Annotated in this window: 55 protein-coding genes and 1 tRNA gene (1 of these 56 only partly in view); 28 read left to right on the top strand and 28 right to left on the bottom strand. The window is 65.5% G+C overall.

Annotated features, from left to right (window positions below; translation table 11 throughout):
• From ACCD07_RS14960 to ACCD07_RS14935, 6 genes are all read left to right on the top strand, one after another.
• A protein-coding gene (locus ACCD07_RS14960; protein ID WP_176652550.1) for a peptidylprolyl isomerase crosses the window boundary here: on the top strand, positions 1 to 671 show its 3' portion. It extends 253 nt beyond the left edge of the window; 671 of the gene's 924 nt are visible here — the last part of the coding sequence; its start codon lies off the left edge, out of view; its stop codon occupies positions 669 to 671.
• Between the two features lie 45 nt (positions 672 to 716).
• Positions 717 to 2666 carry a DNA mismatch repair endonuclease MutL gene (gene mutL / locus ACCD07_RS14955; protein ID WP_413447790.1) on the top strand — a complete coding sequence of 650 codons (1950 nt, stop codon included), beginning with the start codon at positions 717 to 719 and terminating at the stop codon, positions 2664 to 2666.
• Between the two features lies 1 nt (position 2667).
• Positions 2668 to 3624, top strand: coding sequence for a tRNA (adenosine(37)-N6)-dimethylallyltransferase MiaA (gene miaA, locus ACCD07_RS14950; RefSeq protein ID WP_413447789.1), 957 nt, complete (start codon positions 2668 to 2670; stop codon positions 3622 to 3624).
• Between the two features lie 104 nt (positions 3625 to 3728).
• Positions 3729 to 3805, top strand: a tRNA-Met gene (locus tag ACCD07_RS14945).
• 149 nt (positions 3806 to 3954) lie between these two features.
• Complete coding sequence (locus ACCD07_RS14940; protein ID WP_413447788.1) at positions 3955 to 5160, top strand: serine hydrolase domain-containing protein; 1206 nt, start codon at positions 3955 to 3957, stop codon at positions 5158 to 5160.
• 73 nt (positions 5161 to 5233) lie between these two features.
• On the top strand, positions 5234 to 6715 hold the full coding sequence (locus ACCD07_RS14935) for a diguanylate cyclase domain-containing protein (protein WP_413447787.1): 1482 nt from the start codon (positions 5234 to 5236) through the stop codon (positions 6713 to 6715).
• Here ACCD07_RS14935 and ACCD07_RS14930 read toward each other — a convergent pair.
• On the bottom strand, positions 6712 to 7479 hold the full coding sequence (locus ACCD07_RS14930; RefSeq protein WP_353400830.1) for an AraC family transcriptional regulator: 768 nt from the start codon (positions 7477 to 7479) through the stop codon (positions 6712 to 6714). The two genes, ACCD07_RS14935 and ACCD07_RS14930, sit on opposite strands and share 4 nt — an antisense overlap.
• A gap of 123 nt (positions 7480 to 7602) precedes the next feature.
• On the opposite strand from ACCD07_RS14930, the gene ACCD07_RS14925 reads away from it, so the two are divergent.
• From ACCD07_RS14925 to ACCD07_RS14905, 5 genes are read left to right on the top strand one after another with little or no spacing between them, the layout of a single operon-like run.
• Entirely contained in the window at positions 7603 to 8535 is a 933-nt protein-coding gene (locus tag ACCD07_RS14925) for a 4-hydroxyproline epimerase (RefSeq protein ID WP_413447786.1), read from the top strand.
• Complete coding sequence (locus tag ACCD07_RS14920; RefSeq protein WP_413447785.1) at positions 8532 to 9638, top strand: NAD(P)/FAD-dependent oxidoreductase; 1107 nt, start codon at positions 8532 to 8534, stop codon at positions 9636 to 9638. The genes ACCD07_RS14925 and ACCD07_RS14920 overlap by 4 nt, the downstream gene beginning before the upstream one ends.
• Positions 9631 to 9909, top strand: coding sequence for a 2Fe-2S iron-sulfur cluster-binding protein (locus ACCD07_RS14915; protein ID WP_413447784.1), 279 nt, complete (start codon positions 9631 to 9633; stop codon positions 9907 to 9909). The genes ACCD07_RS14920 and ACCD07_RS14915 overlap by 8 nt, the downstream gene beginning before the upstream one ends.
• A complete protein-coding gene (locus tag ACCD07_RS14910; protein WP_413447783.1) occupies positions 9906 to 11168 on the top strand; it encodes an FAD-dependent oxidoreductase in 1263 nt (420 codons plus the stop codon). The genes ACCD07_RS14915 and ACCD07_RS14910 overlap by 4 nt, the downstream gene beginning before the upstream one ends.
• Before the next feature lie 24 nt (positions 11169 to 11192).
• Positions 11193 to 12104, top strand: a complete 912-nt coding sequence (locus ACCD07_RS14905) for a dihydrodipicolinate synthase family protein (protein ID WP_176652542.1) — start codon at positions 11193 to 11195, stop codon at positions 12102 to 12104.
• A 6-nt stretch (positions 12105 to 12110) separates the two neighbouring features.
• Here ACCD07_RS14905 and ACCD07_RS14900 read toward each other — a convergent pair whose 3' ends face one another.
• From ACCD07_RS14900 to ACCD07_RS14875, 6 genes are all read right to left on the bottom strand, one after another.
• Entirely contained in the window at positions 12111 to 13100 is a 990-nt protein-coding gene (locus ACCD07_RS14900) for a LacI family DNA-binding transcriptional regulator (RefSeq protein ID WP_176652541.1), read from the bottom strand.
• Between the two features lie 69 nt (positions 13101 to 13169).
• Positions 13170 to 14321, bottom strand: a complete 1152-nt coding sequence (locus ACCD07_RS14895; RefSeq protein WP_413447848.1) for an aldose epimerase family protein — start codon at positions 14319 to 14321, stop codon at positions 13170 to 13172.
• A gap of 5 nt (positions 14322 to 14326) precedes the next feature.
• Positions 14327 to 15730 carry an MFS transporter gene (locus ACCD07_RS14890; protein WP_176652539.1) on the bottom strand — a complete coding sequence of 468 codons (1404 nt, stop codon included), beginning with the start codon at positions 15728 to 15730 and terminating at the stop codon, positions 14327 to 14329.
• A 194-nt stretch (positions 15731 to 15924) separates the two neighbouring features.
• Complete coding sequence (locus ACCD07_RS14885; RefSeq protein WP_413447782.1) at positions 15925 to 17217, bottom strand: MFS transporter; 1293 nt, start codon at positions 17215 to 17217, stop codon at positions 15925 to 15927.
• 72 nt (positions 17218 to 17289) lie between these two features.
• On the bottom strand, positions 17290 to 17616 hold the full coding sequence (locus ACCD07_RS14880; protein WP_176652537.1) for a thioredoxin family protein: 327 nt from the start codon (positions 17614 to 17616) through the stop codon (positions 17290 to 17292).
• A gap of 24 nt (positions 17617 to 17640) precedes the next feature.
• Positions 17641 to 18495: a ChaN family lipoprotein gene (locus tag ACCD07_RS14875; RefSeq protein WP_413447781.1), complete on the bottom strand. Its 855-nt coding sequence runs from the start codon at positions 18493 to 18495 to the stop codon at positions 17641 to 17643.
• A gap of 167 nt (positions 18496 to 18662) precedes the next feature.
• On the opposite strand from ACCD07_RS14875, the gene ACCD07_RS14870 reads away from it, so the two are divergent.
• Entirely contained in the window at positions 18663 to 19016 is a 354-nt protein-coding gene (locus ACCD07_RS14870; protein WP_353400844.1) for a PEP-CTERM sorting domain-containing protein, read from the top strand.
• A 15-nt stretch (positions 19017 to 19031) separates the two neighbouring features.
• Here ACCD07_RS14870 and ACCD07_RS14865 read toward each other — a convergent pair whose 3' ends face one another.
• The 3 genes from ACCD07_RS14865 to ACCD07_RS14855 are packed head-to-tail and all read right to left on the bottom strand — an operon-like array spanning position 19032 to position 21226.
• Positions 19032 to 19202 carry a hypothetical protein gene (locus ACCD07_RS14865; protein ID WP_413447780.1) on the bottom strand — a complete coding sequence of 57 codons (171 nt, stop codon included), beginning with the start codon at positions 19200 to 19202 and terminating at the stop codon, positions 19032 to 19034.
• 27 nt (positions 19203 to 19229) lie between these two features.
• Positions 19230 to 19631 carry a DUF3224 domain-containing protein gene (locus tag ACCD07_RS14860; RefSeq protein WP_413447779.1) on the bottom strand — a complete coding sequence of 134 codons (402 nt, stop codon included), beginning with the start codon at positions 19629 to 19631 and terminating at the stop codon, positions 19230 to 19232.
• An 11-nt stretch (positions 19632 to 19642) separates the two neighbouring features.
• Complete coding sequence (locus tag ACCD07_RS14855) at positions 19643 to 21226, bottom strand: sensor histidine kinase (RefSeq protein ID WP_176652532.1); 1584 nt, start codon at positions 21224 to 21226, stop codon at positions 19643 to 19645.
• A 172-nt stretch (positions 21227 to 21398) separates the two neighbouring features.
• On the opposite strand from ACCD07_RS14855, the gene ACCD07_RS14850 reads away from it, so the two are divergent.
• Both ACCD07_RS14850 and ACCD07_RS14845 read left to right on the top strand, forming a co-directional pair.
• Positions 21399 to 21746, top strand: coding sequence for a hypothetical protein (locus ACCD07_RS14850; protein WP_413447778.1), 348 nt, complete (start codon positions 21399 to 21401; stop codon positions 21744 to 21746).
• Positions 21739 to 22584 (top strand): HDOD domain-containing protein, encoded by an 846-nt coding sequence (locus ACCD07_RS14845; RefSeq protein ID WP_176652530.1) that lies wholly within the window; start codon positions 21739 to 21741, stop codon positions 22582 to 22584. Before ACCD07_RS14850 ends, ACCD07_RS14845 begins: the two co-directional genes overlap by 8 nt.
• Before the next feature lie 82 nt (positions 22585 to 22666).
• On the opposite strand, the gene ACCD07_RS14840 is transcribed toward ACCD07_RS14845, so the two are convergent.
• On the bottom strand, positions 22667 to 22999 hold the full coding sequence (locus ACCD07_RS14840; RefSeq protein WP_176652529.1) for a hypothetical protein: 333 nt from the start codon (positions 22997 to 22999) through the stop codon (positions 22667 to 22669).
• 364 nt (positions 23000 to 23363) lie between these two features.
• Entirely contained in the window at positions 23364 to 23705 is a 342-nt protein-coding gene (locus tag ACCD07_RS14835; RefSeq protein WP_413447777.1) for a hypothetical protein, read from the bottom strand.
• 168 nt (positions 23706 to 23873) lie between these two features.
• Here ACCD07_RS14835 and ACCD07_RS14830 point away from each other — a divergent pair, with 168 nt between their 5' ends.
• From ACCD07_RS14830 to ACCD07_RS14790, 9 genes are all read left to right on the top strand, one after another.
• A complete protein-coding gene (locus tag ACCD07_RS14830; RefSeq protein ID WP_176652527.1) occupies positions 23874 to 24953 on the top strand; it encodes a PhoH family protein in 1080 nt (359 codons plus the stop codon).
• Positions 24937 to 25401 carry an rRNA maturation RNase YbeY gene (gene ybeY / locus ACCD07_RS14825; protein ID WP_176652526.1) on the top strand — a complete coding sequence of 155 codons (465 nt, stop codon included), beginning with the start codon at positions 24937 to 24939 and terminating at the stop codon, positions 25399 to 25401. The genes ACCD07_RS14830 and ybeY overlap by 17 nt, the downstream gene beginning before the upstream one ends.
• A gap of 90 nt (positions 25402 to 25491) precedes the next feature.
• Positions 25492 to 26376 (top strand): HlyC/CorC family transporter, encoded by an 885-nt coding sequence (locus ACCD07_RS14820; protein WP_176652525.1) that lies wholly within the window; start codon positions 25492 to 25494, stop codon positions 26374 to 26376.
• Entirely contained in the window at positions 26376 to 27947 is a 1572-nt protein-coding gene (lnt, locus tag ACCD07_RS14815; RefSeq protein ID WP_413447847.1) for an apolipoprotein N-acyltransferase, read from the top strand. Before ACCD07_RS14820 ends, lnt begins: the two co-directional genes overlap by 1 nt.
• A gap of 90 nt (positions 27948 to 28037) precedes the next feature.
• Complete coding sequence (gene glyQ / locus ACCD07_RS14810; RefSeq protein WP_413447776.1) at positions 28038 to 28958, top strand: glycine--tRNA ligase subunit alpha; 921 nt, start codon at positions 28038 to 28040, stop codon at positions 28956 to 28958.
• Between the two features lie 14 nt (positions 28959 to 28972).
• Positions 28973 to 31081 (top strand): glycine--tRNA ligase subunit beta, encoded by a 2109-nt coding sequence (gene glyS, locus ACCD07_RS14805; protein WP_353400858.1) that lies wholly within the window; start codon positions 28973 to 28975, stop codon positions 31079 to 31081.
• Between the two features lie 15 nt (positions 31082 to 31096).
• Positions 31097 to 31663 carry a D-glycero-beta-D-manno-heptose 1,7-bisphosphate 7-phosphatase gene (gene gmhB, locus ACCD07_RS14800; protein WP_176652522.1) on the top strand — a complete coding sequence of 189 codons (567 nt, stop codon included), beginning with the start codon at positions 31097 to 31099 and terminating at the stop codon, positions 31661 to 31663.
• 67 nt (positions 31664 to 31730) lie between these two features.
• Positions 31731 to 32423 (top strand): lysophospholipid acyltransferase family protein, encoded by a 693-nt coding sequence (locus tag ACCD07_RS14795; RefSeq protein ID WP_413447846.1) that lies wholly within the window; start codon positions 31731 to 31733, stop codon positions 32421 to 32423.
• Between the two features lie 17 nt (positions 32424 to 32440).
• Complete coding sequence (locus ACCD07_RS14790; RefSeq protein WP_413447775.1) at positions 32441 to 33385, top strand: M48 family metallopeptidase; 945 nt, start codon at positions 32441 to 32443, stop codon at positions 33383 to 33385.
• Positions 33386 to 33392: 7 nt separating this feature from the next.
• Here the strand turns inward: ACCD07_RS14790 and ACCD07_RS14785 are convergent, their stop codons facing one another.
• Positions 33393 to 33860 carry an Lrp/AsnC family transcriptional regulator gene (locus ACCD07_RS14785; protein WP_176652517.1) on the bottom strand — a complete coding sequence of 156 codons (468 nt, stop codon included), beginning with the start codon at positions 33858 to 33860 and terminating at the stop codon, positions 33393 to 33395.
• Positions 33861 to 34013: 153 nt separating this feature from the next.
• Here ACCD07_RS14785 and ACCD07_RS14780 point away from each other — a divergent pair, with 153 nt between their 5' ends.
• From ACCD07_RS14780 to ACCD07_RS14770, 3 genes are all read left to right on the top strand, one after another.
• Positions 34014 to 36827: a TonB-dependent receptor gene (locus ACCD07_RS14780; protein WP_413447774.1), complete on the top strand. Its 2814-nt coding sequence runs from the start codon at positions 34014 to 34016 to the stop codon at positions 36825 to 36827.
• 29 nt (positions 36828 to 36856) lie between these two features.
• A complete protein-coding gene (locus tag ACCD07_RS14775; protein ID WP_176652515.1) occupies positions 36857 to 38230 on the top strand; it encodes a M28 family peptidase in 1374 nt (457 codons plus the stop codon).
• Between the two features lie 150 nt (positions 38231 to 38380).
• On the top strand, positions 38381 to 39460 hold the full coding sequence (locus ACCD07_RS14770; protein ID WP_413447773.1) for a patatin-like phospholipase family protein: 1080 nt from the start codon (positions 38381 to 38383) through the stop codon (positions 39458 to 39460).
• Between the two features lie 13 nt (positions 39461 to 39473).
• On the opposite strand, the gene waaA is transcribed toward ACCD07_RS14770, so the two are convergent.
• The 9 genes from waaA to rfbB all read right to left on the bottom strand — a co-directional run bounded on the left by waaA (position 39474) and on the right by rfbB (position 48352).
• Entirely contained in the window at positions 39474 to 40757 is a 1284-nt protein-coding gene (waaA, locus tag ACCD07_RS14765; protein WP_413447772.1) for a lipid IV(A) 3-deoxy-D-manno-octulosonic acid transferase, read from the bottom strand.
• Between the two features lie 10 nt (positions 40758 to 40767).
• Positions 40768 to 41778 carry a lipopolysaccharide heptosyltransferase I gene (waaC, locus tag ACCD07_RS14760; RefSeq protein ID WP_413447771.1) on the bottom strand — a complete coding sequence of 337 codons (1011 nt, stop codon included), beginning with the start codon at positions 41776 to 41778 and terminating at the stop codon, positions 40768 to 40770.
• A gap of 4 nt (positions 41779 to 41782) precedes the next feature.
• Complete coding sequence (locus ACCD07_RS14755) at positions 41783 to 43165, bottom strand: phosphomannomutase/phosphoglucomutase (protein ID WP_413447770.1); 1383 nt, start codon at positions 43163 to 43165, stop codon at positions 41783 to 41785.
• An 80-nt stretch (positions 43166 to 43245) separates the two neighbouring features.
• On the bottom strand, positions 43246 to 43557 hold the full coding sequence (locus tag ACCD07_RS14750) for an H-NS histone family protein (protein ID WP_353400876.1): 312 nt from the start codon (positions 43555 to 43557) through the stop codon (positions 43246 to 43248).
• 65 nt (positions 43558 to 43622) lie between these two features.
• Positions 43623 to 44717 (bottom strand): MraY family glycosyltransferase, encoded by a 1095-nt coding sequence (locus ACCD07_RS14745; RefSeq protein WP_353400877.1) that lies wholly within the window; start codon positions 44715 to 44717, stop codon positions 43623 to 43625.
• A 269-nt stretch (positions 44718 to 44986) separates the two neighbouring features.
• A complete protein-coding gene (gene rfbD / locus ACCD07_RS14740) occupies positions 44987 to 45844 on the bottom strand; it encodes a dTDP-4-dehydrorhamnose reductase (protein WP_413447769.1) in 858 nt (285 codons plus the stop codon).
• Entirely contained in the window at positions 45841 to 46389 is a 549-nt protein-coding gene (gene rfbC / locus ACCD07_RS14735; RefSeq protein ID WP_176652507.1) for a dTDP-4-dehydrorhamnose 3,5-epimerase, read from the bottom strand. The genes rfbD and rfbC overlap by 4 nt, the downstream gene beginning before the upstream one ends.
• On the bottom strand, positions 46386 to 47282 hold the full coding sequence (gene rfbA / locus ACCD07_RS14730) for a glucose-1-phosphate thymidylyltransferase RfbA (protein ID WP_413447768.1): 897 nt from the start codon (positions 47280 to 47282) through the stop codon (positions 46386 to 46388). The genes rfbC and rfbA overlap by 4 nt, the downstream gene beginning before the upstream one ends.
• Complete coding sequence (rfbB, locus tag ACCD07_RS14725; RefSeq protein ID WP_353400884.1) at positions 47279 to 48352, bottom strand: dTDP-glucose 4,6-dehydratase; 1074 nt, start codon at positions 48350 to 48352, stop codon at positions 47279 to 47281. Before rfbB ends, rfbA begins: the two co-directional genes overlap by 4 nt.
• A 147-nt stretch (positions 48353 to 48499) precedes the next feature.
• Here rfbB and ACCD07_RS14720 point away from each other — a divergent pair, with 147 nt between their 5' ends.
• A complete protein-coding gene (locus ACCD07_RS14720) occupies positions 48500 to 49366 on the top strand; it encodes a symmetrical bis(5'-nucleosyl)-tetraphosphatase (RefSeq protein ID WP_353400885.1) in 867 nt (288 codons plus the stop codon).
• Here ACCD07_RS14720 and ACCD07_RS14715 read toward each other — a convergent pair whose 3' ends face one another.
• From ACCD07_RS14715 to ACCD07_RS14690, 6 genes are read right to left on the bottom strand one after another with little or no spacing between them, the layout of a single operon-like run.
• Positions 49367 to 50116: a lysophospholipid acyltransferase family protein gene (locus ACCD07_RS14715; RefSeq protein ID WP_413447767.1), complete on the bottom strand. Its 750-nt coding sequence runs from the start codon at positions 50114 to 50116 to the stop codon at positions 49367 to 49369.
• A 9-nt stretch (positions 50117 to 50125) separates the two neighbouring features.
• The gene (locus ACCD07_RS14710) at positions 50126 to 51427 is read right to left on the bottom strand and encodes a dihydroorotase (RefSeq protein WP_413447766.1); all 1302 of its coding nucleotides are present in this window, start codon (positions 51425 to 51427) and stop codon (positions 50126 to 50128) included.
• Positions 51428 to 51435: 8 nt separating this feature from the next.
• Positions 51436 to 52401 carry an aspartate carbamoyltransferase catalytic subunit gene (locus ACCD07_RS14705; RefSeq protein WP_353400891.1) on the bottom strand — a complete coding sequence of 322 codons (966 nt, stop codon included), beginning with the start codon at positions 52399 to 52401 and terminating at the stop codon, positions 51436 to 51438.
• Between the two features lie 9 nt (positions 52402 to 52410).
• A complete protein-coding gene (pyrR, locus tag ACCD07_RS14700; RefSeq protein WP_176652500.1) occupies positions 52411 to 52926 on the bottom strand; it encodes a bifunctional pyr operon transcriptional regulator/uracil phosphoribosyltransferase PyrR in 516 nt (171 codons plus the stop codon).
• Positions 52927 to 52932: 6 nt separating this feature from the next.
• Positions 52933 to 53319 (bottom strand): Holliday junction resolvase RuvX, encoded by a 387-nt coding sequence (gene ruvX / locus ACCD07_RS14695; RefSeq protein ID WP_176652499.1) that lies wholly within the window; start codon positions 53317 to 53319, stop codon positions 52933 to 52935.
• Positions 53320 to 53970, bottom strand: a complete 651-nt coding sequence (locus ACCD07_RS14690; RefSeq protein WP_176652498.1) for a YqgE/AlgH family protein — start codon at positions 53968 to 53970, stop codon at positions 53320 to 53322.
• A gap of 133 nt (positions 53971 to 54103) precedes the next feature.
• On the opposite strand from ACCD07_RS14690, the gene ACCD07_RS14685 reads away from it, so the two are divergent.
• On the top strand, positions 54104 to 55537 hold the full coding sequence (locus ACCD07_RS14685; RefSeq protein ID WP_413447765.1) for a cryptochrome/photolyase family protein: 1434 nt from the start codon (positions 54104 to 54106) through the stop codon (positions 55535 to 55537).
• The last annotated feature ends 80 nt before the right edge of the window (positions 55538 to 55617 follow it).

Below are 55617 nucleotides of genomic sequence, written 5' to 3'. Positions count from 1 at the left end.
AGGAACAGTATTTCGACGGCCTGGCCATGCTGCGCTCGCAGGACAACTACGTGGCGCAGTGGGGCGATCCGAACAGCGAAACCACGCCCAAGCCGCTCGGCTCGGCCAAGGCCAAGGTGGTGGGCGAGTTCACCGTGCCGATGTCCAATGACAAGCACTTCGTGCGCCAGATGGACTTCGACGGCTACGCGCCGCAGGTCGGCCACTCGAACGGCTTCCCCGTCGGCCGCGATCCCAAGGCCAAGACCACCTGGCTGACGCACTGCTACGGCATGGTCGGCGTGGGCCGCGACAACGACACCGACAGCGGCAACGGCGCCGAGCTGTATGCGATCACCGGCCACGCGCCGCGCCACCTGGACCGCAACATCACGGTGGTCGGCCGCGTGGTGGCGGGCATGCCGCTGCTGGCGTCGCTGCCGCGCGGCGGCGAGGCGATGGGCTTCTACGGCGCCAAAGACACGCGCCTGCCGATCAAGACGGTGCGGCTGGAGGCCGACGTGCCGGAGGCGGAACGCAGCCACCTGGAGGTGATGCGCAGCGAAGCGGCCATCTACAAGGACGTGATCGAGGCGCAGCGCAACCGCGGCGGCCCGTGGAACAAGTACGCGGCCAACTACGTCGAGCTGTGCAACGCGCCGATTCCGGTGCGCGAGCATCCGAAGGAGTAATTCTTTCCCGGGGAATCGGGCGCGGCGAACAGTTATAATCTCGTGATGAACGCGCCCGACACCACTCCCCGCACCCCACGCCCCATCCAGGCCCTGCCTGACCAGCTGATTTCGCAGATCGCCGCCGGCGAGGTGGTCGAACGGCCGTCCGCCGTGGTCAAGGAGCTGCTGGAGAACGCGCTCGACGCGGGCGCCTCGCAGATCACCGTGCGGCTGGAGGAAGGCGGCGTCAAACGCATCGCCATCACCGACAACGGACGCGGCATCCCGCCCGAGCAGATGCCGCTCGCGCTGGCCCGCCACGCCACCTCGAAGATCGCCTCGCTGGACGACCTGGAAAACGTCGGCACCCTGGGCTTCCGCGGCGAGGCGCTGGCCTCGATCGCCTCGGTGGCCGCCGTCACGCTGACCTCGCGCACCGCCGACGCGGCCCACGCGTGGGAAATCGTCGGCTCGCACAACGGCACGGTGGCGCCGTCGTCCGGCGCCCAGGGCACCACGGTCGACGTGCAGGACCTGTACTTCAACACGCCGGCGCGCCGCAAGTTCCTCAAGTCCGAGCAGACCGAGTTTGGCCATTGCGCCGAAGTCGTGCGCCGCATCGCGCTGGCGCGGCCGGACGTGTCGTTCTCGCTGAGCCACAACGGCCGCACCATCGACCACTGGAACGTCAGCGAGATGGCCAAGCGCAGCGCGCACATCCTGGGCGAAGGCTTCGCCGAGGCGCGCCTGGCCATCGACGAGAGCGCAGGCCCGCTGCGCCTGCACGGCTACACCGGCCTGCCGACCGCCTCCAAGGCGCGCGCGGACGGCCAGTTCTTCTACGTGAACGGACGCTTCGTGCGCGACAAGGTGCTGGTGCATGCCGTCAAGGCGGCCTACCAGGACGTGCTGCACGGCGACCGCTTCCCTTCGTATGTGCTGGCGCTCGATCTCGATCCGGCGCTGGTCGACGTCAACGTGCACCCGTCGAAGATCGAGGTGCGCTTCCGCGACAGCCGCGCGGTGCACCAGTTCGTGTTCCACGCGGTGCAGCGCGCGCTGGCGCAGACCTCGGCCACGTCGCACGGCAGCGTGCCGTCGCCGCTGCCGGCGGCGGAAAGCCTCGGCAGCGCGACCTGGCGCGGCGAGCAGACTTCGTTCGGGCCGCTGCTGGCGCCCGACTACTCGCCGACCTTCTCGCCGTCGCCGTTCGGCCAGCGCGATGGCGGCGGCGGCAGCGCAGGTTTCGTCGCGCCGCGCTTCGGCGGCAGCGAAGGCGGCGTCGCGCAGAGCACCGAGAAATACGGCGCCCTGTTCGGCGGCTCCGGCCCCGTCACCGGCTACCGCGCCGAATCCGACATGGCGCTGCCGCAGGCCAGCCCGTTCACCGTCTCGCCGGCCGCGATGGCGCAGGAAGAGTTCCCGCTCGGCTTCGCGCTGGCGCAGCTGCACGGCATCTACATCCTGGCCCAGAACGCCAAGGGCCTGGTGCTGGTCGACATGCACGCGGCGCACGAGCGCATCCTCTATGAACAACTGAAAACCGCGCTGGACAGCCGCGTGGCCGGCGAAGAGATGCAGGTGCAGCCGCTGCTGATCCCCGTCACCTTCTATGCCGATGCGGTGGAAGTGGGCACCGCATCGGAACATCAGGAAACGCTGCAGGCGCTGGGCTTCGACATCGCCACGCTGTCGCCGACCACGCTGGCGGTGCGCTCCGTGCCGGTGCTGCTGAAAAACGCCGACGCCCAGACGCTGGCGCGCGACGTGCTGCGCGACGTGCGCGAGTTCGGCGGCTCGCGCGTGCTGATCGAGCGCCAGAACGAGCTGCTCGGCACCCTCGCCTGCCACACGGCGGTGCGCGCCAACCGCATCCTGTCGACGCAGGAAATGAACGCGCTGCTGCGCCAGATGGAAATCACCGAACGCGCCGACCAGTGCAACCACGGCCGCCCGACCTGGGTGCAGGTGGAAATCGGCGCGCTCGACAAGCTGTTCCTGCGCGGCCAATAACATGGGCGACACCGCATCAAAACCGCTGGCGGTCGCCATCATGGGACCGACGGCGTCGGGCAAGACGGCGTCCGCGCTCGCCATCGCGCAGCGCATCCCGTCCGAGATCATCTCCGTCGATTCGGCGCTGGTGTATCGCGGCATGGACATCGGCACCGCCAAGCCCACGCGCGAGGAACGCGCCGCCGCGCCGCACCACCTGATCGACATCATCGACCCGCTGGATTCCTATTCGGTGGCGCAGTTCCGCACCGATACGCTGCGGCTGGTCGGCGAGATCGCCGCGCGCGGCAAGCTGCCGCTGCTGGTGGGCGGCACCATGCTGTACTTCAAGGGCCTGGCCGACGGCCTGGACGACCTGCCCGGCGCCGATCCCGCGCTGCGCGCCGAACTGGAAGAGGAAGCGGCCCGCGTCGGCTGGCCGGCGATGCATGCCAGGCTGGCCCTGCTCGATCCCGAAACCGCCGCCCGCCTGGCGCCGGCGGACGCCCAGCGCATCCAGCGCGCGCTGGAGATCTGCGCCCTGAGCGGCAAGCCGATGTCCGAGCTGCTGGCCCTGCGCGAGAAGACCGAGCTGCCGTTCGAGCTGCTGTCGTTCGCGCTGGAGCCGTCGGACCGCGCCGTGCTGCACGAGCGCATCGCGCGCCGCTTCGACATCATGCTGGAGGAATCGGCGGACGGCAGCCTGATCACCGAAGTGGAAGCGCTGCGCCGCCGTGGCGACCTGCATCCGGGGCTGCCGGCTATGCGCTGCGTCGGCTATCGCCAGGCGTGGGAATACCTGGACGGGACCATCAACTACCAGACCATGCGCGAAACCGGCATCATCGCCACCCGCCAGCTGGCCAAGCGCCAGCTGACGTGGCTGCGTTCCATGCCGCAGCGCGTGGTGCTCGATTGCCTCGCCCCCGACCCGGCCGCCGCCATGCTGGCGCAGATTGGCGACCGGCTGGGTTAATACCAATATGCCAATTTTTCGCGCCGCGATGCATTTTTTTGGAAAATTTTGGGGAACCATCCTTGACAGCCATGGCTCCAACCCCGATAATGCTGGGCGTTGCAGGTGATATAGCTCAGTTGGTTAGAGCACAGCATTCATAATGCTGGGGTCGGTGGTTCAAGTCCACCTATCACCACCAAAGAATACCCCACACAATTCAAGGCTTAGCTCACATCGAGCTAGGCCTTTTGTGTTTGTAGTCTGGTGAAATATGCAGTTCAGACTGCTTTTTCAGCATCTCGTCGCAAGGGCATGGCAAGGCCGGCTCCATGCGATACGATGCAAGACATGAAACCCACTCTATCCGCCCGGCCTGCCATGCTGCGTGTCCTCCTGTTGGCTGCCGCGGCAGGCAGCGCGTCGCTTGCCGCGGCTGAATTCGATATCGGCGCGCGCATAGGCGATGGCCTGCAACAGCGCGTGGCGATTGCCGGCGAGCCGGCAGCGACTTTTAATATTCAACAGCGCATGCAGCGCTATCGGGTTGCCAGCGTCAGCGTGGCCGTTATTCGCCATGGCGAGATAGCCTGGGCCGGCGTGTACCAGCAGCCCGCCGCGCCACGGATCGACACCGATACGGTTTATCAGGCGGCATCGATCAGCAAAGGCGTCGCCGGAGCGCTGGCGCACCGGCTGGCGCGCGGCGGCAAGCTTGAGCTCGATGCGCCGGTTGACGGGTGTCTGAAACCGTTGGCTCTGCCGGCAGGAAAGCAGAGCACAGAGCATCCGGTGACCTTGCGCAACCTGCTCAGTCACAACGCCGGCGCGACGGTCTCCGGCTTTCCCGGCTCCCCTCCGTCACAGGCGATCCCCACGGCCGTGCAAGTGATCAAGGGCGAGTCCCCGTCGGTCACGCCGGCCGTCGCCATCCAGACCGTTCCGGGCAGCGCGCACGCCTATTCCGGTGGCGGCTACACCATTGCCCAAGTCGCCATGGAGCAATGCCTGAACACGCCTTTTGCCGAGTTGATGCAACAGCAGGTGCTAGAGCCGCTGTCGATGCGCCGCAGCAGCTTTGCCCAGCCGCTGCCGGCCGGAGAGCGCAATCGCGCACGCGGCCACTACGCTGATGGCAGCGGGGTCGAGGGTGGCGCCCTTGTCTATCCGGAACTGGCGGCTGCAGGATTGTGGACCACTCCCAGCGATTTGGCCCGGTTTGCCATCGCCTTGCAGCAGTCCTGGAAAGCCGGCACGGCGTTCCTGAATACCGTTCAGGCACACGATCTGCTGAAGCCCGGTTTGAATGCCGGCATCTATCGCCTGGATGTATTCGAGGGCCGCTACGCGAACCGCTACGACTTGCAATTCGATGGCAAGGATTGGATGCTGGTGACGCCCGACATCGGCGCCACCCTCCTGGTCCCGACCGGGGCCGCCAGCCTGGTGGCCCCGGAAACCGGAGAGAGTATCGAACTGGCGCAAGATGGAACACAGGACGTGGTACTGATTGGTGGCCGCAAGGCTCACCGCGTCCCGCACAGTAAACTGCTGTAGTTGACAGCGCCCGCATTGCAGGGCAATCTGGCAGCGACCGGCGCAAATACGGCCGACTATCCGCAAGGCGCCGATGATACAACGAGACCAATTCTGGGAACGGCCGAACTGGCTGTTCTGCATGCTGCTGCCACTGTTCCATTTCGCCAGCGTCAAGCTGACTTTTTTCTGTGCCGTCACGCCGGAAAACGTGGTGGTGGTGTGGCTGCCCAACGCCGTGCTGCTGGCCGCGCTGCTGCGCTTCCGCGGCCAGCGCGCGCCGCTGCTGGCCGCCCTCACCTTCAGTTCCGACGTCCTCGCCAACCTGCCCGTCTTTCCATGGTACGAGGCGATACTGCTCAGCGTCGTCAATCTGCTGGAAGTCGTCTTCACCTACCAGCTGATGCGCCGCAGCGGCGCCTCGTTCCGGCTGCAGCGGCTGCAGGACCTGATCAAGTTCATCCTGTCCGGCCCTGTCGCCGGCGCGCTGCTGGCCGGACTGATGGCCGCCTTCGTGCTGCAGAAGGCCGGCGGCGTCACCACCTCCTACTTCACGCTGGCGCGCCTGTGGTGGTTCGGCGATGGCCTGGGCCTGTTGATCTATACGCCGCTGCTGCTGGCCTTCACCCATCCGTCCCAACAGCCGCTCAAGCTGACGCGCCTCGACGACCTCGCGCTGGCCCTGACGCTGATACTGGCGACGGCCGTGCTGTCGGCGCACGGCGGCGAAATCGACGGCGTCTCCGTGACGCCGACCTTGCTCATGCCGGCGGCGGCGGTGATCGCGTTCCGCTTCGGCCCGCGCCTGACGACGCTGTTCGTGGCGCTGGTCTCGCTGTCCACGGCGATGATGATGACCACCGGGTTGAAACCCTTCGGCGACGTGCCGATACACCTCGAAACAGTGCGCGCGCAGGAATTCATCCTGACGCTGTGCATGGTCGGCATCGGCTTCGCGGTGCTGCTGAACGAGCTGCAGACGCGCGAGCGCGAGCTGGAGAACCGCGTGCGCGAGCGCACCCGCGAACTGGAGGTGTCCAACCGCGCGCTGGCGACGATGAGCATCACCGACAGCCTGACCGGCATCGCCAACCGCCGCCGCTTCGACGAGATACTGGCCGCCGAATGGAGCCGCGCGCGGCGCGGCAAGCAGGCGCTGACGCTGGCCATGCTGGACGTCGACCTGTTCAAGCAATACAACGACAATTACGGCCACCAGGCCGGCGACGAGGCGCTGTGCAGGGTGGCTGAAGCGCTGACCGCGCACATCCGCCGCAGCGGCGATTTCGTCGCCCGCTACGGCGGCGAGGAATTCGCCATCATCTCGCAATCGAACGCGGAGGACCAGTCGCTGGAGATGGCAAGCATGGTGTGCCGATCGGTCGAGGACCTGGCGCTGCCGCACGAAACGTCGCCGTTCGACGTGCTGACGGTGAGCGTGGGAGTGGCGGTGATCACGCCGGACGAGGGAGACGCCATCGCCTCGTTCCTGAAAGCCGCCGATACGGCGCTGTACCGCGCCAAGCAGCTGGGCCGCAACCGCGTCGAGCAGGCCGACGTCGGCATGATGATTTAAGCGGACGAAGCGGACGTCTGCAGCTGGCGGTACTGGGTCGGCGTGACGCCGGTGGTGGCCTTGAACTGGCGCGTGAAGGCGGAGTGATCGCCGTAGCCGCAAGCCTGGGCGATCTCCGCCACGCTGGCGCCGCCCTTCAGCAGCCGCGAGGCGGCATCGACACGGGTCTGGATGATCATCTGGCGCGGCGTCAGGTGGAAGATGCGCAGGAAGTAGCGCTCGATCTGCGCCACCGACATATTGGCCGTGCGCGCCAGCTCCGCCAGCGGCAGCTGCCGGCCGTACTCCTCATGGATCAGCGCCACCGCCGCCGCCACCTTGCGGTAGGCCGGATTCTTCTTGTCCGCCATCGCCAGGTCGCGCGACACGCCGGTCAGGCCGACGATGCGGCCGGCGGCGTCGCGCAGCGCAGTCTTGCGCGTCAGGCACCAGCCGGGATCGCGGTTCGGGTACAGGTGCAGTTCCAGCTGGTCCTCGATGCTGGCGCCGCCGGCCAGCACCGCCATGTCCTGCGCCAGGTAGGTCTGGCCGAACGGACGGGCGAACACCTCCGCCGAAGTGCGGCCGAGCAGCGCGGCCTTGTGCCGCTGCCCGCAGCGCTGCACCAGTGTCTGGTTGACCACCACATAGCGCCCCTGCACGTCCTTGACGAAGAACACCACGTCCGGCAGCGCGTCGAACAGCGCTTCGGCGAAGAAGGGATCGGCGATGCCGGCGCCCAGCGCGCGGCGCGCGCTGTCGTCCTGATGTGGGTTGGTGTGCATGGATGCGATTGTGCCAGCGGTGCCGGGCGGCGTCTCCAGTTTTTTGCCGATTGTGCAGAAATCGTCATCCATCGTGCGCAGACGGTGCAAGACGCGGCGGCGCCATGAGCATAAGATTTATGCATGAAAACCATCTCCATCATCGATTCCCACACCGGCGGCGAGCCGACCCGCCTGGTCGTCGCCGGCGGCCCGGAACTGGGCGCCGGTCCGCTGTCCGAGCGGCTTGCGCTGCTGCGCGCCGGGCACGACAACTTCCGTTCGGCGGTGGTGTGCGAGCCGCGCGGCTCGGACGTGCTGGTCGGGGCGCTGCTGTGCGAGCCGCACGCGCCCGATTGTGCGGCAGGCGTCATCTTCTTCAACAATGTCGGCTATCTCGGCATGTGCGGCCACGGCACCATCGGCCTGGTGGCCTCGCTGGCCTTCATGGGCCGCATCGGCGCCGGCCGCCATCGCATCGATACGCCGGTCGGCGTGGTCGAAGCCGAACTGCACGCCGACGGCAGCGTCACGGTCGACAACGTGGCCTCGTACCGCAGCCGGGCGCAGGTCACGGTCGACGTGCCGGGCCACGGTCCCGTCACCGGCGACGTGGCCTGGGGCGGCAACTGGTTCTTCCTGGTCTCCAGCCACGGGCTGGAACTGGGCGTGCACAACGTCGAAGCGCTGACCGCCTACAGCGTGGCCGTCGGCGCGGCGCTGGAGCGCGCCGGCATCACCGGTGAGGACGGCGCGTTGATCGACCATATCGAACTGTTCGCGCCGTCGCGCAGCGGCGCCGACAGCCAGAGCTTCGTGCTCTGCCCCGGCAAGGCCTACGACCGCTCGCCCTGCGGCACCGGCACCAGCGCCAAGCTGGCCTGCCTGGCGGCGGACGGCAAGCTGGCCGAGGGCGCGCTGTGGAAGCAGGAAAGCGTGATCGGCAGCGTGTTCGAAGCGTCCTACCGTTATCGCGGCGAGCAGCTGATCCCCAGCATACGGGGCCGTGCCTGGGTCAACGCGCAGGCGCAGCTGATCCTCGACCCGACCGATCCCTTCGTGTGGGGCATACGGTGAATAAAACCGACGTCATCGTCATCGGCGCCGGCATCGTCGGCGCCGCCTGTGCCGACGCGCTCAGCGAACGCGGGCTGCGGGTGATGGTGGTCGAACAGGACATGCCGGGCGGCGGCGCCACCGCCGCCGGCATGGGCCATCTGGTGGTCATGGACGACAATGCGGCGGAACTGGCGCTGTCGGCGTATTCGGTCTCGCTGTGGAACGACCTGGTGGGCGACCGCCCGCAGCGCCACGAGTACAGCCGCTGCGGCACCATCTGGGTCGCCGCCGACGAGGAGGAAATGCAGGCCGCGCGCGACAAGGCACAGACCTTGTCGGCCCACGGCCTGGCTTGCGAGCTGCTGGCGCCGGCGGCGCTATATGCGCGCGAGCCGCAACTGCGCCCCGGCCTGGCGGGCGGCCTGCTGGTGGCCGGCGATGGCCTGGTCTATCCGCCCAAGAGCGCGCGCATCCTGCTGGACCGGGCGATACGCCGCGGCGCCGCCACGCTGCGCGGCAGCGTCGCGGCGGTCGAGCACAACGGCATCGTGCTGGCGGACGGCGCGCGCCACCAGGCGCAGTACGTGGTGCTGGCCGCCGGTTCACGCTCCGCCGCCTTGCTGCCCGAGCTGCCGCTGCAGCCGAAAAAAGGACATATCGCGATCACCGACCGCTATCCCGGCTTCGTCCACCATCAGCTGGTGGAACTGGGATACATCAAGAGCGCCCACGCGCCCAGCGGCGACACGGTCGCGTTCAATTTGCAGCCCCGTCCTACCGGACAAGTATTGATCGGCTCCTCCCGCCAGTTCGACACAATCGACCTGGCGGTGGAGCCGGCCATGCTGCAACGCATGCTGCGACACGCTACGACATTCACCCCCGCGCTGGCACAGCTGAACGTGCTGCGCTGCTGGACCGGCCTGCGCGCCGCCACGCCGGACGGCCTGCCGCTGATCGGCCCCCACGCCGCGCGGCGCGGCCTGTGGCTGGCCACCGGCCATGAAGGATTGGGCATCACCACCTCGCTGGCGACGGCGCAGCTGCTGGCAAGCCAGATGACCGGCACCGGCACGCAGATCCCGGCGGCCCCTTACCTGCCGGCGCGCTTCCATGCCTGATACCGTGAACATCATCGTCCTCAACATCAACGGCCGCGACATCGGCGTGGCGCGGGGCGTCAGCGTGGCCGCCGCGATCGCGATGGCCGGCAGCGCCGTCACCCGCCGCTCGGTCAGCGGCGCCGCGCGCGCGCCCTTGTGCGGCATGGGCGTCTGCCACGAATGCCGGGTGACCATCGACGGCCGCATGCACCAGCTGTCCTGCCAGACCTTGTGCGCGGACGGCATGCACGTCGTCACCGGCGCCGGCGCGGAAGAGGATCCGACATGAATCACCACGACATCCTGGTCGTCGGCGCCGGCCCGGCCGGACTGGCCGCCGCACATGCGGCCGGCGCGCACGGCGCGCAGGTCGGCATCGTCGACGACAACCCTTTGGCCGGCGGCCAGATATGGCGCGGCGGGCCGTCGCAGCAGGACGACCCGCGTGCTCAGCGGATGTGGGCCGATCTGCAGGCGGCGTCCAACGTCAGCTTCCTGCCGCAGACGCGCGTGTTGTACGCGCCCTGCGCCGGACAGCTGCAGGTGCAGACGCCGTCGTCATCGGCCACGCTGAGCTACAGGCAACTGATACTGGCCACCGGCGCGCGCGAGCGCCTGCTGCCCTTCCCCGGCTGGACGTTGCCCGGCGTGACCGGCGCCGGCGGCCTGCAGGCGCTGGCCAAGGGCGGCTATCCGCTGCGCGGCAAGCGCGTGGTGGTGGCCGGCAGCGGTCCGCTGCTGCTGGCGGTGGCCGCCACGCTGCGCGCGCGCGGCGCCGAGATCGTCGCCATCGTCGAGCAGGCGGCCTTGCCGGCGCTGGCGCGCTTTGCCGCCGGCCTGCCGGCGACACCGGCCAAGCTGGCGCAAGCGCTGCAACTGGTGGGCCAGCTGCGCGGCATCCCGTATCTGCGCGACAGCTACGTGCGCTCCGCGCATGGCGACGGCACGCTGCAATCGATACAGCTGCAACGCGGCGACGCGCGCGAGCTGGAAACGCTGCAGTGCGACTACCTGGCCTGCGGCTACGGCCTGCTGCCGAATGTCGAACTGGCGCAGGCGCTGGGCTGCGCGACAAGCTCGCACAACGGACAAACATCGGTGACGGTCGACACCTGGCAGCAGACATCCATTGCCGACATCTACTGCGCGGGCGAAGGCACAGGCATCGGCGGCGTCGACCTGGCGCTGGCGGAAGGCCATATCGCCGGCCTGGCCGCCAGCGGCCATGTGACCGCCTCGCACGCGGCCTTTGCCGAGCGCACCCGCTGGCGCAAATTTGCCTCCCGCCTGGAGCGCGCGTTCGCGCTGCGTCCCGAGCTGCGCGAGCTGGCCGGCGACGACACCATCGTCTGCCGCTGCGAGGACGTCTGCCACGGCGAACTGCGCACCCACGGCAGCTGGCGCAGCGCCAAGCTGCAAACCCGCTGCGGCATGGGCCCCTGCCAGGGCCGCATCTGCGGCGGCGCCACCGAAGTGCTGTACGGCTGGCGTCCGGACGCGGTGCGCATGCCGATCTCGCCGGCCCGCATATCCACCCTCATCGATTAACGAACCACACCAAGGAGAACCGTAATGGCAGCAGCAAAATGGGAAGGGGTCTTCCCCGCAGTAACGACCAAGTTCAAGGAGAACGAGGATCTGGACCACGCCGAGATGGAAAAGCACTTCGCCTTCCAGATCGACAGCGGCGTGCACGCGCTGCTGACCTGCGGCTCGCTGGGTGAAGCCAGCACCTTGTCCTTCGACGAGAAGCTGGCCGTGGCCAAGACCGCGCTGGACGTCGCCGCCGGCCGCGTGCCGGTGCTGCTCAACGTCAGCGAAACGCGCACCGCCACCGCCTGCCGCTTCGTCGAGAAGGCGCACGAGATGGGCGTGCAGGGTTTGATGGTGATGCCGTCGGTGCTGTACGCGGCCGATTCGCGCGAGGCGATGGACAACCTGCGCACCATCGCCAAGGCGGCGCAGCTGCCGATCATGGTCTACAACAATCCGGTGTCGTACAAGGTCGACCTGACGCCGGACGACTTCAAGGAACTGGCCGATTGCGAATGGATCGTCGCCATCAAGGAATCGACCGACAACGTGCGCCGCATCACCGACCTGCGCAACGCCGTCGGCCACCGCTACCAGCTGTTCATGGGCGTGGACGACCTGTCGTTCGAGGGTTTGGCGGTGGGCGCGGACGGCCTGCTGGCCGGCCTGGTGGTGGCCTTCCCGAAGGAGACGGTGGCGCTGTACAAGCTGATGAAGGCCAAGCGCTGGGATGAGGCGCTCAAGCTGTACCAGTGGTTCATGCCGCTGATGCACCTGGACGTGTCGAACAAGCTGGTGCAGAACCTGAAGCTGGTCGAGACGCTGGCCGGCGTCGGCAACGAGAACGTGCGCCGCCCGCGCCAGCCGCTGCAGGGCGCCGAGCGCGCGCGCGTCACCGCCATCGTCGAAAAAGCGCTGGCCAACCGTCCGGACGTCGGCGCGCTGTTTTAAAAAAATCTAACGCCTGATGGTCGAGGCCCGCAGGATCAGCTGCGGGTCGATGGTGACGGTGTCGGTGGCGGGCTTGCCGTCGATGGAGGCGAGCAGTTTCTCCATCGCCTCCTCGCCCATGCGTTCGCTCTGCAGGTCCACCGTGGTCAGCGCCGGCGAGGTGTACTGGCCGTACAGGATGTTGTCGAAGCCGGCCACCGATATGTCCTGCGGCAGCTTGAAGCCCAGCGTCTGCGCCTCCTTCATGAAACCCAGCGCGATCAGGTCGTTGTAGCAGATCAGCGCATCCGGATGCTCGGCGCCGAGCATGATGGCCGAGCATATGCGCTCGCCTTCGGCCGCGGTCGGCGCGCCGGCTTCATGCAGCGTCAGTTCCAGTTTGTGCGCGGCCAGGCATTCGCGTATGCCGCCGAGGCGCTCGCTGTCGCGCCGCGAACGCGGGAAGCTCAGGTAGGCGATGCGCTTGTGGCCCAGCGATACCAGGTGCCGCGCCAGCATGTAGCCGCCGCGATGGTCGTCGCTGATCACCCACGGTATATCGAGCCGCGTCAGGCTGCCGAAGTAGACCAGCGGCTTGCCCAGCCCCATCACCCAGTCCATCTCCGGCTCCAGCATGCGCGAGAACATGATGATGCCGTCCACGCGCCGGCTCAGCGCCTCCAGCAATGGCCGTTCGCGGTCCGGGTTTTCCTCGGTGTCGACCAGCAGCACGGTGTAGCCATGCGCCTGCGCGACGCGGTTGACGCCCTTGACGATGCTGGTGAAGTGGGGATTGGCGATGTCCAGCACCGACAGGCCGATGCTCTTGGTGCGGCCGGTGATCATCGACGCCGCCAGCGGATTGGAGCGGTAGCCCAGCTTGTCGATCACTTCCTTGATGGTGGCCTCCACCGCCGGCGAAAACCGCTGCGCGCCGTTGACGTACTTCGACACGGTGGCGGTCGAGACTCCGGCCGCCGCCGCCACATCGCGTATGGTCGCTACATTTTTTTTCATGTTCAGACTATCGTAAGGCTCGGCGACAGCGCCGCCAAAGGAACAATCTTATCATGTCGGCATGAGCGCTCAGTCGCGGCGGCGGCCAGCCGAAAAGCGAAAGCTGGTCAGCGCGTGAAAAACCTGGCCCGGATACAGCGCCGTGGTGGGGAATTGCGGGTGGTTGGGACTGTCCGGCAGGTGCTGGGTTTCAAACGCAAAACCGTCATAGCGGCGGTAGCCCACGCCTTCGCTGCCGATCTCGCCGCCGTCGAAGCCACTGGCGCTGTTCAGCTGCAGCGCCGGCTCGGTGGTGCGCACTTCCATGCGCCGGCCGCTGGCCACGTCCTCGATCAGCGCCACCCGCTGGTAAGCGCCGGCCCGCTTGGAAAACAGCAGGCTGTGGTCGATGCCCGGCAGGCCGCCCGGCGGCGCCAGCAGCGGCACCTCGGCGGCCGTGCGCAGACGCTCGCTGATGCCGCTGGGGCGGCGGAAGTCCAGCGGCGTGCCGGCCACGCTGGCCAGCGCGCCGGTGGGGATGCGGTTGCCGTCGGTCTCGGCGTAGCGGTCGGCGGCGATCTGGAAGCGGTGCGTGGCCATGCCGCCCGTGCCGGCGCCGGCCAGGTTGTAGAAGGCGTGGTTGGTCAGGTTGAGCACCGTCGGCGCGTCGGTCGCGGCGCGGTATTCGATCTGGAATTCGTCGCGCTTGCGCAGCAGCCGGTAGGTGACGCTGACGTCCAGCGCGCCGGGGAAGTTCTGGTCGCCGTCGGGGCTGTGCAGGCGGTAGGTCGAGCCTATCGATACGGCGTCGGCGAAATCCTGGCGCCGCCAGACGCGCTTGTCGTAGCCGTCCGGGTCGCCGTGGATGGCGATGCCCTTGGCGTTGGGGATCAGCTGCACGGTCTTGCCGTCCAGCGTGTAGCGGGCGTTGGCGATGCGGCCGGCATAGCGGCCGATGACGGCGGCGAAGCGGCGCTGCGTGCGTTCGTAGGAAGCCAGGTCCGGCAGGCTGAGGATGATGTTGCGGCGCCGGCCCCGGCGGTCGGCCACTTCGGCGGCGACCAGCGTGGCGCCGTAGTCGATATAGGCCAGCCGCATGCCGCGATCGTTCTCCAGCACCACCTTGTCGACCGGCTGGCCGGCGCGGCTGGTTCCGAACGGCTCGACGCGGATGCCGGCGGCCGCCGGTGCCGGTCCGGCCAAGGCCAGTAACGGCACCAGCCACAGCGCCACGCGCATCATGACGGTCACAGGTCGGTGATTTCCTTGTGCCGCGGGACCAGCACCTTCATCACGCACCACGCCACCAGGTAGGCCAGCGCGCAGATGGCGAACATGATCATGTAGCCGGTATGGATGTCGTTGACCGTCTTGTAGTAGTCGAACACCCAGCCGCCCAGCTTGGTCAGCAGCACGCCGCCGATGCCGCCGGCCATGCCGCCGATGCCGATCACCGACGCCACCGATTTTTGCGGGAACATGTCCGACACGGTGGTGAAGATGTTGGCCGACCAGGCCTGGTGCGCCGAGGCGCCGACGCCGATCAGCAGCACCGGCACCCAGAAGCTGATCGCGCCCAGCGGTTGCGCCAGCAGCACCACCAGCGGGAAGAAGGCGATCACCAGCATGGCTTTCATGCGGCCGTCGTAGGGCGCGTAGCCGCGCGACATGAAGTAGGTGGGGAACCAGCCGCCGCCGATGGAGCCGACCATCGTCATGCTGTACAACACGGCCAGCGGCACGACGATGGCGTTGCCCTTCATGCCGTATTGCGCCGACAGGTAGGTCGGCAGCCAGAACAGGAAGAACCACCAGACGCCGTCGGTCATGAACTTGCCGAAGGCGAAGGCCCAGGTCTGGCGGTATGTGAGCAGCTGCAGCCACGACACCTTCCTGGCTGCGGCCGCCGATTCTTCCTCGGTCTTCTCGACCGGCGCCGCCTGGTCGCTGCGGATGTAGGCCAGCTCCCTGGCCGACAGGCGCTTTTGCTGCTCCGGTTTTTCGTACAGCGTGATCCACACGCTCATCCAGATGAAGCCCAGCATGCCGATCATGACGAAGGCGGTCTGCCAGCCCCACACGCTGGCGATCAGCGGCACGCAGATCGGCGCCAGGATCGCGCCGACGTTGGCGCCGGAGTTGAAGATGCCGGTGGCGAAGGAGCGTTCTTTTTTCGGGAAGTATTCGGCGGTGGCCTTGATCGCGGCAGGGAAGTTGCCGGCCTCGCCGATGGCCAGCACGGCGCGCGAGATCATGAAGCCGACGATGGACGGCACCACCACGACGCCGGCCGCGCCCAGCAGCACGCGCACGCCCTCGCCCATCGGCACCGAGAACGCGTGCATCAGGGCGCCCAGCGACCAGATGCAGATCGCCAGCACATAGGCGGCCTTGGTGCCGATCTTGTCGACCACGCGGCCGGCAAACAGCATCGAGATCGCGTAGACGAACTGGAAGGCGGCGGCGATGTTGGCGTAGTCGGTGTTGCTCCAGCCGAATTCCTTGGACAGGTCCGGCGCCAGCAGGCTCAGTACCTGCCGGTCCAGATAGTTGACGGTGGTGGCAAAAAACAACAGGGCGCAGATGGTCCAGCGGTATTTACCGACGGTTTGTCCAGCCGCTTGCGCGTTCACAGGCTCGCTCAGGTTCATGGCATCACTTATTTTCTGGTTTTTGGTGATGATCTCTCGGTCTCCACGAGATCACTCTAGTCGTATGTCATCGTACAACTATAAAACAGCTTAAGCAAGCGGAAAGATGCGGCCGCTTCAGGGAATGCGTAGAACCTTGCCAGCCGCGCCGCCGGCGCATGGCGGGCGGCGCGGCCATTGTTGTATGATGACTTTTATTGCAACTTCTTGCTGTCGCCACCCGGCGCCAGCAGCAGCGCCACCAGGCTGATCACCGCCGCGCCCGACAGATAGTAACCGACGTATTGCAGGCCGTAATTGGTCGCCAGCCAGGTGGCGACGTACGGCGCCAGCGAGGCGCCCAGGATGCCGGCCAGGTTGAACGTCAGCGAGGCGCCGGTGTAGCGCACCTCGGCCGGGAACAGCTCGGACAGGATGGTGCCCAGCGGGCCGTAGGTCATACCCATCAGGCCCAGGCCCAGCGACAGGAAGATGGTGACCTGCACGCTGCTGCCGGAGCCGAACATCGGCGCCATCGCCAGGCCGAACACGGCGATCGCGGCCGAGACCCAGATCAGCGTCGTGCGGCGGCCGTAGCGGTCGGCCCACAGCGCGGCCACCGGTATCGTCAGGCCGAAGAACACCACGGCGAACAGCTGCTGGATCAGGAAGTCCTTGCGGCTGAACTTGAGCGCGGTGGTGCCCCAGCTCAGCGCGAACACCGTCATCAGGTAGAACAGCACGAAGGTGGCCATGGCGATCAAGGTGCCCAGCACCAGCACGCGGCGGTGGTCGCGCCACACCGTCACCACCGGCACCTTGACCCGCTCGTTCTTGTCCAGCACCTTCTGGAAGTCCGGCGTTTCATGGATCTTCAGGCGGATGTACAGGCCGACGATCACCAGCAGCGAGCTGGCCAGGAAGGGAATGCGCCAGCCGTAGCTGAAGAATTCGGCGTCGCTCAAGGTCTGGCTCAGCAGCAGGAAGATGCCGCCCGACAGAAAGAAGCCGATCGGCGCGCCCAGCTGCGGGAACATGCCGTACCACGCGCGCTTGCCCGGCGGCGCGTTCTCGGTGGCCAGCAGCACGGCGCCGCCCCACTCGCCGCCCAGCCCCAGGCCCTGGCCGAAGCGGCACAGCGCCAGCAGCGCCGGCGCCAGCGTGCCGATGGTCGCATAGGTCGGCAAGGCGCCGATCACCACCGTCGACAGGCCCATGGTCAGCAGCGCCGCGACCAGCGTGGCCTTGCGGCCGATGCGGTCGCCGAAGTGGCCGAACACGGCCGAGCCTACCGGACGGGCGAAGAAGGCGATGGCGAACGTGGCCAGCGATTGCAGCGTCGCGGCGGCCGGATCGCTGGCCGGGAAGAACAGCTTGGGGAACACCAGCACGGCGGCGGTGGCGTAGATGTAGAAATCGAAGAATTCAATCGTGGTGCCGATCAGGCTGGCAAACAGCACGGTGGCGGGGGAATTGGTCTTGGGCGATCCGGGGTGGGACTGACTCATGCTTGACGCTCCTGCGATGGATGGTGCGGGCCATCATACACACCCCCTCCGCAGGTTGCCAAGCAGATATGGTCAGCCCTTGGGATCGATCTGGGCCAGGGCGGCGCCGATGGCGTCGGCCTTCAGCGGCCGCACCAGGCGCGCCACTTCCTGGCCGTCGCGCAGGAAGATCATCGTCGGCCACAGCTTGACCCGGTAGGAGCGGCCCAGCGCGCGGCCGGGGCCGTCCTCCACCTTGTAGTGCCTGACCTGCTCGTGGCCGGCAAAGGCCTGCTCCAGCGGCGCCTGCGCGGCCATGCAGTGGCCGCACCAGTTGGCGCCGAACTCCAGCAGCGTGGCGCCGCTCATGGCGTCGACGGCGGCGCGCTCCGGCGCGGCGGGGATGTAGACTTTTTCCATGCTGTCTCCGTTACGATTGGGATTTCATTTGGGTTTCACTTGCGCGCACGGGTCGGCGCGCGGCTGCGGCGGCACACTGTGCACGGCGTCGTAGCGCCCGGTGCCGTCGGTGCCTTCGACAAATCCTTCGCTGCGCACCGTCAGCGCCGGCGCCAACTCGTTGATCCAGTGCGCCACGCCGATGTCCTTGCGCACGTGGCCGTTGCCGGCGATTAGCACGACGTCGCGCGGCTGCTGGTCGCGCACGATCTTGGCCATCCAGATGTCGCGCGCCACCTGGGCGTTGACCATGCCGCCGATCATCATCTCCGGCAGCATATTGCAATGACCGGCCATGATTTCCTTGTACTGGCCGCCGCGCACGTCGGCCGGCAGCGGCTGGTCCAGCCGGTAGTCCTTGATGCTTTGCGGATCGAAGGTGGCGGTGATGCCGTCGCGCACCACGCGCGAGGCGTCGCTGCGCGACAGGTTGGCGGCGATCAGCGGCAGCTGGTAGGTCAGCGCCAGCTGGATCACCGGATAGTACAGCTGCCAGTCCCAGCGCGGGCCGCCGACCACGCGGATCACGCATTGCGCGTCCAGGCAGCCTTTTTGCGCCTTGCTCAGCACGTCCTGGTTTTCCCGGTCGAACTGCTCCATGACGATGGCCGGGCGCCAGCCCGCTTCGATCCGCTGGCGCAGCAGCTCGTAGCGCAGCTTGTGGCCCTGCGCATTGTCGTGCACCTCGCCCAGCAGCAGCACCTGCGGATTGACGGACGCGGCCGCCACGACGGGAGCGGCGGACGGGGGCGCTGCCGCCGGCGCCCTGGCCCCGCTGGCACAACCGGCCAGGACAGCCAGCGTGGCGACGGCCAAGCTTGGTTTAAATGTAGAATTCATCGGCGGCGACTGTTGTTGCGATGCAAAAATAAATTGTTTTAAGAGAAATAGAGATGGCAATGTGTCATGAAACATGTTCTAATATCAAAACAGTAGAGCACGGTACACCCAATCCGTGCCACACGCAGTATTAACATCCTGCCCATGCAGCATTGCCAGGAGTCATTTTGAAAATTTCGACCTTAATTACCGCCATTTTGCTGGCCGCAGGCCTGTCCGCCGCCGCACTGGCCCAGGCGGAAACGCCGGCAAAAGACAAAGTTGCAACCGCAACAATTGTACTCGCTCACTGCGACGCCAACGGCGCCGCCCCGTGCGACATCAACAACAACGCCGCCGCCACATCGCCTGAAGACAGCGATCCGGCCGCCCTGCCGCCCGACGATCCCAAGCGCCAGCAGCCGGTCGAGCCGATGACCCAGGTGCCGGAACCGCAAACCTTCATTTTGCTGATGCTGGGCTTGGTGGTACTGGGCTTTGCGTCGCGCGGCCGCAAAGTGTCGGAGAAGTTCGGCGACTGACGCCGGCGCCGGGCGCTACAGTCCGCATACCGCGTGGATATTGGTGATGGAAACGCCATGCAATATGGCGCGCAGGATGCAGTAGAGTTTTTGTACGCCGTTGTCGGTGGCCAGCACCAGGAACACCGCCAGCGCCAGCGCCATGCCAGCCAGGATCAACAAACCTTTAATCGTGTCTTTATTCATGCGGCATTCTAGCGCGGCGCCGCCTGCTTAAGCAACGGCGGGCAGCGCATAGTCGAAATCGTAGTAGTGCTTGCCACCCTCGATACGGATCTGCAGCTTGCCGCTGAGGCCGGCCAGTTCATCGCGGCCCGAATCGGCCACCACCAGCACCGCCAGGCCGGCCGCGCCGCGCTCCATGGTGCCCGTATGATGCAGCAGGAAGCTGCCGCGCCGCCCTTCCAGCGTCCCCTGCACCAACTCCATCGCCACATAAGCACCCGACATCAGCGCGCGGTCCATGAAGGCCAGCATCTCGCCCTTGCCGCTGGCCTCCAGCGGGCCGTGGTACTGCTTGTCGAGCGACATGCGGCCGAGGCCGGTTTCGGCCGCCACTGCGGACATCGCCTCGGGCGTCATCTTGACGCTGAATTCACCGCTAACGGTAGTCATGCTGATCCTGTCTAAGTGTGCAGATGGGCTTCGGCCGCCTGCGCGGCCTGTTCGTCGACCGGCGTCACGCACGGCATGCGCAGCACGAAACTGGCGCCCTGCCCCAGTACGCTGGAGACGGTAATGGTGCCGCCAAACTGCTTGGCCATCAAGTTGAACACGATATTCAGTCCGAGCCCGGTGCCGCCCTGCCCGCGCCGGGTGGTGACGAACGGGTCGAACACCTTGTCGATCATGTCCGGCGGGATGCCCTTGCCGTTGTCGGTCACCTGCATCTCGATCCAGTCCGCCTGCTGCGCCACGCCGATGGTGATGCGGCCCTCGTCGTCCGGATCGAACGCGTGCTCGACGCAGTTCAAGGTCAGGTTGGTGATCACCTGCGCCAGCGCGCCGGGATAGCTGTCGAGCATGATGTCCGGCGGACAGGCGATGCTGACGACGATGCGGGTCTTCTTCAGCTTGGGCTGCAGGCTGGACACCACCTCGTTGATATAGTCGCGCAGCTCGAAACGGCGGCGCGCCTCGCTGACCTGGTCGACCGCGATCTGCTTGAAGCTGTGGATCAGGTGCGCCGCGCGGTAGGCGTTGTTCATGATCAGGCGCGTGCTTTCGGAGGCCGTGTCCAGGTAGCGCATGATGTCGGACTTCTTGATGTTGCCGCCGTCGACCGACTGCTTGACCTTTTCGGTGGCCTCCATCAGCACCGAGGCGCTGGTCAGCGCGATGCCGACCGGCGTGTTGATCTCGTGGGCCACGCCGGCCACCAGCCCGCCCAGCGAGGCCAGCCGTTCGGCCTGCAGCAGCGATTCCTGTGTGCGGCGCAGGTCGTCGAGCGCCTTGGCCGTGGTCTGCGCCGACTTGCGCGCCTCGTCCTCGGCCTCGCGGATGCGCTGGATATTCGATTTGACCTTGCGCTGGATGGCGTTGAAGCCGCGGATCACCTCGCCCAGCTCGTCGTGGCGGCTGTCCGGCAGTTCCTCGACCTCGTCGCTGCCGCGCGTGGCCAGGTCGAACAGGCCGTCGCGCAGCCGCTTGAGCGGATCGAACACGATGCGCAGCGACAGCGCCAGCGCGGCCACCAGGATCAGGTCCAGCAGCAGCACCTCGGTGACCTTGCGGCGCACTTCGGCGGCCAAGGTGGCGTCGATCTGCGCGCGGCTGAAGTTGACCACCACGCGGCCGACGATGACCGGCTTGAGCGAGGCGCCGGCCGCGCCGGAATCGCGGTAGGCCAGGTCCGCCACCACCGGCGAGCCGCCGACGGCGGCATCGTTCTCGATCGAGCTGACGCTGCCGTTTTCATTGCGCAGCTTGCCGGAGAACAGGCCGACCGAGGTGTCGTAGACGCGGATCGACACCAGCTCCGGCGGCAGCATCTCGGCGGCGACGATGTTGTCGACCTTGGCCTTGTCCAGGTCCCACAGCGCCGACGGCAGGCTGGTTTGCAGCCGGGTCAGCACGCCCTGGCGCAGCCGCTGGCTGCTGACTTCCAGCTCGTGTCCCAGGCTGTATTGGGCATACGTGCCGGAAATGCCGAGCACCAGCGTCACGATGACCACGAAAAGCAGCGTCAAGCGGCCTTGAATCCCGAACATCGGCTAACCTCCCTGGCAACATGGAATTGACGGCAACGTCCCAATGTACGGTATGGCATGAGACTTGGCAAGAATTAGGACATAACCCTTAGGACAAAACCGCCGGCAGACTTTGCCCGCTTGCAATGGTAAGATCAGGCAATGTAGATCAGGTGGCAAAACGGAGGACCTCATGACTAGCAATTATCAACCCTTGAACCTGGTGCAGGTACGGCCGGGGATGGTCTTGTCCGACGAATTGCTGGACGTGCAGGGCCATGTGCTGTTGCCGCAGGGCACGGTCTTGACCGAGGCCATGCTGGCGCTGATGCCGCGCCACGGCATCGCCGTGCTGCCCATCCTGCAGGAGGAGGTGTCGGCGGAAGCGGTGCAGGCAACGCTGAACCATCACGAGGCCCGCATCGCCCAGCTGTTCCGTAAAAACGACGCCGACAGCGACAGCGACTGGGCCACCGCCACGCTGCGCCGCTTCGTCTCGGACTTCCGCCTGGGCACAGAGGAGACGCCGGAGCATGAGTAATACGCTGAGTTACGACGACGTCGTCCGCACGCTGGACGACCTGCCATCGCTGCCGGCGGTGGTGATGGAGCTGCTCAACAGCATAGACCAGGACGATGTCGATATTTCCGTGCTGGCCAAGAAGGTGTCGCACGACCAGGCGCTGACGGCCAAGACCTTGCGCCTGGCCAACTCGTCGCTGTACGGCCTGCAGGTCAAGGTGACCACGATCCAGCAGGCGATCACCTACCTGGGCTTCCAGACCACGCGCAACCTGATCACGGCGGCCGCCGTCACCGGCTGCTTTGCCGAGGGCCATTGCCCGGGCTTCGACCACAAGGCGTTCTGGCGCCATTCGATCGCCACCGCCGCCTGCGCCAAGGTGCTGGCGCGGCAGATGCGTTTCAACCAGGATTACGCCTTCACGGCGGGCTTGCTGCACGACATAGGCCGGCTGGTGCTGGTGTCCTGCTTCCCCAACCAGTATTCGGAAACCATCGCCTACCGCGCCGACCATGACTGCTACCTGCTGGACGCGGAGCGCGCCGTGCTGGGCATCGATCATGTCGACGCCGGCCTGGCGCTGGCTGAACACTGGAATTTTTCCGATACGATGCGACTGGCCATCGGCGGCCATCACGATCCGGAGGCGCCGGGCGCAGGGTTCCTGGCCGCCATCATTCACGTGGCGGACGCCATAGTGCATGCGCTCGATCTGGCGCAGGTGCAGGACGATCTGGTCCCGCCCGTATCCACCGTGGCCTGGACTGCGCTGGGCCTCGATGAAGAAATCTATCTGCAATTGTTCCGCGAGACGGAACTGCAATATGAAGAAATTTCCATGGTGCTGCTGAGCTGACGAATCAGCTGTGAAGCGGCGGCTGGCTGCCGGCCGGGCTGGGGTCAGCCACGGCAACGGCAGCAGCGGATGCGCGGGCGCATCAGTGACGCGCGTAGGTTCCGGCTTCGGCCTTTTCAGTGCGTTCCTCTGGCTTCGGACGGCCCTGGGCATCGGACAGACGATACTTGGTGCGGCGGTCGCCCATCAGATCGCGCAGGTCGCGGATGCTCATGCCGGTCACTTCATGCATGCGGATCAGCAGCGAGGCGCCCACCGGCAGGCGGTGATGGCGGATCTTGCTGATGACCGGCGGCGCGACTTCCAGCAAACGCGACAGCGCGGCATCGTTTTTCAGTTGCATCTTGCCGAGCAAGATATCCAGGAGGTGGTTCGGGTTGTAGCTTTCCTGGGAAGCGAGAGCGTGGTGTGCCATGATTTTCCTCGTTGAGTTGGGTGATCGGATAGTGCTGGTTCGAACTTAAGGACAACTTAGATACTTTCAATAAAGTTCGTTACTGCTGAATTGCCTTTCGTGCAAGATTATTCTATGCTTAAAAGGGCCTGTTCCAGCCGGTACGCGCAGAGCGAAGATTGTTCGACATCAATCGCCGGCTAGAAACCTTAGCAACAATGCTATTTCATCACATGGGGCCCGAGGGTGTCGCACGCAAGAACTTGTAGGAAACTGTTACACAAAGCAAGTTCGTCTTTACACAGGCGGGGGAAGGCGAAATGAGGTGGTAATGAGGCGATAACGCGGCGCGGACGGCGTTGCCGCCGTCCGGCGAAAGCGGGGTTTATGCGGTGGTGTCGATGTTGCGGCCGAGCGTGGTTTTGCCGCTGTCGCGGCGTTGCAGTTCGGCACGCTGGTCGGCCGCTTCGGCCTCGCGGCGCTGGGTCGCCGTGGCGTCCTCGTTAGCCTGGGCGCGGGTGCGCTGGGCGTCGGTATTTTTTTCCACGCGGTTTTGCACCGCACGCTCGGCCTCGCCGCTGCGCGCCAGGCCTTCGGCGCGTTCGGTCTGGCTGGCCTGCTGGGCGCGCTGCGTATCGCGGTTGGCGCGCGTCTCGCGCTGGTTGGCCGCCTGGATGCCCTCCAGCGGCGTGCTGATGCGCGACGACGAAATCGAATTAACCGCCATGAAACCCTCCGGAGTGCTGATCGATAGTGACGAATAATGACTATTGGCCACGCTTTAAATGTAGAAGCGCGGCGCGGCAAAATCAAGCACTATCGCGGTTGGCGCAGGCAAATTACGTTAAACTATCGGCTGTGCCGGTCCCGCCGGCCTCTCTCATAAAGCATTCCATTGAAAACCAAAACCCCAGTCCAGCCGTACTACTTTGTTCCGGAACCGCTCGACAACGCGCGGCTGGCACATTTGTGCGGCCCCCTCGACGAAAACCTGCGCCAGATTTCCGCCGCGCTGGACGTCACTATTTTCCGTCGCGGCGAGAAATTCATCGTCAGCGGCCACAACGCCGAACGGGCGGTGCAGATCCTCGAACAGTTCTACGCGGTCGCCAACAAGATCGTCCCGATTGAAGAAGTGCAACTGGCGCTGGTCGAGCAGCGCGCCGGCCTGGCGGTCGCCTCCGCCGCGATCGCCGCCGCCGCCGCGCCCGACCAGCCGCGCCCGCTGGAGGCGCCGTTCGTCGAACCCGAGATCAACAGCCCCATCCTGAAGACCCGGCGCGCCGACCTGCGCGGCCGCACGCCGCACCAGATCCGCTACCTGCGCAACATCCTCGAGCACGACATCAGCTTCGGCGTCGGCCCGGCCGGCACCGGCAAGACCTACCTGGCCGTGGCCTGCGCGGTCGACGCGCTCGAGCGCGACGCCGTCAAGCGCATCATCCTGACCCGTCCCGCCGTCGAGGCCGGCGAGCGCCTGGGCTTCCTGCCGGGCGACCTGGCGCAAAAGGTCGATCCCTACCTGCGCCCGCTGTACGACGCGCTGTACGACCTGCTCGGCTTCGACCGCACGCAGAAAATGTTCGAGAAGCAGGTGATCGAGATCGCCCCGCTGGCCTACATGCGCGGCCGCACGCTGAACCACGCCTTCGTCATCCTCGACGAGGCGCAGAACACCACCGTCGAGCAGATGAAGATGTTCCTGACGCGCATAGGCTTCGGCAGCAAGGCCGTGGTCACCGGCGACGTCACGCAGGTCGACCTGCACAAGAGCCAGAAGAGCGGCCTGGTCGACGCCATCCAGGTGCTGAAGGACGTGCGCGGCATCGCCTTCAGCCACTTCAACAGCGAAGACGTGGTGCGCCACCCGCTGGTGGCGCGCATCGTCGACGCCTACGAGACGGCGCACAACCACGAAGCGGAAATCGCTCCCCTACTCAAAGCCACGGCTCTCAAAAATGTCCGTAAAAAATAAACTGACGCTGTCGGTGCAGTATCCCGACGCCCGTTTGCAGGAAACCATCACCCGGCCGAAGATCCGCCGCTGGGTGCAGGCCGCGCTGTTCGCGCCGGCCGAGCTGACGATACGCTTCGTCGACGCCGAGGAAGGCCGCACGCTGAACCGCGAATACCGCGAAAAGGACTACGCCACCAACGTGCTGACCTTCGCCTACAACGAAGGGGAGGAGTTGCCGGACGATGCGCCGACCCAGGCCGACATCATCCTCTGCACCGACGTGCTGCAGAAGGAAGCGGCCGAGCAAAAGAAAACCGTGGAGGAACATACGGCCCACCTGGTCATCCACGGCGTGCTGCACGCCCAGGGCTACGACCACATGGACGACGAGGAAGCGGCCGAGATGGAAGGCATAGAAACCGAGATCCTGGCCGGCCTCGGCATGGCCGATCCCTACGCCGATTGACGCGCCGGGAGCTGTCTTTTTGACAAAAACGGCTCCTGCTCCCCATTTCGTGTATCCTATACCCCTTCGAAACAACGGCTCACGCCTCCTATGCAAGAGCACTCTAGTGGCGTCAAGACTGACGCCAAACCCCATCGGTCGCTGTTTGAACGCCTGACCGCACTGATTTCCCCCGAGCCAGAGAACCGCGCGGAACTGCTCGAAGTTCTGCACGACGCCCACGAACGCAACCTGATCGACGCCGACGCCCTGTCGATGATCGAAGGCGTGTTCCAGGTGTCGGACCTGTCCGCCCGCGACATCATGATTCCACGCTCGCAGATGGACGTCATCGACATCTCCAAGCCGATCGAGGAATGGCTGCCACTGGTGCTGCAGACCGCCCACTCGCGCTTCCCCGCCATCGAAGGCGAGCGCGACAAGGTGATCGGCATCCTGCTGGCCAAGGACCTGCTGCGCTACTACGCCGAGGAATCGTTCGACGTGCGCGACATGCTGCGCCCGGCCATCTTCATTCCCGAATCGAAACGCCTGAACGTGCTGCTGCGCGACTTCCGCGCCAACCACAACCACATGGCCATCGTGGTGGACGAGTACAGCGGCGTGGCCGGCCTGATCACCATCGAGGACGTGCTGGAACAGATCGTCGGCGACATCGAGGACGAATACGATTTCGACGAGGAAGAGGACAACATCCTGTCGATCAAGGAAGGCGTGCACGGCCCGCGCTGGCGCATCAAGGCGCTGACCGAGATCGCCCAGTTCAACGAAGAACTTGATACGGCGCTGCCTGAAGACGACGTCGACACCATCGGCGGCCTGGTCGCCAAGCACCTGGCGCGCATGCCGCACAAGGGCGACGTCTTCGATTTCGAAGGCATGCGTTTCGAAGTGCTGCGCGCCGACGCCCGCCAGATCCATGTGCTGCTGGTGGAGAAACTGCCGCCTGCCGCGATCGACGGCGACGACGCGTGATGCGCTTTCGCCGCGCCAATCCGAACGTTCCCCCCAAGCCGCAACGCCCGACCCGAGGCCGGATGATCATCACCGGCCTGGCCGGCGCGTTGTGCGTGTTCGCCTTCGCGCCGTTCGGCTGGTGGCCGCTGGAGATCCTCGGCCTGGCGACCCTGTTCTACCAGGTGCTGCGCAGCAGCGACATCAGGGCCGCCGCGCTGATCGGCTGGGCCTTCGGCTTCGGCTGGACCGCCGCCGGCACCCACTGGCTTTACGTTTCCCTGCATACCTACGGCGCCATGCCGGCGCCGCTGGCGGTGGCCGCCGTGCTGCTGCTGGCCGCCGCCATGGGCCTGTACGTCGCGCTGGCGATGGGCGGCGCGGCCTGGCTGCGCAAGCGCTGGGCGCTGCCGCTGCCGGCCGCCAACCTGCTGGTGCTGCCGGCCATGTGGTCGCTGTTCGAATGGATACGCGGCTGGCTGTTCACCGGCTTCCCTTGGCTGTCGGCCGGCTACGCCCACAACCACAGCCCGCTGGCCGGCTACGCGCCGGTGATCGGCATGTACGGCCTGGGCTGGCTGGCGGCGGTCGTCGCCGGCGCCCTGCTGTTGCTGGCGCACCGCACCCGTTTGAAGGCGGCCGCGCTGATCGTCGCCATTCCGGCGGCCGGCTTCGGCCTGAGCCTGCTGCACTGGACCTACCCGGAAGGCAAGCCGATCTCGGTGCGCCTGCTGCAGGGGAATATTCCGCAGGATGAAAAATTCAACGGCGCCCACGTGCAGGCGACGATGAAGCTGTACCAGGACGCCATCATGGCCGCGCCGGCCGACCTGATCGCCACGCCGGAGACGGCCATCGTCATGCTGCCGCAGCAGCTGCCGCCGGACTACCTGCCGGGCATCGCCCAGTTCCTGAACAAGACCAACAGCAACCTGATCCTGGGCATCCCGCTGGCCGACAGCCAGACCGCCTATTTCAACAGCGTGATCGGCATCCCGTCCAAGCTGGGTTCCAGCTACTACCGCTACGACAAGCACCACCTGGTGCCGTACGGCGAGTTCATCCCGTTCGGCTTCCGCTGGTTCGTCAACCTGATGTCGATCCCGCTGGGCGACATGACCAGCGGACGCGACATCCAGCCGGCGTTCGCCATCAAGGACCAGCGCGTGCTGCCCAACATCTGCTACGAAGACTTGTTCGGCGAAGAGATCGCCGGCCAGCTGAACAACCCGGCGCAGGGCCAGAAACCGGCCACCATGCTGCTCAACACCTCGAACCTGGCCTGGTTTGGCGACACCATCGCCATCCCCCAGCATTTGCAGATCTCGCAGATGCGCACGCTGGAAACGGGCCGCCCGATGCTGCGGGCGACCAATACCGGCGCCACCGCCATCATCAATGGCCAAGGCACCGTCGTCCAGCAACTGCCGGTGAACACCTACGGCACGCTGGCGGCGCAGGTGCAGGGCATGGCCGGCAGCACGCCCTACATCCTGTGGGGAAACAAGCTGTTCCTGGCGTTGGCCGCGCTGTCGCTGGCTGGCGCCTGGTTTTGGGCCCGGCGCGCAAAAAACCAGCCAAAAGCCGCTTAATCTCTACAGGCTCCCTGTAAAACCCGCTAAAATTGCCGCTTTAGCGAAACTGCAACCGCACGCCCCGATGTGTGCCACCGACTACACAAGATGCTGACATTTCAACAAATTATCCTGACCTTGCAAACCTACTGGGACCAGCAAGGCTGCGCCCTGCTCCAGCCCTACGACATGGAAGTCGGCGCCGGCACCTTCCACACCGGTACCTTCCTGCGCGCGATCGGCCCCGAGCCCTGGCGCGCGGCCTACGTGCAGCCGTCGCGCCGCCCGAAGGACGGCCGCTATGGCGAAAACCCGAACCGCGGCCAGCACTACTACCAGTACCAGGTGGTGATGAAGCCGGCGCCGGAAAACATCCTGGACCTGTACCTGGGTTCGCTGGAAGCGCTGGGCCTGGACCTGAAGCAGAACGACGTCCGCTTCGTCGAGGACGACTGGGAATCGCCGACCCTGGGCGCCTGGGGCCTCGGTTGGGAAGTCTGGCTGAACGGCATGGAAGTGACGCAGTTCACCTACTTCCAGCAAGTCGGCGGCCTCGATTGCAAGCCGGTGCTGGGCGAGATCACCTACGGCATCGAACGCCTGGCGATGTATCTGCAGGGCGTCGAGAACATGTACGACCTGGTGTGGACCACGTGGGAAGAGAACGGCGTGACCAAGACGCTGAAGTACGGCGACGTGTTCCACCAGAACGAAGTGGAGCAGTCGGCCTACAACTTCGAGCACTCGAACACCGAGCTGCTGTTCGCCCAGTTCAACAACCACGAGTCGGAAGCCAAGCGCCTGATCGAGCTGCAACTGACCTTGCCCGCCTACGAGCAGATCATGAAGGCCTCGCACAGCTTCAACCTGCTCGACGCGCGCGGCGCCATCTCCGTGACCGAGCGCGCCGCGTACATCGGCCGCGTGCGCGCCCTGTCGCGCCTGGTCGCGCAAGCCTACTACGATTCGCGTGAGCGCCTGGGCTTCCCTATGGCTCCCGCCGCCGTCGCCGCCGTTGCTGCTGAATAAACGATATAAATAATATGACTCAAACTCTGCTCATCGAACTGCTGACCGAAGAACTGCCGCCGAAGGCGCTCGCCAAACTGGGCAAGGCTTTCGCGGACGGCATCGTCAACGGCCTGAAATCGCGCGACTTCCTGGAAGCCGACAGCGTCGCCACCTCGTTCGCCTCGCCGCGCCGCCTGGCCGTTTCCATCACCAAGGTGCGCGCCACCTCGCCGGACAAGTCGATCCGCGAAAAAGTGCTGCCGGTCTCCGTGGCGCTGGACGCCGCCGGCAACGGCACGCCGCCGCTGGCCAAGAAACTGGCAGCGCTGGGCTTCCCCAACCTGACCGTGGCCGACCTGGAACGCGCGCAGGACGGCAAGGCAGAAAGCTTCTTCTACACCTACACCGCGGCCGGCAGCGCGCTGCAAGCGGGCCTGCAAGCCGCGCTGGAAGACTCGGTCGCCAAGCTGCCGATTCCCAAGGTGATGAGCTACCAGCGCCCGGACGGCGCCACCGTGCAGTTCGTGCGTCCGGCGCACAGCCTGATCGCGCTGCACGGCGCCACCGTGCTGCCGTTGACGCTGCTGGGCCTGACCGCCTCCAACGTCAGCGAAGGCCACCGCTTCCTGACCGCGCCGGGCAAGCGCCTGGTCACCATCGCCGACGCCGACAGCTACGCCGCCACCCTGGCCACCGAGGGCAAGGTGCTGGCCAGCGTTGAACAGCGCAAGGAAAAAATCCGCGCCGAACTGCTGGCCAAGGCCGGTGCCGACCAGGTGCTGATGCCCGAAGCGCTGCTGGACGAAGTGGCCGCGCTGGTCGAATGGCCGGTGGTCTACGAGTGCAAGTTCGAGGAAGAGTTCCTGGCCGTGCCGCAGGAATGCCTGATCCTGACCATGCAGACCAACCAGAAATACTTCGCGCTGACCGACACCGCCGGCAAGCTGCGTTCGCGCTTCCTGATCGTCTCCAACATCGCCACCGACACGCCGGCCGCCATCATCGACGGCAACGAGCGCGTGGTGCGTCCGCGCCTGTCCGACGCCAAGTTCTTCTTCGAGCAGGACAAGAAGAAAACGCTGGAATCGCGCCTGCCGCTGCTGGAAAAAATCGTCTACCACAACAAGCTGGGCACGCAAGGCGCGCGCGGCGAACGCGTGGCCGCGCTGGCCGCGTTCATCGCCACCGCCATTGGCGGCGACGCCGCGCTGGCAAGCCGCGCCGCCAAGCTGTCGAAGGCCGACCTGGTCACCGAGATGGTGGGCGAGTTCCCCGAGCTGCAAGGCATCATGGGCACCTACTACGCCCGCAACGACGGCGAGCCGGAAGACGTGGCGCTGGCCGCGTCCGAGCACTACCAGCCGCGCTTTGCCGGCGACGCCCTGCCGTCCACCGTCACCGGCACCGCCGTGGCGCTGGCCGACAAGCTGGAAACCCTGGTCGGCATCTGGGCCATCGGCCTGGCGCCAACCGGCGACAAGGATCCGTTCGCGCTGCGCCGCCACGCGCTGGGCGTGCTGCGCATGCTGATCGAGAAGCGCCTGCCGCTGTCGATCTCCGGCCTGCTGGCGCACGCCTCGCAGCTGTTCGCCTCCGTGGCCGGCTTCAAGGATCCAGGCGCCGACGTCTACACCTTCATGATCGACCGCCTGCGCGGCATCCTGCGCGAGCGCGGCTTCTCGCCGAACGAGATCGAAGCGGTCGTGGCGCAGAATCCGGACCGCCTGGACGACATCGTGCAGCGCCTGGAGGCCGTGCAGGCCTTCGCCGCGCTGCCGGAATCGGCCTCGCTGGCCGGCGCCAACAAGCGCATCACCAACATCCTGAAGAAGAACGAGGAAGCGCTGGCCGCCGCCGGCAACAGCGGCGTCAACGTCTCCCTGCTGCAGGACGCGGCCGAGAAGAACCTCAACACCGCCGTGGTGCGCGTGCTGCCGGAAATCGACGCGGCGTTCAACCGCGGCGACTTCGCCGGCACGCTCAAAACGCTGGCGCAGCTGCGCGAGGAAGTCGACGCCTTCTTCAACGACGTCATGGTCATGGCCGAGGATGTCGCGCTGCGCAACAACCGCCTCGCGCTGCTGTCGTCGCTGCACGGCATGATGAACCGCGTGGCCGACATTTCGAAACTGGCGGCGTAAATGGGTACGCCGTCCATGAAACTGATCATCCTCGATCGCGACGGCGTGATCAACCACGATTCGCCGGACTTCATCAAGTCGCCGGCCGAGTGGATCCCGATTCCCGGCTCGATGGAAGCGATCGCCCGCCTGAACCAGGCCGGCTACCGCGTGGTCGTGGCGTCGAACCAGTCGGGCATCGCCCGCGAGTTCTTCGACATGACCATCCTCAACGCGATACACCAGAAGATGCACAACCTGGCGCAGCAGGTCGGCGCCGACATCGACGCGGTGTTCTTCTGCCCGCACGCGGCGACCGACAACTGCGATTGCCGCAAGCCGAAGCCGGGCATGTTCACGGAAATCTCGCAACGCTATAAAATCAGCCTCAAAGGCGTGCCGGTGGTCGGCGATTCGTTGCGCGACCTGCAGGCCGGCTATGTGAGCGGCTGCGTGCCCTACCTGGTCCTGACCGGCAAGGGCGAAAAAACCCAGGCCACAGGCGGCCTGCCGCCCGGTACAATGGTTTTCCCGGACCTGGCGGCCATGGTCAACCACCTGCTCAAAACCAGCGCCCCGCCGGTGCTGCAAGTCGTCAGCTAAACAGTTTTTGGAGTCTGCATTGGGTCATCCCGTCTTGTTTCTGCGTTCCCTGATTTTCACCATCGTCATGGTGGTATCGACCATCGTCTGGGCCTGCGTATGCTTCCTGGCAGCGCCGCTGCCATACAACCAGCGGTTCTGGGTCACCTCCCGCTGGAACGTGTTCATGATCTGGTGCCTCAAGGTCATCTGCGGCATCCGCTACCAGATCAAGGGGGCCGAAAATTTCCCTGACGCGCCGGCCGTCGTGCTGTCGAAGCACCAGTCGGCGTGGGAGACCATCTTCCTGCTGCCCAACCTGCCGCGCCCGCTGGTGTTCGTGTTCAAGAAAGAGATCCTGTACATTCCATTCTTCGGCTGGGCGATGGCGCTGCTGCGCATGATCCCGATCGACCGCAAGCAGGGCAAGCACGCGTTCGCGCACGTGGTGCGTCACGGTAAGCGACGCCTCGCCGACGGCCAATGGATTATCATGTTCCCCGAAGGGACGCGCATTCCCGTCGGCCAGACCGGCAAGTATAAAAGCGGCGGCACGCGTCTCGCCATCGAGACCGGCGCGGTGGTTGTACCGATTGCGCACAACTCCGGCGAGTGCTGGCCAAAAAATTCTTTCATCAAACGCCCAGGGCTTGTTACAGTATCGATAGGCAAACCGATTTCTCCGAAAGGTCAAACCCCGGACGGCATGATGCAACAGGTGGAAAATTGGATAGAATCAGAAATGCGCGTCATTTCGCCCCACGCCTACAACGCTGGCTAGATGATCTGGCCACGCTGGTGAAGCCGGCGTCGCCCAGCGACGCCAGCCAACTGGACCTGTTTGGACGGGAGGCGCAGTCGTCTCCCAAAGCTGTCTACACCGCGCCGGTATGGTCGGTTCCATCTCCCTCTTCCTCGAATGCTCCGGCGCTGGTTTCTCCCTACGTCGATCCGCCGCAAACCGCCGTTCCCGTCAAGCCGCGCGCACTGGTGGTGCCGCCGACCGACCAGCCGCCCAAGCGCCAGCTGATGGTCGGCGAATTCATACTCGAATATGAACTGCGCCGCTCGACGCGCCGCTCGATCGGCTTCATGATCGACGACGACGGCCTGCGCGTGACCGCGCCCAAGCGCATCAGCATCGCCGAAATCGACAACGCCATCCGCACCAAGCAGCACTGGATCCTGGACAAGCTGAAGGAACGGCGCGAACGCCGCGCCGCGCGGCTGGAGAAACCTCCGGTGGAATGGAACGACGGCGCGCAGCTGCCCTATCTCGGCGCCGACATCACGCTGCGGCTGCTGGTCGGCGGCCGCAACCGCACCAGCTACAACCCGGCCACGCGCGAGCTGTCGATGGTGCTGATTCCCGGCGCCACCGAAACGCTGCTCAAGGAGCGGGTGAAGGCCTGGTACCAGCAGGAGGCCAAGCTGCTGTTCGAGCAGCGGCTGGACCTGTACGCGGCGCGGCTGGGCGTGCGCTACCACTCGTTCGGCCTGTCGTCGGCCGGCACGCGCTGGGGCTCGTGCACGGTGGACCGCAAGATCCGCCTGAACTGGAAGCTGATCCACTTCTCGCTGCCGCTGATCGACTACGTCATCGCGCACGAGCTGTCGCACATCCTGGAGATGAACCACAGCGCTCAGTTCTGGAACACGGTGGGCCTGATCTATCCCGAATACGAAGAGGCGAAAAACCTGCTGCGCAAGCGCGCGCAGGAGTTGCCGGTGCTGTTCAGCTAAGACTGCGTCAAGCCTGCGGCAGCGGCGGGTTGACCGGCGCCTTGACCTCGTGCAGCACGAACGAGGTGTAGATCTCCTTGATGCCGGGCAGGCCGTTGATGTGGGCTTCGGCAAACACGCCGTAGGCCGCCAGGTCTTCCGCCACCACCATCAGCTGGTGGTCGTAGCGGCCGGAGATGCGGTGGCAGGCCAGCACCTGCGGAATCGCCGCCACCGCGCGTTCGAAGACCTGCAGGTTCGCGGTGTCCTTCATCTCCAGCGAGATGTGGACGAAGGCCGTTACCTGGTAGCCCAGCTTGCGGGAATCCAGCCGTGCCTGGTAGCCGCGTATCACCCCCTCCTCCTCCAGCCGCTTGACCCGGCGCCAGCACGGCGAGGTCGTCAGCGATACCCGTTCGGCCAGGTCGGCACTTGAAAGCCTTGCATCTTCCTGCAGCGCCTCAAGTATCTTCATATCGATGCGGTCCAATTTCATTTCAGCACATCCATTTCATTCCCTCGTCAAAAGCACCGGATTTATTGCGCAAATTTACTTTCCCACAGAACAAATATAGCAAAATATTGTTGATTTCACCAGCTACAATCTTTGCATTCATTTCATTCATATAGCCATCTGGGAGAGTCAAGCATGTCCGCACCGCGATTAAAAATATCCAAATCCGCCTACGCAGTTGCCACTGTGCTCGGCTCCGGCCTGATGCTGCCGCACCTGGCCGCCGCGCAAACCGACACCGATGCGCCGAAAATGGAACGCGTGGTCGTCACCGGTTCCTCCATCAAGCGCATCGACGGCGAGACCGCGCTGCCGGTGCAGATCCTCAAGCGCGAAGACATCGAGCGCACGGGCGCCGCCACCACCGAGGAACTGGTCAAGCAGATCAGCGCCTTCAGCAGCGCCGGCAGCGTCAGCACCTCCGCCGCGGCCGGCACCCAGACCGGCTCGATCGCCGCGCTGTCGCTGCGCGGCCTGGGCAGCGCGCGCACGCTGGTGCTGATCAACGGCCGCCGCGCCTCGGTCTACGGCGGCGGTTCCGGCGGCCTGGCCGGCGCCTCGGTGGACGTCAACAGCATTCCGCTGTCGGCCATCGAACGGGTCGAGGTGCTGAAGGACGGCGCCTCCGCCGTCTACGGCAGCGACGCCATCGCCGGCGTGGTCAACTTCATCCTGCGCAAGGACTTCACCGGCGTCGAGCTCAACGCCATCTACGGCGCGCCCGTCGTGGCCGGGCCGCACGGCGGCCAGAAGCGCTTTTCCGTGCTGGCCGGCATCGGCGACGACAGCTACAACGTCACCTTCGGCGCCAACTACCAGACGGTGCAGGCCATCCTCGGCGCCGACCGGCCTTACGCGTCGCGCCTCAACGCCGGCCAGCAGAACGACCTGCTGTCGAACATCGCCTTCCCGTCCAATGTGAGGATTCCGGCCACCGGCGCGCTGAAGAACCCCAACCTGGCCAATTGCGGCCCGGTGTCGCAGGTGTCGCCGTACACGCCCACCATCTGCAGCTTCGACAACAGCCCCTACGTCTCCATCCTGCCGGGCTCGACGCACGCCAACCTGATGCTGAACGGCCGCAAGACGCTGTCGGCCGACGCCGAAGCCTACTTCGAAAGCGCCTACAGCCAGAGCCGCACGATGACGCAGACCCAGGCGGTGCCGATCGCCTTCAACACCAACCTGCCGGCCAACAATCCCTACAACGCCTACCTGGCCAACCTGGTCGCGACCAAGTATCCCAGCCTGGCCAGCAAGCCGTTCACCGCCACCTTCGGCGCGCAATATCCGAGCGCCTTCCTGCTGCCGCCGTCGAGTCCCTACTACCCGCAGGCGTTTGCCGCCGCCAATGGCCTGGCCGGCCAGCCGCTGATCATCAGCTACCGCGACATGGCCAACGGCGTGCGCAACCAGACCGATCAGTCAGACGCGGCCCGCGTCGTGGCCGGCGTGCGCGGCAAGCTGGCCGGCTGGGACTACGACAGCGGCTTGCTGTACAGCGAAAGCAAGGTCAAGGAGCTGCTGTATTCCGGTTTCCCGCAGTATTCGAAGCTCATGCCGCTGCTCGACAGCGGCGTCATCAACCCCTTCGGCGAGACCACCGACAAGGCGGCGCTGGATGCGGCCAAGGCGGCCGAATTCGTCGGCGCCGTGTACCGCTCCAAGACCTCGATCACCAGCATCAACGCCACCGCCACGCGCGAGCTGGCGACCTTGCCGGCCGGCCCGATGAACGTGGCCTTCGGCGCCGAGGCGCGCCAGGAAAAATTCGCCTACGACCCGTCGCTGGCGGTGCAGACCGGCGACATCGCCGGCCAGGGCGGCAACCAGCTGCCGGTGTCGGCGCGGCGCAATGTGGAGTCGGCCTTCGTCGAGCTCAGCGTGCCGCTGCTGAAGAAACTCGACGCCGACCTGGCGGTCCGCTACGACAATTACCAGAACGTCGGCGACACCGTCAATCCCAAGGCTTCGCTGCGCTGGCAGCCGAGCGAATCGGTGCTGCTGCGCGGCTCGGCCGGCACCGGCTTCCGCGCGCCGTCGCTGACCGACCTGTACGCCGCCCAGGCGTCGAGCGTGACGGCCAACGGCACGCGCGACATCCTGCGCTGCCCGGACACCAAGACCGGCCTGCCCACCGACTGCAACAACCAGTTCCCCACCATCACCGGCGGCAATCCCGACCTGAAGCCGGAAAAATCCCAGTCCTTCACTGTGGGCGCGGTGCTGGAGCCGGTCAAGAACATGTCGCTGTCGATCGACGCCTTCCGCGTCAACCTGAAGAACGCCATCGTCGGCGGCGGTCTCAGCGCCACCTACATCCTCGGCACGGCGGCGCGCGAGCAGCAATACGCCAGCTACATCCGCCGCGGCCCGGCCGATCCGTCCAACCCGAGCGGCCTGGGCGCCATCACCGCCATCCTGCAGACCAACGCCAACCTGTTCAAGACGCAGATGGCCGGCATCGACATCGACGGCAAGTACGACTGGCGTCTGGCGCCGGCGCAGAAGGTGACCTTCCAGCTGTCCGGCACCTACATGAGCAAGTACGATGTGCAGGGACCGGACGGCAGCTACACCAGCTCCATCAACCAGGCCAGCTCCGCCGCCAACGGCGTGATCCTGCGCTGGAAGCACAACGCCAGCGCCACCTACGCGCGCAAGGACTGGAGCGCCTCGCTGACGCAGAATTTCCAGCAGGGCTACAACGACATCCCGGGCAACAAGTCGGCCACCGCGCTGCACAAGGTCGACGCCTACCAGACCTTCGACGCGCAGCTCAGCTACACCGGCTTCAAGTCCACGCGCCTGCAACTGGGCGTCAAGAACCTGACCGACCGCAACCCGCCCTACACCAACTACTCGCCGAGTTTTGTCGGCGGCTACGACCTCAGTTATGCTGACGTCAACGGCCGCTACGTTTACCTGAACGCGACCTACAAGTTCTGATCCACCCCATGACCGATACAAGGAAACACATGAAGTTCTCGCATAAACTTACCCTGCCGGCCGCGTTGCTGCTGTGCGCCGGTGGCGCCTGCGCGGCCGACGCGGAGCCCAACATCGCCGCCCACCAGGCGCAGATCGACCAGATCGTCAAGGAGATTTCGCCGCAGCGCATCGAAGGCTATGTGCGCAAGCTGGTCGGCTTCGGCACCCGCCACACCATGTCCGACACCGTCTCCGACACGCGCGGCATCGGCGCCGCGCGGCGCTGGATCAAGAGCGAACTGGAACGCTGCGGCGCGGCCGCCGGCGGCCGCCTGCAGGTCGGCTACGACAGCCACGTGCATCCGGTCACGCCGCGCCTGAGCCATCCGACCGAGATCGTCAACGTGGTCGCCACCCTGCCCGGCACCCAGGCCGAATCGGTGGACCGCATGTACGTGGTCAGCGGCCACTACGACTCGCGCGTGACCGACGTCATGAACGCCACCAGCGACGCGCCGGGTGCCAACGACGACGCCTCCGGCACCGCCGCCGTGATGGAAATGGCCTGCGTGATGGCACGCCACAAGTTCGACGCCACCCTGGTCTTCATGACGGTGGCGGCCGAGGAGCAGGGCCTGTTCGGCGCCGAGCACTGGGCCGAGCAGGCCAAGCAGAAGAACTGGAACATCGCCGGCATGCTCAACAACGACATCATCGGCAGCTCGCGCGCCGACGACGGCCATGTCGACAATACCCAGGTGCGCCTGTTCGCGGAGGGCGTCCCGGCCGTCAAGGAGATGTCCGACGCCAACCGCGCGCTGGTGGCCACCGGCGGCGAGAACGACTCGATCACGCGCCAACTGGCGCGCCACATCAAGGAAACGGGCGAGCGCTATGTCGACAAATTCGCCGTCAACGTGATCTACCGGCGCGACCGCTACCTGCGCGGCGGCGACCACAGCCCCTTCCTCGACCGCGGCTATGCGGCGGTGCGCTTCACCGAGCCGAACGAGGACTTCAACCACCAGCACCAGGACCTGCGCGAGGAAGGCGGCAAGAAAATCGGCGACCTGCCGGAATACGACGACTTCAACTACATCGCCCAGGTGGCGCGGGTGAACGCGGCGTCGCTGTCCTCGCTGGCGCTGGCGCCGGCCGCGCCGCAGCAGGTCAAGGTGCGCACGGCCAAGCTGGACAACAATACCGAGCTGACCTGGCAGGCCAACAAGGAGCCCGACCTGGCCGGCTACCGCATCGTGTGGCGCGACACCACGGCCGCGCAGTGGCAGGGCGCCGTCTTCGTCGGCAACACCACGCAGTACACCATCAAGCGCTCGAAGGACAACTTCCTGTTCGGCGTGCAGGCGGTCGACAAGGACGGCAACGTCAGCGTCGCCACCTACCCGCTGCCGCAGCGCTGAGCACGCCGTCAACGAGCTGCCGGCCTTGTTTCCCCGACAATGCCGGCAGCATCATTATGGTTTTTTCGAATGTCCATTATCAGTTAAAAAAAGTTGCCGTACGGCATTTTCCATGTTAGTTTGTGCTGCATTGCAACATGGAGAATCCTCATGACTCAACTCAAAGTAACAAAGAAAACAGGCCTGGTGCTGGGTGGCGGCGCGCCGAATTCGCCGCTGATCGCGGGAGCGCTGGCGGCTTTTCTCGACCAGGAAGTAGAGTTCGACGTGATCTCCGCCTCGGGCGCCGGAGTCCTGATGGGACTGCTGTACACGGCGCCGCTGGAAGGCTCGCCGCGCGAGGCGCTGAAGCGCTGGGCCGACGCCGGCGTGGCCGACAGCATCTACAAAATGATGCCGGTCAACTACAAGATCTTCCACAAGCCGGGCAAGGAAGCCGACGCCTTCCGCGGCACGTTCAACCAGCCCGCCACCGGTCCGGCCTTCCCCGGCATGCAAAACCTGTTCGCCAACGGCAGCGTGCCGTGGGCCGACTGGACCCAATTGATGATGTCGACCATGTCGCCGTCCAACCTGTCGGCAAAAAGCCTGGGGCTGTGCGCACACGCGCCCTTCCTGGAAGGCGCCGTCGACTTTTCGGCCATCGCGCGGATGAAGCCCGAGTTCTACATCAACGCCTACAACCTGAACCAGCACCGCATGCAGATCTGGGACAAGCGGGAAATCCAGGCGCAGCACGTTCGCGCCGCGCTGTCCTTCCCGTTCCTGTATGCGCCGACGGAGATCGACGGCGAGGACTATATCGAGGGCGCCGCGCTGGAGACGCTCAATTTCGATCCCTTCATCGAAGGCAAGGGCGAGCATCACGACACCGACACCCTGATCGTGCTCGACATCCTCGGCGACGAACGCCTGCTGCGCAAGCCGCGCAACCTGTACGACGCCTGGGTCGGTTCGATGATCACGCCGCTGGTCAAGGTCTCGCAAAACCAGCTGCGGCTGTTCGAGCTGGAGCACAACACCGACCGCAAAACCGGCCTGCCCAAGCGGCGCCTGCTCAAGCTCGAGCTGATGGCGGCCGTGCCGGAACAGCATCTGCCCTACACCATGGACTGGTCGACGTCCAACATGCAGCTGCTGTTCGATATCGGCTACAAGGCCGCGACCCGGTTCTGCCGTCAGCACTCCAGCGTGCTGCGCTACGCCGAAGAGACCGAGCTGGCAAGCTGAGAGACTCCGCGCTTTATGGCTTGAGCAGCGCAGGCAACAGCGCCAGTGTGCGGCGGGTGGCGCCGCGGTGCTGGTTGGCGAAGGCCAGCGCGTTGCGGCCCATCGCATCGCGCGCGGCGGTGTCGCACAGCAGGCGCGCCGCTTGCGACATCAGCGCTGCGGCATCGGCGACGCGCTGTGCGCCGCCGGCGGCCAGCGCGTCTTCCGTCACCAGCGCGAAGTTGAAGGTGTGCTGGCCGATCAGCACCGGCTTGCCCAGGGCGGCCGGCTCGATCAGGTTCTGGCCGCCCAGCGGCAGCAGGCTGCCGCCGACGAAGGCGACATCGCAGGCGGCGTAGTAGGCGAACATCTCGCCCATCGAATCGCCCAGCAGCACGGTCACCTCCCCCGACAGTACAGCCCCGTCCAGCGCCAGCCTGCTGCGGCGCTGGAGGTTCAGGCCGCGCGCGGCGGTCATCTTTTCCACTTCGTCGAAGCGCTGCGGATGGCGCGGCACGATCAGCAGCAGCATGTCGGCCGGCAACGCCGCCCGCGCCTGCTGGAACGCCTCCAGTATCAGTTCTTCCTCACCCTCGCGCGTGCTGGCGCACAGCAGCACCGGACGGGCGCCGATGGCCCCGCGCAGCGCAGCGCCGACCGCCAGCGCCACATCCGGCACCACCACGTCGAACTTGATGCTGCCGGTGATTTCCACCCGCTGCACGCCGAGCGAGCGCACGCGCTGCGCATCGGCCTCGGTCTGGGCGGCGACCAGCGCAATGCCGCGCGCCGCGTCCAGCATCAGCGAACCAAGGCGCGTGGCCTTGCGCAGCGAGCGCTCGGACAGGCGCGCGTTGGCCAGCACCACCGGCACATTGCCCGCGTTGCACCCGGCGATCAGGTTCGGCCATACCTCGGTCTCCATCAGGATGCAGACGGAAGGCTTGAAATGGCCGATGAAACTGCCGACCATGAAGCCCGTGTCATACGGCAGGTAGGATTGCAGCAGCCGCTCGCCATGTTTGGCGAACAGCGCCTTGCCGGTGGCGCGGCCGGTCGGCGTCATGTGGGTAAGGACGATGCGGGACGACGGATAAGCGGCCAGCAGCGCATCGATCAGCGGCTCGGCGGCGCGCGTCTCGCCGACGGAGACGGCGTGTACCCACAAGGTTTGCGCGGTGGATGGCGCGCCGCTGTAAAAACCCAGCCGCTCGCCCCAATGCCGGCGATAGCCCGGCTCCTTGCGTCCGCGCAGCCACAGGCGCGCCAGCACCAGCGGCAAGGCCAGCCACCACATCGCAGAATAAAAAAGTCGCATAGTTATCAGTTCAGGCCAGCAGTTGCCTGGCTGCCGCCAGCACTTCGGACACCGGCGGCGGCGCGCCCTTGTCGCCCAGGTTGATGATGCGTGGCGACCAGTTGCCTTCGGTCTTCCAACGCGGCGAGTCGGCGTAGATCTCCACGGTCGGCCGCACGAAGGCGGCGGCGATGTGGGTCAGGCCCGTGTCGACGCCGATCACCAGGCCGGCGTGCCGCGCCAGCAGCATGGCGTCGGCCATCGACAGCTTGGGCAGCACGCGCGCGTTCGGCAGGCCGGCGGCGATGAACTCGGCCTCCGCCTTTTCCTTCGGCGAGCCCCATGGCAGCAGGATGGGCATCGGCGCCAGTTCGCGTCCCAGCGCGATCCAGTTGTCCGGCGCCCATTTCTTCGGATCGCGCGCGGTGCCGTGGAAGTAGACGGCGTAAGGCTCGGCCGGCATCCAGTCCGGACGCGGCTCGCCGGCCGGGACTTGCGCCAGGCCGAAATCGGCCGGCGTGTCGGCCGCATAGCCAAGCGCCGCGGCGGCGACGATGCGTCCGCGCGCCACCGCGTGCGTGCGCGGGTCGGTCGGAATGCTGAGATTGTGGAAGATGCGGGAGACGCCCTCGTAGCCGGAACCCTCGCTGCCGTTGGCCAGGCCGACCTTGCGGCCGCCCTTCACCACCCGGGCCGCGCCCATGATGATGCCGGTCTTCAGCAGGCCCTGGGTGTCGAACACGTAGTCGTATTGCTGCTGGCGCAGGATGCGGAAGAACGCCTTGATCTCGGCCCGCGTTTCCGGCTTGCCGAGGCTCTTGCGCCAGCGCCGCAGCGCAAACGGGATGATGGTGCGCACGCGCGCGTTGAGCCGCACCAGGCTGACGTAGCCCTCCTCCACCACCCAGTCGATATTCGCGTCCGGAAAATGGCGGGCAATATCGGCCACCATCGGCAGATTGTGCAGCACGTCGCCCAGCGAGGAGACGCGCACCAGCAGTATGTTCAAGGGCCTGCCGTTGCCACCCGTTTGCGGCACCATGCGTTTAGAACGGCAGTTCCGCGTCAGGCTTGGCAGCCAGGATCACGCTCTTGAACTGGCCCTGGATGCGCTCCAGCGCGGCCGGGGTTTCCGCTTCGAAGCGCATGACGATCACCGGCGTGGTGTTGGACGAACGCGCCAGGCCGAAGCCGTCTTCGTATTCCACGCGCAGGCCGTCGATGGTGATGATCTGCTTGTGGCCGGGGAACCTGGCGTCGGCGCGCAGTTTGTCCATCACCGAGAAGTTCTCGCCTTCCTTCAGGTGCAGGTGCAGCTCGGGCGTGCTGTCCGATTGCGGCAGCGCGTTCAGCAGCGCCGACGGATCTTTTTCCCGGGTCAGGATTTCCAGCATGCGCGCGCCGGCATACAGGCCGTCGTCGAAACCGTACCAGCGGTCCTTGAAGAAGATGTGGCCGCTCATTTCGCCGCCCAGCGGGGCGCCGGTTTCCTTCAGCTTGGCCTTGACCAGCGAGTGGCCGGTCTTGTACATCAGCGGCACGCCGCCCGACTTCTCGATGTACGGCGCCAGGTGGCGCGTGCACTTGACGTCGTACAGGATCTGCTCGCCCGGATTGCGGCTCAGCACATCGGCCGCGAACAGCATCATCTGGCGGTCCGGATAAATGATCTGGCCGTCCTTGGTGACGAGGCCCAGGCGGTCGCCGTCGCCGTCGAAGGCCAGGCCGATCTCGGCGTCGGTATCCTGCAGGCAGCGGATCAGGTCCTGCAGGTTTTCCGGGTGCGCGGGATCCGGGTGGTGGTTGGGGAAGGTGCCGTCCACTTCGCAGAACAGCTCGATCACTTCGCAGCCCATGCCGCGGTACAGGTCGCCCGCGAACGCGCCAGCCACGCCGTTGCCGCAGTCGACCGCGATCTTGATCGGACGCGAAATCTTGACGTCGCCGATGATGCGCTGCAGGTACTGCGCGCGGATGTCGTGGGTGCTGTAGGCGCCCGGCGTGGCGGCCGCGCTGCCGTCATGGGCAACGATGCTGTCGTACAAACCGGTGATCGCCTCGCCGTGGATGGCCTCGCCGGCCAGCACCATCTTGAAGCCGTTGTAGTCCGGCGGGTTGTGGCTGCCGGTCACCATGATGCCCGACGCCGCGCCCAGCACATTGGTGCCGAAATACACCATGGGCGTGGCCACCACGCCCAGGTCGACGACGTCGACGCCGGCCGCCTGCAATCCCTCGGCCAGCGCCGCCGCCAGCGACGGACCGGACAGGCGGCCGTCGCGGCCGATCACGACCTTTTTTTCGCCCTTGGCCAGCGCGGCCCTGCCGAAAGCTTGGCCGAGCTGGCGCGCCACGCCCGCGTCCAGGGTTTTATCGATGATGCCACGGATGTCGTAGGCTTTGAAGATCGTTTTGGATAAGGAGACCATAATGTAGGGAAGAGAGAGATGATGAGTGCGGCGCCGGCGACAGGCCCATCCTGCCGCCTTGTTGTCAGAACTTCAGCAGTTTAAACCTTTAAGCCGGCAATGTCTTTACCGGCCTCGAGCCATTCCTTGACCCACTTCGGTTGGCGCCCCCGGCCAGTCCATTGCTGGGACGCGTCGGCGGGATTGCGGTAGCGCGGCGCCACGCTGCCGGTCTTGGCGCGCGTGCCCGGGCCGGCCACCAGATCCTTCAGCGGCACGCCCACGCTCTGGGCGATCGCCATGATCTGTTCGCGCGCCTTGGCCAAATCCTGGCTTTCGCGCTGTTTTAATTCGCGTTTAACTTTTTCCTGCAGATCGCGCAATTCCGCAGACGACATATTAGACAGATCCATTGCATTTCCCTTTATGTGAGGTGATATAAAGCTTGGCCGGAATATATTACATCAACATAAAAAAATCAGTCTTTCTTATGACGTATCATCCAGCGCGGCGCTTTAAATCGGACGATGCGCACATAAATCCAGATGTAACTGCTGATAAACAAAATACAGAAACACATTAATGCCCAGGTATAGCGCCAGAATACGGTCGCCGGAATGACCGCCATCAGCGAAAACAGCCACAGATAAGGCGACGTCAGCGAATTGCGGCGTATCAGCGCGCGCGCCTCCTTGCGGCCGACCGCCCATTGCACGATGCGGCGGAAGATCAGGCTATGCAAATGGATGCCGTCCGGCATGGCCGGAGATTTTCCACGGACAAACATTCGTCGATAGACGGAAAATAAAGTTTCAAATGTCGGATAGATTAATAACAACGCGGCATACCAGGTGGAAACCTGCGGATTGCGCATCACCAGCAATAATGCCAGTTCGCCCAGCATGAAACCGATAAAATACGCGCCGCCGTCGCCGAGGAAAATCATGCCGACCGGATAATTCCAGATCAGGAAGCCGGCGGTGGCGCCGGCCACCATCAGCGCGGCGATCAGCACGAACATGTCGTTGACCTGCAGCGCCACGTAGCCGAGCGACAGCAGCATGCAGATGCAGACCACGCTGGCCAGGCCGTTAAACCCGTCAATGATGTTGACCGCGTTGGCGATGCCGGCCACCGCCAGCACCGTCAGCGGCAAGGTCAGCCACATGTATTGCAGCGGCCAGGCGGAAAATGCCCAGTCGATGCGGTCGATGCGGGCATCCAGCAGGAAATAGCCAAGCGCGGCGGCCGCCATCGTCAGCAGCAGCCGGCGGGTGGCGCTGACCTTGCCGGTGTAATCCTCGACGATGCCGCCGACAAATGCCACAGCCGAACACGCCAGCAGCGACATCAGCCAATGCGTCATGGCCGGCACGCGCCAGATGGAAATAAAGGAACTGAGCGCGACCGATAAAAAAATCGACAGGCCGCCGATACGGGCGACCTGATGCGCGTGCACTTTTTGCACGCCCAGGAAATCGGAATCGAGTGCCGGACCGTGCAATCTCGCTTCTTTAATGACCAGCAGGGTTAGTAGCGCGGAAGCGATAAAGCTCAGCAAAAATGAAAACATATCTTATCTATACAAAGTATCGGATGCGCTAACCGATATGTGACTTGGCGCCTTGCGCCGGATTGTCAGCACGCTAACCCGCGATTGTACCGGATTGGCAAGGCCGGTCTTGAATTGATAGCCGCTTATTGCCATTTCTCAGCCCGCTTGGGACGCATTTGCAACGTTGAAGGCCATACAAATGAATATGCCGGCGCCGCTTTCGCGGTGCGCCGGCATCATAGCAGCAGATAATTGGTGAGGCGGGATTGCTTACCAATCGATACAAATCAGCGCATGCACAGATGCAGCGCCTCTTTCCAGTCGGGCAAGCGGCAGAAGCGCGCCATCAGCCGCTCGGACGACATCACCGAGTACTGCGGCCGCCTGGCCGGCACCGGATATTCGGCGCTGGTGATCGGCAGCACGCGGCACGACAGTCCTGCTTCCTCGACGATGGCCCGGGTGAAATCGAACCAGGTGGTCTGGCCCTGCGCGCTCAGGTGGTAGACGCCGCTGTTCTGCACCCACCACTCGCGTCCGCCCGCATGGGCCTGCGACAGCACCAGCGCGGTGGTGTCGGCGATGGTGCGGCTCCAGGTCGGCGCGCCGTGCTGGTCGGCCACCACCTTGAGCTCGTCGCGCTCCTTGGCCAGGCGCAGCATGGTCAGCAGGAAGTTCTTGCCGCGCGTGCCATACACCCAGCTGGTGCGGAAGATCAGGTGCGGAATGCCGGCCGCAGCGATGGCCTGCTCGCCGGCCAGCTTGCTGGCGCCATAGACGTTCAGCGGGCCGATCGGATCGTCCTCGCGCCGCGCCGACGGCTGGCTGCCGTCGAACACGTAGTCGGTCGAATAATGCACCATGGCCGCGCCCAGCGCCTTGGCTTCCTGCGCCATCAAGCCCGGCGCCTCGGCGTTGACGCGGTGCGCCAGCTCCGGCTCGCTCTCGGCCTTGTCGACCGCCGTGTAGGCGGCCGGATTGACGATCAACTGCGGCTTTTCGCGGCGGATGACGTCGCGCACCTGGTCCAGGTCGGACAAATCCATGACGCCGCGGTCCACCGCCACCACCTCGCCTATGCCCTGCAGGCTGCGCGCCAGTTCGTAACCCACCTGGCCGGTACTGCCGGTCAGCAGGATTTTCATGCGAACACCTCGGCGTCGGCCAGCAGCACGGCGGCCGCGTCCTTGCCGGACAGCAGCGGAGCCGCCAGCTCGGCCGGCCATTCGATGCCGATCGCCGGGTCGTTCCACAACACCGAGCGCTCGAACTGCGGCGCCCAGTAGTCGGTGGTCTTGTACAGGAACTCTGCGTGCTCGCTGGTGACGCCGAAACCGTGGGCGAAGCCGGGCGGTATCCACAACTGGCGCTTGTTCTCGGCCGACAGTTCGAGGCCGTACCACTGGCCGAAAGTTGGCGAACTCTTGCGCAGGTCGACGGCCACATCGAACACCGAGCCGGTGGTCACGCGCACCAGCTTGCCCTGCGCCTGCTGGATCTGGTAGTGCAGGCCGCGCAGCACGCCCCTGGCCGAGCGCGAATGGTTGTCCTGCACGAAGGCCAGATCGACGCCGGTCAGTTCGGCGAAGGTGCGGGCGTTGAAGCTTTCATAGAAAAAACCGCGGTCGTCGCCGAAGATGCGCGGTTCCAGCACCAGCAGGCCCTCCAGCGGAGTCTTGATCACATTCATCGTGGAATCACCTTATCTTCAAGAATCTGCAGCAGGTATAGTCCGTAGTTGTTTTTCTTCAGCGGCTCGGCCAGCTTGCGCAGCTGCGCGGCATCGATGTAGCCCTTGCGGTATGCGATCTCTTCCGGGCAAGCCACTTTCAGGCCCTGGCGCTTCTCGATGGTGGCGATGAACTGCGACGCGTCCAGCAGCGAGTCGTGGGTGCCTGTGTCGAGCCAGGCCATGCCGCGGCCCATGACTTCCACGTTCAGCTGCTGCTTTTCCAGGTACACGCGGTTGACGTCGGTGATCTCCAGTTCGCCGCGCGCGGACGGCTTGATGCTGGCCGCGATGTCGCACACCTGCTTGTCGTAGAAATACAGGCCGGTGACGGCGTAGTTCGATTTCGGCTTGAGCGGTTTTTCCTCGATCGACACCGCGGTGCGCTTGCCGTCGAACTCGACCACGCCGTAGCGTTCCGGATCCTGCACGTGGTAGGCGAACACGGTGGCGCCGTCGACCTGCTCGGTGGCATGGCGCAGCAGCGCGTCGAGGTCGTTGCCGTAGTAGATGTTATCGCCCAGGATCAGCGCGGACGGCGAATCGCCGACGAATTCCTTGCCGATGATGAAGGCTTGCGCCAGGCCGTCCGGCGAAGGCTGCACCGCATAGCTGATGTTGATGCCCCACTGGCTGCCGTCGCCCAGCAGGTCCTGGAAGCGCGGCGTGTCCTGCGGCGTCGAGATGATCAGGATGTCGCGCATGCCGGCCAGCATCAGCGTGGTCAGCGGATGGTAAATCATCGGCTTGTCGTAGATCGGCAGCAGCTGCTTGGAGACGCTCATCGTCACCGGGTACAGACGGGTGCCGGAGCCGCCGGCCAGGATAATGCCTTTACGGTTAGGGATGCTCATTGCTGGCCTTCGCGGTTAAAGTAATTGGTTTCCACCCACTTGGCGTAGCTGCCCGACTGCACGTCGGCCACCCAGGCCTGGTTGTCGAGGTACCACTGCACGGTCTTGGCGATGCCGGTCTGGAAGGTCTCGGCCGGTTTCCAGCCCAGTTCGCGTTCCAGCTTGCGGGCGTCGATGGCGTAGCGGCGGTCGTGGCCGGGACGGTCCTTGACGTAGGTGATCTGCGCGCGGTAGCTGCTGCCGTCCGCCTTCGGTTTCAGCTTGTCGAGCATGTCGCACAGCGTGTGCACGACGTCGAGGTTGGCCATCTCGTTCCAGCCGCCGACGTTGTAGGTCTCGCCCAGGCGGCCCGCTTCCAGTACGCGGCGGATCGCGGCGGCGTGGTCGCTGACGTACAGCCAGTCGCGCACCTGCTGGCCGTCGCCGTAGATCGGCAGCGGCTTGCCCGCCTGCGCGTTGGCGATGATCAGCGGGATCAGCTTCTCCGGGAAGTGATACGGACCGTAGTTGTTGGAGCAGTTGGTGGTCAGCGTCGGCAGGCCGTAGGTGTGGTGGTAGGAACGCACCAGGTGGTCCGACGCGGCCTTCGATGCCGAGTACGGGCTGTTCGGGGCGAACGCGGTGGTTTCGCTGAACGGCGCATCGTCCGGACCCAGCGTGCCGTACACTTCGTCGGTGGACACGTGCAGGAAGCGGAAGGCGGCCTTGTCGTCATCCGGCAGCGCCGACCAGTAGGCGCGCGTGGCTTCCAGCAGGCTGAAGGTGCCGTTGATGTTGGTGTTGATGAATTCGCCCGGCCCGAGGATGGAACGGTCGACATGGCTCTCCGCGGCGAAGTGCACGATGGCGCGCGGCTTGTGCTGCTGGAACAGGGCCAGCACCTGGGCCTGGTCGCAAATATCGCCACGGACAAAGATATGGCGGGAGTCCTGCTTCAACGAGGCCAGATTGTTGAGATTGCCTGCGTAGGTCAGTTTATCGAAATTGACTACCGGCTCGTCGGACTGGGCCAGCCAGTCCAGCACAAAGTTTGAACCGATGAAACCGGCACCACCCGTAACAAAAATCATTTAGTATCCCGTCGAGTAAGTAAGTAAGTAAAATTTGGCAATAACTGCAATTTTATGTGATCTTTCGAACACGAGTGAGAAAAATCGCTTGTGTGTAAGACCTTTCTGCGAATTTTTCACATCCCAAAAAAAATCTACGGCATATCGATGACAACCTACCTGATCGGCGACCTACAAGGTTGCCATGAGCAAACACTGGCGCTGCTCAAACTGGTTAATGCCGACGCCGCGCGGCGCGACAGCGATGCCGAACACACTATATTTTTTGCGGGTGACCTGATCAATCGCGGCCCTGATTCGCTGGCCACCTTGCGCCATGTGCGGGCGCTGTGCATGGCCAGCGGCGGCCGCATCGACAGCGTGCTCGGCAATCACGACCTGCACTTGCTGGCCGTCGCCTACGGCATCCGGCCCGAGCACAAATCGGATACGCTGGCCGAAATCCTGCACGCGCCCGACCGCGCCGAGCTGATCGACTGGCTGCGGCGCCGTCCGCTGGCGATCCAGGTCCAGGGGCATGTGCTGGTGCACGCGGGCCTGCTGCCGCAATGGACGCCGGCGCAGGCGATGGCGCTGGCCGGCGAGGTGCAGGACATGCTGCGTGGCCCCGAGTCGACGCTGGCCGATTTCCTGGCCGAGATGTACGGCAACCAGCCCGATCAATGGAACGACGCGCTGCAGGGAGCGGACCGGCTGCGCTGCATCATCAACGCGATGACGCGGCTGCGCTTCTGCAGCGCGGACGGCGTGATGGATTTCAAGATGAAGGAAAGCGGCAAAGCCGACGAAGGCTCGGGCCTGATGCCGTGGTTCGACGTGCCGGGTCGGCGCTCGGCCAGGACCACGGTGGCGTTTGGTCACTGGTCGGCGCTGGGCCTGACGCTGAAGCCCAACTTGATCGGACTCGACAGCGGCTGCGTCTGGGGCGGCCAGCTGAGCGCCGTCTGTCTGGAAGACCGGCAACTGCTGCAGGTGCAGTGCCCGGAGTTCCAGCAGCACGGCGGCAAGAAATAACTAATGCACGGCAGCCGTCACGCCCAGCGCGGCGGCGACGGCCTGGTGCGCCGCTTCGGCCACGTCGCGCCGGTGCGCATCGATGGTGGCGATGGCCGGCAGGATCGCCAGCCTGGCCCTCACCGGCGGACCGTTCAGTATCAGCATGATGCTCTCGGCGAACGAGGTCTCGCCGACGAAATCCACCGACGGATGCGACGCCCCGGCCGGATCCTCGTACGACAGCGCAAACGGCTGCACCGGCACCTTGGCGTCGATCGCCGCTTCGAACAGGTTGGCGTGGAACGGCAGCAGGCTGCCCTGCGCCGCCGTGGTGCCCTCGGGGAAGAAGGCCACGCGCTCGCCGCGCTGCAGGCTGTGCACCAGTCCCTTGAAGATATGCCGCAGGTCGCGCCGGTTGCCGCGCGCGATGAACACGGTGCCGGCCTTCTCCGCCAGCCAGCCGGCCAGCGGCCACGCGCGGATCTCGGCCTTGGCCACGAAATGGCAGGGATGCAGGCTGTGGATGACGAAGATGTCCAGCCACGACACGTGGTTGGCCACCACCGCCGCCCGCTCCAGCACCGCCGCGCCGCCGGCGCGCTGCTCCACCGTCACATTGCACATGCGCAGCAGCCGGGTGGACCAGCGACGGATATGGCCGTTACGTTTTTCCTGCCCGAGCCACGGGAACACCGTGGCGCAGATCGCCATCCCAAGCAGCACGTGCAGGAACACCCGCACCAGGCGGAAGATCGTCAAGATGTTCATGCGGTGCGATCAGCTGCGTTGCCAGGCCACGTGACCGGCGACGATGGTGGTGTGCACTTGTCCCGCCAGGTTGTAGCCGAGGAAAGGCGTGTGCTTGCCCTGGCTGGCCAGCGCCGACGCTTCCACCGTCCAGCGCGCCTCCGGATCGAACAGGCAGACGTCGGCCGTGGCGCCGACCGACAGGGTGCCGGCGTCGAGGCCGGCCACGCGCGCCGCGTCCGACGTGATGCGGGCCAGCGCGCGCGCCAGCGGACGCACCGCGCCGGTGTCCTGGCTGGCGGCGTAGTCGTCGGCCCATTTCAAGGTCAGCGACAGCAGCAGCTCCAGGCCGGTGGCGCCGGGCGAGGCTTCGCCGAACGGCAGCAGCTTCTCGTCGTCGTCGACCGGCGTGTGGTCCGAACACAGCGCGTCGACGGTGCCGTCGAGCAGGCCGAAGCGGATCGCGTCGCGGTCGCGCTGGCTGCGGAACGGCGGCGTCACGCGGGCGTTGGAATCGAAGAAGCCGATGTCGGCGTCGGTCAGGTGGATGTGGTGGGCGCCGACGTCGCAGGTGACCGGCAGGCCTTCCTTCTTGGCGCTGCGCACCAGCTCGAGGCCGGCGGCCGACGACATGCGGCACAGGTGCACGCGCGCGCCGGTGGCGCGCATCAGCTCGAAGATGGTGTGCAGCGCGATTGTTTCCGACATCACCGGCACGCCGGACAGGCCCAGGCGCGAGGCCAGCGGGCCGCTGGCGGCGATGCCGCCGCGGCCGATGTGCGCATCCTGCGGACGCAGCCACACGGTGTATTCAAACGTCTTGGCGTACTGCATCGCGCGCAGCAGCACGTTGGTGTCTTCGATCGGCTCCTCGGCCTGGGCGAAGCCGATGCAGCCGGCTTCGGTCAACTCGGCCATCTCGGTCAGCGACTTGCCTTTCAGGCCGACGGTCAGCGCGCCCAGCGGGTGCACATTGGCCTGGTTCAGCGTCTTGGCGCGGTGCTTGAGCATTTCCACCAGGCCCGGTTCGTCCAGCACCGGATCGGTGTCCGGCGGGCAGATCAGGCTGGTCACGCCGCCTTGCATGGCGGCCTGCATTTCCGATTCCAGGGTGGCCTTGTACTCGTAGCCAGGCTCGCGCAGGCGCGCGGACAGGTCGACGAAGCCGGGTGAGACGATCAGGCCGGCGGCGTCGATGGTCCGGTCCGCAACGAAGCCCGCGGGCGCCGAGCCCACAGCCAGCACCTTGCCGTCGGCGATATACAGGTCGTTTTTACCGTCGATGCCGTTGGCCGGATCGATCAGGTGGCCGTTTTTAATATGAAGTTTCATCCCTGCGTTCATCCCTGAGTCCCTGCCACTATGCTCATTACCGCCATGCGTACCGCAATCCCGAAAGTCACCTGCGGCAAGATCACCGCCTGCGAGCCGTCCGCCACCGCCGAGTCGATTTCCACGCCGCGGTTCATCGGACCGGGGTGCATGACGATCGCGTCCGGCTTGGCCAGCGCCAGCCGCTCCGGCGTCAGGCCGTAGCTCTTGAAGTATTCCTGCGCCGACGGCAGCAGCGCGCCGCTCATGCGCTCGTTCTGCAGGCGCAGCATGATGATGACGTCGACGTCCTTCAAGCCTTCGTCGATGTTGGTGAAGGTGCGCACGCCCATCTGCTCGAGGCCGCCCGGCAGCAAGGTGTGCGGGCCGATGGCGCGCACTTCCGGCACCCCCAGGGTGGTCAGCGCATGGATGTCGGAACGGGCCACGCGGCTGTGCAGGATGTCGCCGACGATGGCCACGCGCAGGTTGGTGAAATCCTTCTTGTAGTGGCGGATGGTGTACATGTCCAGCAGGCCTTGCGTCGGGTGCGCGTGGCGGCCGTCGCCGGCGTTGACCACGTGCACGTGCGGCTGCCTGGTCTCCATCAAATGCTTGGCGATCAGGTAGGGCGCGCCGGATTGCGCGTGGCGCACGACGAACATGTCGGCGTGCATGGCCGCCAGGTTGTCGATGGTGTCGAGCAGCGACTCGCCCTTGCTGGCCGACGAAGCCTGGATGTTCAGGTTGATCACGTCCGCCGACAGCCGCTTGGCGGCGATCTCGAAGGTGGTGCGGGTGCGGGTGGAGTTTTCGAAGAACAGGTTGAACACCGATTTGCCGCGCATCAGCGGCACTTTCTTCACATCGCGGTCGGAGATGCCGACGAACGACGAGGCGGTGTCCAGGATGTGATTGAGGATGGACTTCGGCAGTCCCTCGATCGACAGCAGGTGCTGGAGCTCGCCGTGTTTATTCAGTTGCGGATTAAGCATAGTGGTGATTTAGGCGTTGTCTATGGTGAGCGTGAATTTTCCATCGCCGGCGCGTTTCAGCACCAGCGCCTGCCCCGGCGGCACCTGCACGTGGCCGGCGACGAAGTCCGCGGCGACCGGCAGCTGGCGCTCGCCGCGGTCGACCAGCGCGGCCAGCATGATGCGCGCCGGGCGGCCGTAGTCGAACAGTTCGTTGATGGCGGCGCGCGTGGTGCGGCCGGTGTACAGCACGTCGTCCACCAGCAGGATGTTGGCGGCGGCCACGTCGAAGGTGATGTTGGTCGGCTTGACGTCGGCCGGCAAGCCCTTCTTGGCGTAGTCGTCGCGGTAGAAGGACACGTCCAGCACGCCGCAGCGCGCGCTCAGGCCGAGGTCGGCGGCCAGGCGTTCGGCGATCCAGGCGCCGCCGGAGTGGATGCCGACGATGGCGACATCGCTGACGCCGGCCAGGCCGGCCTTGACGTCGGCCAGCAGCGTCGCGTACAGCGCTTCGGCATCGAGTTGGTTGGGGTTCAGTGTGGACATGATTTTTTAGTTAGCGTCGAAATATTGTTGCAGGATGATGGCGGCGGCGCGGTCGTCGATGAGCTCGCCGCGCCTGGCCGAAATCACCGCCGAGGAGTAGCGCTCGTCGACCAGCTCCACCGGCAGGTTGAAGCGGCCGTGCAATTGATTGGCGAACTTGCGCGCGCGCGCGGTCATCTCGTGCTCGGCGCCGTCGGGATGCATGGGCAGCCCGACCACCAGCCGGGCCGGCTTCCATTCGTCCAGCAGCGCCTGGATGTCGGCAAAGCGGGTGGCGTTGTCGATGGCGGTAATGACTTTGACCGGTTCGGCCTGGCGTATCATGGTATTGCCCATCGCCACGCCGATGCGTTTGACGCCGAAATCGAAGGCGAAGACGGTCTCAATGCTCATTTAGGCATGACCCGCCTCGGAGGTCAGCATCAGCGGATCGATCCCCAGCAGGCGCATGGCGGCGGTGTAGCGTTCTTCTATCGGCAGGTTGAACAGGATGTCCGGATCGGCGCTGACGGTCAGCCAGCCGTTGCGGCTGATCTCGTCTTCCAGCTGGCCCGGGCTCCAGCCCGAGTAGCCGATCGACACCAGCATGCGCTGCGGACCGTCGCCGGCGGCCACGGCCTCCAGCACGTCGATCGAGGTGGTGAACGCCACGTCCTTGGTCACCGTCAGCGACGACGAATAGCGGCTGCCCGGCGTGTGCAGCACGAAGCCGCGGTCGTCCTGCACCGGGCCGCCGAACATGATAGGCTCGTCCACATCCACGTCCGATTCCAGCTTCAGGTCGATGCGCTCGAACAGCACCTGCATCGTCATGTCGGTGGGTTTGTTGATGACCACGCCCAACACGCCGTTTTCATTGTGTTCGCAGACATACACCACCGTACCGCCGAAGACCGGGTCTTGCATCGATGGCATTGCAATCAGGAAATGATTTGCCAGGTTCAAGGTACCGGCCGCGCCGGAGCCGGCATCCTCGAGGGGATCGCTGGCTTCCTGCATCAGGCCGGGTACGGGGAGAGTTTTGCCGATTTTGCTTTTCTTCATATACGTGATCTTTCTGTGCTGCTAACAATTACTGTAGTATTCGCGCGGCTGGCAACTCTGTCTAAGCGATAGTTTACACTGAAATGCGGGGGCGGCCATGTTTGCGTTCCGCCACAAGATTGACACAGACCGAATGAAACTGAATTCCTCCCTGGTTTGGCTGCGCCGCGATTTGCGGGTTTTCGACCACGCGGCCTTGAGCCAGGCGCTGCAAAACAGCGCCCTCGTCCATTGCGTATTCATCTACGACAGCACCATCCTGGCCGGCCTGCCGCGGCGCGACCGGCGGGTCGATTTCATCCACGCCAGCATTGCCGAAGTGGCGCAGGAGCTGCGGCAGCTGGGCGGCCACCTGATCGTGCGTCATGCCGATCCGGCCACCGAGATCCCGGCGCTGGCGGCCGAACTGGGCGTGGACGCGGTGTACTGCAACCACGACTACGAACCGCAGGCGATCGCCCGCGACGACGCCGTCGGGCGCGCGCTGCAGGCCGACGGCCGCCGCTTCTTCAGCTGCAAGGACCAGGTCGTCTTTGAAAAAAGCGAAGTGCTGTCGCAGACCGGCGGCGTGTTCTCCGTCTACACGCCCTACAAGAACGCCTGGCTGAAAAAGCTGGAAGCCGATCCCTCGGTGCTGGCGCCCTGGCAGGTCGAACCATACGCCGCGCATCTGGCACCGCCTCCGCCCGGGGACGCCGCCTTGCCGACGCTGGCCGAGCTCGGTTTCGAGCCGAGCAACCTGGCCGAGCTGAAGATCCCGACCGGCATGTCCGGCGCGGCCGCGCTGTTCGAGGACTTCCTGCCGCGCCTCGCCGGCTACAAGCAGGCGCGCGACTTCCCGGCAGTCAAGGGACCGTCGTATCTGTCGATGCATTTACGCTTCGGCACGCTGTCGGTGCGCCACCTGGTGCGCACGGTGCTGGACCTGACGGCGCGCGGCGCCGGTGGCGAAGGCGCGGCGGTCTGGCTGGCCGAACTGATCTGGCGCGAGTTCTACGCGATGATACTGTTCCACAATCCGCACGTGGTGGGCGGCGCCTACAAGCCGGCCTACGACGCCATCCAGTGGGAAACCGGCCCCGAGGCCGACGAGCTGTTCGCCACCTGGTGCGAAGGGCGCACCGGCTATCCGCTGGTCGACGCCGCGATGGCGCAGCTGAACCGCACCGGCTACATGCACAACCGCCTGCGCATGGTCTCCGCCTGCTTCCTGATCAAGGACCTGGGCATAGACTGGCGGCGCGGCGAAGCCTACTTCGCGCTGCACCTGAACGATTTCGACCTGGCCTCCAACAACGGCGGCTGGCAATGGGCGTCCTCCTCGGGCTGCGACGCGCAGCCCTACTTCCGCATCTTCAACCCGGTCACGCAGTCGGAGAAATTCGACAGCGAAGGCAAATTCATCCGCCGCTATCTGCCGGCGCTGAAAGACCTGGGCGACAAGGAAATCCACGCGCCATGGCTGGTGCCGCGCATGCTGCCGCTGGACTATCCCGAGCCCATCGTCATGCACGACGAAGCGCGCAAGCGCACGCTGGAGCGCTACGCGGTGGTGAAGAAAATTTAAACCCGGGGTCAGATTGAGGAACCCCGGGTTTCATGGACACTCTAACAGAGGTCAGCATGCCTCGGGAGGATAGCCATGGA

Source organism: Duganella sp. Dugasp56 (assembly GCF_047304105.1).
GTDB classification, from domain to species: Bacteria; Pseudomonadota; Gammaproteobacteria; order Burkholderiales; family Burkholderiaceae_D; genus Rugamonas; species Rugamonas hordei.
The sequence above is the reverse complement of the archived record's forward strand: the minus strand, read 5'-3'. Positions and strand labels throughout refer to the sequence as shown.

Coding starts and splice junctions, on each gene's coding strand:
- ACCD07_RS14875 (WP_413447781.1), bottom strand. CDS start 18,495: ATGAATTCTACATTTAAACCAAGCTTGGCCGTCGCCACGCTGGCTGTC.
- glyQ (WP_413447776.1), top strand. CDS start 28,038: ATGCTGACATTTCAACAAATTATCCTGACCTTGCAAACCTACTGGGAC.
- ACCD07_RS14880 (WP_176652537.1), bottom strand. CDS start 17,616: ATGGAAAAAGTCTACATCCCCGCCGCGCCGGAGCGCGCCGCCGTCGAC.
- ACCD07_RS14910 (WP_413447783.1), top strand. CDS start 9,906: ATGAATCACCACGACATCCTGGTCGTCGGCGCCGGCCCGGCCGGACTG.
- glyS (WP_353400858.1), top strand. CDS start 28,973: ATGACTCAAACTCTGCTCATCGAACTGCTGACCGAAGAACTGCCGCCG.
- ybeY (WP_176652526.1), top strand. CDS start 24,937: ATGTCCGTAAAAAATAAACTGACGCTGTCGGTGCAGTATCCCGACGCC.
- ACCD07_RS14895 (WP_413447848.1), bottom strand. CDS start 14,321: ATGATGCGCGTGGCGCTGTGGCTGGTGCCGTTACTGGCCTTGGCCGGA.
- ACCD07_RS14940 (WP_413447788.1), top strand. CDS start 3,955: ATGAAACCCACTCTATCCGCCCGGCCTGCCATGCTGCGTGTCCTCCTG.
- ACCD07_RS14915 (WP_413447784.1), top strand. CDS start 9,631: ATGCCTGATACCGTGAACATCATCGTCCTCAACATCAACGGCCGCGAC.
- lnt (WP_413447847.1), top strand. CDS start 26,376: ATGCGCTTTCGCCGCGCCAATCCGAACGTTCCCCCCAAGCCGCAACGC.
- rfbD (WP_413447769.1), bottom strand. CDS start 45,844: ATGAAAATCCTGCTGACCGGCAGTACCGGCCAGGTGGGTTACGAACTG.
- ACCD07_RS14840 (WP_176652529.1), bottom strand. CDS start 22,999: ATGGCACACCACGCTCTCGCTTCCCAGGAAAGCTACAACCCGAACCAC.
- ACCD07_RS14755 (WP_413447770.1), bottom strand. CDS start 43,165: ATGGTCTCCTTATCCAAAACGATCTTCAAAGCCTACGACATCCGTGGC.
- waaA (WP_413447772.1), bottom strand. CDS start 40,757: ATGCGACTTTTTTATTCTGCGATGTGGTGGCTGGCCTTGCCGCTGGTG.
- ACCD07_RS14925 (WP_413447786.1), top strand. CDS start 7,603: ATGAAAACCATCTCCATCATCGATTCCCACACCGGCGGCGAGCCGACC.
- ACCD07_RS14865 (WP_413447780.1), bottom strand. CDS start 19,202: ATGAATAAAGACACGATTAAAGGTTTGTTGATCCTGGCTGGCATGGCG.
- ruvX (WP_176652499.1), bottom strand. CDS start 53,319: ATGAGCATTGAGACCGTCTTCGCCTTCGATTTCGGCGTCAAACGCATC.
- mutL (WP_413447790.1), top strand. CDS start 717: ATGAACGCGCCCGACACCACTCCCCGCACCCCACGCCCCATCCAGGCC.
- ACCD07_RS14690 (WP_176652498.1), bottom strand. CDS start 53,970: ATGAAGAAAAGCAAAATCGGCAAAACTCTCCCCGTACCCGGCCTGATG.
- ACCD07_RS14715 (WP_413447767.1), bottom strand. CDS start 50,116: ATGAACATCTTGACGATCTTCCGCCTGGTGCGGGTGTTCCTGCACGTG.
- ACCD07_RS14930 (WP_353400830.1), bottom strand. CDS start 7,479: ATGCACACCAACCCACATCAGGACGACAGCGCGCGCCGCGCGCTGGGC.
- ACCD07_RS14795 (WP_413447846.1), top strand. CDS start 31,731: ATGGTGGTATCGACCATCGTCTGGGCCTGCGTATGCTTCCTGGCAGCG.
- ACCD07_RS14890 (WP_176652539.1), bottom strand. CDS start 15,730: ATGAACCTGAGCGAGCCTGTGAACGCGCAAGCGGCTGGACAAACCGTC.
- rfbC (WP_176652507.1), bottom strand. CDS start 46,389: ATGAATGTGATCAAGACTCCGCTGGAGGGCCTGCTGGTGCTGGAACCG.
- ACCD07_RS14770 (WP_413447773.1), top strand. CDS start 38,381: ATGACTCAACTCAAAGTAACAAAGAAAACAGGCCTGGTGCTGGGTGGC.
- gmhB (WP_176652522.1), top strand. CDS start 31,097: ATGAAACTGATCATCCTCGATCGCGACGGCGTGATCAACCACGATTCG.
- ACCD07_RS14855 (WP_176652532.1), bottom strand. CDS start 21,226: ATGTTCGGGATTCAAGGCCGCTTGACGCTGCTTTTCGTGGTCATCGTG.
- ACCD07_RS14860 (WP_413447779.1), bottom strand. CDS start 19,631: ATGACTACCGTTAGCGGTGAATTCAGCGTCAAGATGACGCCCGAGGCG.
- waaC (WP_413447771.1), bottom strand. CDS start 41,778: ATGGTGCCGCAAACGGGTGGCAACGGCAGGCCCTTGAACATACTGCTG.
- ACCD07_RS14900 (WP_176652541.1), bottom strand. CDS start 13,100: ATGAAAAAAAATGTAGCGACCATACGCGATGTGGCGGCGGCGGCCGGA.
- ACCD07_RS14885 (WP_413447782.1), bottom strand. CDS start 17,217: ATGAGTCAGTCCCACCCCGGATCGCCCAAGACCAATTCCCCCGCCACC.
- ACCD07_RS14710 (WP_413447766.1), bottom strand. CDS start 51,427: ATGAAACTTCATATTAAAAACGGCCACCTGATCGATCCGGCCAACGGC.
- ACCD07_RS14750 (WP_353400876.1), bottom strand. CDS start 43,557: ATGGATCTGTCTAATATGTCGTCTGCGGAATTGCGCGATCTGCAGGAA.
- ACCD07_RS14835 (WP_413447777.1), bottom strand. CDS start 23,705: ATGGCGGTTAATTCGATTTCGTCGTCGCGCATCAGCACGCCGCTGGAG.
- ACCD07_RS14785 (WP_176652517.1), bottom strand. CDS start 33,860: ATGAAATTGGACCGCATCGATATGAAGATACTTGAGGCGCTGCAGGAA.
- ACCD07_RS14905 (WP_176652542.1), top strand. CDS start 11,193: ATGGCAGCAGCAAAATGGGAAGGGGTCTTCCCCGCAGTAACGACCAAG.
- pyrR (WP_176652500.1), bottom strand. CDS start 52,926: ATGTCCACACTGAACCCCAACCAACTCGATGCCGAAGCGCTGTACGCG.
- ACCD07_RS14705 (WP_353400891.1), bottom strand. CDS start 52,401: ATGCTTAATCCGCAACTGAATAAACACGGCGAGCTCCAGCACCTGCTG.
- miaA (WP_413447789.1), top strand. CDS start 2,668: ATGGGCGACACCGCATCAAAACCGCTGGCGGTCGCCATCATGGGACCG.
- ACCD07_RS14745 (WP_353400877.1), bottom strand. CDS start 44,717: ATGTTTTCATTTTTGCTGAGCTTTATCGCTTCCGCGCTACTAACCCTG.
- rfbA (WP_413447768.1), bottom strand. CDS start 47,282: ATGAGCATCCCTAACCGTAAAGGCATTATCCTGGCCGGCGGCTCCGGC.
- ACCD07_RS14775 (WP_176652515.1), top strand. CDS start 36,857: ATGAAGTTCTCGCATAAACTTACCCTGCCGGCCGCGTTGCTGCTGTGC.
- ACCD07_RS14845 (WP_176652530.1), top strand. CDS start 21,739: ATGAGTAATACGCTGAGTTACGACGACGTCGTCCGCACGCTGGACGAC.
- ACCD07_RS14850 (WP_413447778.1), top strand. CDS start 21,399: ATGACTAGCAATTATCAACCCTTGAACCTGGTGCAGGTACGGCCGGGG.
- ACCD07_RS14780 (WP_413447774.1), top strand. CDS start 34,014: ATGTCCGCACCGCGATTAAAAATATCCAAATCCGCCTACGCAGTTGCC.
- ACCD07_RS14685 (WP_413447765.1), top strand. CDS start 54,104: ATGAAACTGAATTCCTCCCTGGTTTGGCTGCGCCGCGATTTGCGGGTT.
- ACCD07_RS14720 (WP_353400885.1), top strand. CDS start 48,500: ATGACAACCTACCTGATCGGCGACCTACAAGGTTGCCATGAGCAAACA.
- ACCD07_RS14820 (WP_176652525.1), top strand. CDS start 25,492: ATGCAAGAGCACTCTAGTGGCGTCAAGACTGACGCCAAACCCCATCGG.
- rfbB (WP_353400884.1), bottom strand. CDS start 48,352: ATGATTTTTGTTACGGGTGGTGCCGGTTTCATCGGTTCAAACTTTGTG.
- ACCD07_RS14935 (WP_413447787.1), top strand. CDS start 5,234: ATGATACAACGAGACCAATTCTGGGAACGGCCGAACTGGCTGTTCTGC.